53 protein-coding genes, 2 tRNA genes, 9 pseudogenes and 2 riboswitches (1 of these 66 running past the window's edge) are annotated in these 57,671 nt (G+C 45.5%); of the genes and pseudogenes, 28 read left to right on the forward strand and 36 right to left on the reverse strand.

Translation table 11 applies throughout. The annotated features are described in order from the left end of the window. Nucleotides 1-161: 161 nt before the first annotated feature. The 4 genes from D368_RS00115 to D368_RS00130 form a co-directional block, all read right to left on the reverse strand. A tRNA-Gly gene (locus tag D368_RS00115) sits at nucleotides 162-235 on the reverse strand. An 8-nt stretch (nucleotides 236-243) separates the two neighbouring features. Continuing rightward, nucleotides 244-320, reverse strand: a tRNA-Arg gene (locus D368_RS00120). A gap of 302 nt (nucleotides 321-622) precedes the next feature. Next, entirely contained in the window at nucleotides 623-2,041 is a 1,419-nt protein-coding gene (locus D368_RS00125; protein WP_071392077.1) for a sugar porter family MFS transporter, read from the reverse strand. Nucleotides 2,042-2,471: 430 nt separating this feature from the next. Continuing rightward, nucleotides 2,472-3,473 (reverse strand): NADPH:quinone oxidoreductase family protein, encoded by a 1,002-nt coding sequence (locus D368_RS00130; RefSeq protein ID WP_039062714.1) that lies wholly within the window; start codon nucleotides 3,471-3,473, stop codon nucleotides 2,472-2,474. A gap of 127 nt (nucleotides 3,474-3,600) precedes the next feature. Between D368_RS00130 and D368_RS00135 the strand changes: the two genes are divergently transcribed. From D368_RS00135 to D368_RS00160, 6 genes and pseudogenes are all read left to right on the forward strand, one after another. Further along, nucleotides 3,601-4,065, forward strand: coding sequence for an SRPBCC family protein (locus D368_RS00135; protein ID WP_003156017.1), 465 nt, complete (start codon nucleotides 3,601-3,603; stop codon nucleotides 4,063-4,065). 111 nt (nucleotides 4,066-4,176) lie between these two features. After that, nucleotides 4,177-5,031 (forward strand): manganese catalase family protein, encoded by an 855-nt coding sequence (locus tag D368_RS00140; protein ID WP_040238461.1) that lies wholly within the window; start codon nucleotides 4,177-4,179, stop codon nucleotides 5,029-5,031. Between the two features lie 237 nt (nucleotides 5,032-5,268). Then, nucleotides 5,269-6,831, forward strand: a complete 1,563-nt coding sequence (locus D368_RS00145; protein ID WP_007409293.1) for an APC family permease — start codon at nucleotides 5,269-5,271, stop codon at nucleotides 6,829-6,831. Between the two features lie 116 nt (nucleotides 6,832-6,947). Next, nucleotides 6,948-7,529: a TetR/AcrR family transcriptional regulator gene (locus tag D368_RS00150; protein WP_014304461.1), complete on the forward strand. Its 582-nt coding sequence runs from the start codon at nucleotides 6,948-6,950 to the stop codon at nucleotides 7,527-7,529. 72 nt (nucleotides 7,530-7,601) lie between these two features. After that, nucleotides 7,602-7,930 (forward strand): annotated as a pseudogene (locus D368_RS00155) (DMT family transporter). Then, a pseudogene (locus tag D368_RS00160) lies at nucleotides 7,930-8,243 on the forward strand (DMT family transporter). Before D368_RS00155 ends, D368_RS00160 begins: the two co-directional pseudogenes overlap by 1 nt. A gap of 58 nt (nucleotides 8,244-8,301) precedes the next feature. Here D368_RS00160 and D368_RS00165 read toward each other — a convergent pair. The 3 genes and pseudogenes from D368_RS00165 to D368_RS00175 form a co-directional block, all read right to left on the reverse strand. Continuing rightward, nucleotides 8,302-9,515: pseudogene (locus D368_RS00165) on the reverse strand (CynX/NimT family MFS transporter). Beyond that, on the reverse strand, nucleotides 9,505-10,191 hold the full coding sequence (locus D368_RS00170; protein WP_003156026.1) for a FadR/GntR family transcriptional regulator: 687 nt from the start codon (nucleotides 10,189-10,191) through the stop codon (nucleotides 9,505-9,507). Before D368_RS00170 ends, D368_RS00165 begins: the two are co-directional and overlap by 11 nt. A gap of 121 nt (nucleotides 10,192-10,312) precedes the next feature. Further along, the gene (locus D368_RS00175) at nucleotides 10,313-11,029 is read right to left on the reverse strand and encodes a GntR family transcriptional regulator (protein ID WP_007409298.1); all 717 of its coding nucleotides are present in this window, start codon (nucleotides 11,027-11,029) and stop codon (nucleotides 10,313-10,315) included. 177 nt (nucleotides 11,030-11,206) lie between these two features. After that, a riboswitch (purine riboswitch) is annotated at nucleotides 11,207-11,306 on the forward strand. A gap of 54 nt (nucleotides 11,307-11,360) precedes the next feature. On the opposite strand from D368_RS00175, the gene D368_RS00180 reads away from it, so the two are divergent. Next, nucleotides 11,361-12,521 (forward strand): MFS transporter, encoded by a 1,161-nt coding sequence (locus D368_RS00180; protein WP_015388619.1) that lies wholly within the window; start codon nucleotides 11,361-11,363, stop codon nucleotides 12,519-12,521. 51 nt (nucleotides 12,522-12,572) lie between these two features. Here the strand turns inward: D368_RS00180 and D368_RS00185 are convergent, their stop codons facing one another. After that, nucleotides 12,573-13,139, reverse strand: coding sequence for a YdhK family protein (locus D368_RS00185; RefSeq protein WP_070082687.1), 567 nt, complete (start codon nucleotides 13,137-13,139; stop codon nucleotides 12,573-12,575). Nucleotides 13,140-13,335: 196 nt separating this feature from the next. Between D368_RS00185 and D368_RS19745 the strand changes: the two genes are divergently transcribed. Further along, nucleotides 13,336-13,509, forward strand: coding sequence for a hypothetical protein (locus D368_RS19745; protein ID WP_003156030.1), 174 nt, complete (start codon nucleotides 13,336-13,338; stop codon nucleotides 13,507-13,509). A 52-nt stretch (nucleotides 13,510-13,561) separates the two neighbouring features. On the opposite strand, the gene D368_RS00190 is transcribed toward D368_RS19745, so the two are convergent. Beyond that, nucleotides 13,562-14,920: a serine hydrolase gene (locus tag D368_RS00190; protein ID WP_077721876.1), complete on the reverse strand. Its 1,359-nt coding sequence runs from the start codon at nucleotides 14,918-14,920 to the stop codon at nucleotides 13,562-13,564. 136 nt (nucleotides 14,921-15,056) lie between these two features. Further along, entirely contained in the window at nucleotides 15,057-15,326 is a 270-nt protein-coding gene (locus D368_RS00195; RefSeq protein WP_015416934.1) for a hypothetical protein, read from the reverse strand. A gap of 233 nt (nucleotides 15,327-15,559) precedes the next feature. Here D368_RS00195 and D368_RS00200 point away from each other — a divergent pair, with 233 nt between their 5' ends. Further along, complete coding sequence (locus tag D368_RS00200; RefSeq protein WP_015416933.1) at nucleotides 15,560-15,814, forward strand: hypothetical protein; 255 nt, start codon at nucleotides 15,560-15,562, stop codon at nucleotides 15,812-15,814. Nucleotides 15,815-15,871: 57 nt separating this feature from the next. Here D368_RS00200 and D368_RS00205 read toward each other — a convergent pair. Further along, nucleotides 15,872-17,064, reverse strand: a pseudogene (locus tag D368_RS00205) (macrolide family glycosyltransferase). A 143-nt stretch (nucleotides 17,065-17,207) separates the two neighbouring features. Continuing rightward, the gene (locus tag D368_RS00210; protein WP_003156038.1) at nucleotides 17,208-17,894 is read right to left on the reverse strand and encodes a GntR family transcriptional regulator; all 687 of its coding nucleotides are present in this window, start codon (nucleotides 17,892-17,894) and stop codon (nucleotides 17,208-17,210) included. 181 nt (nucleotides 17,895-18,075) lie between these two features. Between D368_RS00210 and D368_RS00215 the strand changes: the two genes are divergently transcribed. Together D368_RS00215 and D368_RS00220 are read left to right on the forward strand one after the other, a co-directional pair. Continuing rightward, a complete protein-coding gene (locus tag D368_RS00215) occupies nucleotides 18,076-19,131 on the forward strand; it encodes a tartrate dehydrogenase (protein ID WP_101562775.1) in 1,056 nt (351 codons plus the stop codon). A gap of 21 nt (nucleotides 19,132-19,152) precedes the next feature. After that, nucleotides 19,153-20,058, forward strand: a complete 906-nt coding sequence (locus D368_RS00220; protein WP_070081441.1) for an alpha/beta fold hydrolase — start codon at nucleotides 19,153-19,155, stop codon at nucleotides 20,056-20,058. Nucleotides 20,059-20,186: 128 nt separating this feature from the next. On the opposite strand, the gene D368_RS00225 is transcribed toward D368_RS00220, so the two are convergent. From D368_RS00225 to D368_RS00235, 3 genes and pseudogenes are all read right to left on the reverse strand, one after another. Continuing rightward, a complete protein-coding gene (locus D368_RS00225; RefSeq protein WP_071392080.1) occupies nucleotides 20,187-20,804 on the reverse strand; it encodes an NUDIX hydrolase in 618 nt (205 codons plus the stop codon). A 166-nt stretch (nucleotides 20,805-20,970) separates the two neighbouring features. After that, nucleotides 20,971-21,841, reverse strand: a pseudogene (locus tag D368_RS00230) (DMT family transporter). Between the two features lie 214 nt (nucleotides 21,842-22,055). After that, a pseudogene (locus D368_RS00235) lies at nucleotides 22,056-22,876 on the reverse strand (MerR family transcriptional regulator). Between the two features lie 132 nt (nucleotides 22,877-23,008). On the opposite strand from D368_RS00235, the gene D368_RS00240 reads away from it, so the two are divergent. Both D368_RS00240 and D368_RS00245 read left to right on the forward strand, forming a co-directional pair. Further along, nucleotides 23,009-23,467, forward strand: a complete 459-nt coding sequence (locus tag D368_RS00240) for a GNAT family N-acetyltransferase (RefSeq protein WP_128574454.1) — start codon at nucleotides 23,009-23,011, stop codon at nucleotides 23,465-23,467. A gap of 158 nt (nucleotides 23,468-23,625) precedes the next feature. Continuing rightward, nucleotides 23,626-24,369 carry a sulfite exporter TauE/SafE family protein gene (locus tag D368_RS00245; protein ID WP_044803008.1) on the forward strand — a complete coding sequence of 248 codons (744 nt, stop codon included), beginning with the start codon at nucleotides 23,626-23,628 and terminating at the stop codon, nucleotides 24,367-24,369. A 40-nt stretch (nucleotides 24,370-24,409) separates the two neighbouring features. Here D368_RS00245 and D368_RS00250 read toward each other — a convergent pair whose 3' ends face one another. Further along, a complete protein-coding gene (locus D368_RS00250) occupies nucleotides 24,410-25,249 on the reverse strand; it encodes a helix-turn-helix transcriptional regulator (RefSeq protein WP_014417044.1) in 840 nt (279 codons plus the stop codon). Nucleotides 25,250-25,357: 108 nt separating this feature from the next. Between D368_RS00250 and fabF the strand changes: the two genes are divergently transcribed. Next, nucleotides 25,358-26,593: a beta-ketoacyl-ACP synthase II gene (gene fabF, locus D368_RS00255; protein ID WP_128574455.1), complete on the forward strand. Its 1,236-nt coding sequence runs from the start codon at nucleotides 25,358-25,360 to the stop codon at nucleotides 26,591-26,593. A gap of 27 nt (nucleotides 26,594-26,620) precedes the next feature. Here the strand turns inward: fabF and D368_RS00260 are convergent, their stop codons facing one another. After that, entirely contained in the window at nucleotides 26,621-27,832 is a 1,212-nt protein-coding gene (locus tag D368_RS00260) for a Bcr/CflA family efflux MFS transporter (RefSeq protein WP_017419177.1), read from the reverse strand. Nucleotides 27,833-27,975: 143 nt separating this feature from the next. After that, the gene (locus D368_RS00265) at nucleotides 27,976-29,109 is read right to left on the reverse strand and encodes a glycerol dehydrogenase (RefSeq protein ID WP_101562771.1); all 1,134 of its coding nucleotides are present in this window, start codon (nucleotides 29,107-29,109) and stop codon (nucleotides 27,976-27,978) included. Nucleotides 29,110-29,391: 282 nt separating this feature from the next. Between D368_RS00265 and D368_RS00270 the strand changes: the two genes are divergently transcribed. The 4 genes and pseudogenes from D368_RS00270 (at nucleotide 29,392) to D368_RS00285 (ending at nucleotide 33,661) form a co-directional block, all read left to right on the forward strand. Next, nucleotides 29,392-30,249: a YitT family protein gene (locus D368_RS00270; protein ID WP_003156057.1), complete on the forward strand. Its 858-nt coding sequence runs from the start codon at nucleotides 29,392-29,394 to the stop codon at nucleotides 30,247-30,249. A gap of 119 nt (nucleotides 30,250-30,368) precedes the next feature. After that, nucleotides 30,369-30,895: pseudogene (locus D368_RS00275) on the forward strand (GNAT family N-acetyltransferase). A gap of 278 nt (nucleotides 30,896-31,173) precedes the next feature. Then, nucleotides 31,174-32,802, forward strand: coding sequence for a ribosomal protection-like ABC-F family protein (gene abc-f, locus D368_RS00280; protein ID WP_094247200.1), 1,629 nt, complete (start codon nucleotides 31,174-31,176; stop codon nucleotides 32,800-32,802). A gap of 136 nt (nucleotides 32,803-32,938) precedes the next feature. Next, nucleotides 32,939-33,661 (forward strand): gamma-glutamyl-gamma-aminobutyrate hydrolase family protein, encoded by a 723-nt coding sequence (locus tag D368_RS00285; protein WP_029326195.1) that lies wholly within the window; start codon nucleotides 32,939-32,941, stop codon nucleotides 33,659-33,661. A gap of 33 nt (nucleotides 33,662-33,694) precedes the next feature. Here the strand turns inward: D368_RS00285 and D368_RS00290 are convergent, their stop codons facing one another. The 4 genes and pseudogenes from D368_RS00290 to D368_RS19750 form a co-directional block, all read right to left on the reverse strand. Beyond that, nucleotides 33,695-35,848, reverse strand: a complete 2,154-nt coding sequence (locus D368_RS00290) for an MMPL family transporter (protein WP_128574456.1) — start codon at nucleotides 35,846-35,848, stop codon at nucleotides 33,695-33,697. Nucleotides 35,849-35,946: 98 nt separating this feature from the next. Continuing rightward, nucleotides 35,947-36,582: a two-component system response regulator YdfI gene (gene ydfI / locus D368_RS00295; RefSeq protein WP_014304442.1), complete on the reverse strand. Its 636-nt coding sequence runs from the start codon at nucleotides 36,580-36,582 to the stop codon at nucleotides 35,947-35,949. Beyond that, a pseudogene (locus D368_RS00300) lies at nucleotides 36,575-37,732 on the reverse strand (sensor histidine kinase). Before D368_RS00300 ends, ydfI begins: the two are co-directional and overlap by 8 nt. 136 nt (nucleotides 37,733-37,868) lie before the next feature. Further along, nucleotides 37,869-38,132, reverse strand: coding sequence for a hypothetical protein (locus D368_RS19750; RefSeq protein WP_202735854.1), 264 nt, complete (start codon nucleotides 38,130-38,132; stop codon nucleotides 37,869-37,871). Nucleotides 38,133-38,263: 131 nt separating this feature from the next. On the opposite strand from D368_RS19750, the gene D368_RS00310 reads away from it, so the two are divergent. From D368_RS00310 to D368_RS00330, 5 genes are read left to right on the forward strand one after another with little or no spacing between them, the layout of a single operon-like run. Beyond that, a complete protein-coding gene (locus D368_RS00310) occupies nucleotides 38,264-38,509 on the forward strand; it encodes a spore gernimation protein GerQ (protein WP_101562767.1) in 246 nt (81 codons plus the stop codon). Between the two features lie 17 nt (nucleotides 38,510-38,526). Further along, entirely contained in the window at nucleotides 38,527-38,895 is a 369-nt protein-coding gene (locus tag D368_RS00315; RefSeq protein ID WP_070081429.1) for a spore coat protein, read from the forward strand. Between the two features lie 18 nt (nucleotides 38,896-38,913). After that, on the forward strand, nucleotides 38,914-40,050 hold the full coding sequence (locus D368_RS00320) for a zinc-dependent alcohol dehydrogenase (protein WP_003156072.1): 1,137 nt from the start codon (nucleotides 38,914-38,916) through the stop codon (nucleotides 40,048-40,050). An 18-nt stretch (nucleotides 40,051-40,068) separates the two neighbouring features. Then, complete coding sequence (locus tag D368_RS00325; protein WP_003156073.1) at nucleotides 40,069-40,266, forward strand: hypothetical protein; 198 nt, start codon at nucleotides 40,069-40,071, stop codon at nucleotides 40,264-40,266. Between the two features lie 14 nt (nucleotides 40,267-40,280). Beyond that, a complete protein-coding gene (locus D368_RS00330; protein WP_016937108.1) occupies nucleotides 40,281-40,580 on the forward strand; it encodes a spore coat protein in 300 nt (99 codons plus the stop codon). 196 nt (nucleotides 40,581-40,776) lie between these two features. Here D368_RS00330 and D368_RS00335 read toward each other — a convergent pair whose 3' ends face one another. Beyond that, the gene (locus tag D368_RS00335; RefSeq protein WP_102422381.1) at nucleotides 40,777-41,355 is read right to left on the reverse strand and encodes a TetR/AcrR family transcriptional regulator; all 579 of its coding nucleotides are present in this window, start codon (nucleotides 41,353-41,355) and stop codon (nucleotides 40,777-40,779) included. 244 nt (nucleotides 41,356-41,599) lie between these two features. On the opposite strand from D368_RS00335, the gene D368_RS00340 reads away from it, so the two are divergent. Further along, nucleotides 41,600-42,790, forward strand: a complete 1,191-nt coding sequence (locus D368_RS00340) for an MFS transporter (RefSeq protein ID WP_077721862.1) — start codon at nucleotides 41,600-41,602, stop codon at nucleotides 42,788-42,790. 213 nt (nucleotides 42,791-43,003) lie between these two features. Beyond that, nucleotides 43,004-43,366: a hypothetical protein gene (locus tag D368_RS00345; protein ID WP_077721861.1), complete on the forward strand. Its 363-nt coding sequence runs from the start codon at nucleotides 43,004-43,006 to the stop codon at nucleotides 43,364-43,366. A 48-nt stretch (nucleotides 43,367-43,414) separates the two neighbouring features. Here the strand turns inward: D368_RS00345 and D368_RS00350 are convergent, their stop codons facing one another. Then, the gene (locus tag D368_RS00350) at nucleotides 43,415-44,035 is read right to left on the reverse strand and encodes an FMN-binding negative transcriptional regulator (RefSeq protein WP_060675340.1); all 621 of its coding nucleotides are present in this window, start codon (nucleotides 44,033-44,035) and stop codon (nucleotides 43,415-43,417) included. A 118-nt stretch (nucleotides 44,036-44,153) separates the two neighbouring features. Here D368_RS00350 and pdxR point away from each other — a divergent pair, with 118 nt between their 5' ends. Continuing rightward, nucleotides 44,154-45,536, forward strand: coding sequence for a MocR-like pyridoxine biosynthesis transcription factor PdxR (gene pdxR, locus D368_RS00355; RefSeq protein WP_128574457.1), 1,383 nt, complete (start codon nucleotides 44,154-44,156; stop codon nucleotides 45,534-45,536). Between the two features lie 37 nt (nucleotides 45,537-45,573). Here the strand turns inward: pdxR and D368_RS00360 are convergent, their stop codons facing one another. Together D368_RS00360 and D368_RS00365 are read right to left on the reverse strand one after the other, a co-directional pair. Further along, entirely contained in the window at nucleotides 45,574-46,863 is a 1,290-nt protein-coding gene (locus D368_RS00360) for a Na+/H+ antiporter NhaC family protein (RefSeq protein WP_128574458.1), read from the reverse strand. 222 nt (nucleotides 46,864-47,085) lie between these two features. Beyond that, nucleotides 47,086-47,490, reverse strand: coding sequence for a MerR family transcriptional regulator (locus tag D368_RS00365; protein WP_128574459.1), 405 nt, complete (start codon nucleotides 47,488-47,490; stop codon nucleotides 47,086-47,088). Between the two features lie 159 nt (nucleotides 47,491-47,649). Between D368_RS00365 and D368_RS00370 the strand changes: the two genes are divergently transcribed. After that, nucleotides 47,650-48,699 carry an NAD(P)-dependent alcohol dehydrogenase gene (locus D368_RS00370; RefSeq protein ID WP_128574460.1) on the forward strand — a complete coding sequence of 350 codons (1,050 nt, stop codon included), beginning with the start codon at nucleotides 47,650-47,652 and terminating at the stop codon, nucleotides 48,697-48,699. 57 nt (nucleotides 48,700-48,756) lie between these two features. Here the strand turns inward: D368_RS00370 and D368_RS00375 are convergent, their stop codons facing one another. The 8 genes and pseudogenes from D368_RS00375 to D368_RS00410 all read right to left on the reverse strand — a co-directional run bounded on the left by D368_RS00375 (nucleotide 48,757) and on the right by D368_RS00410 (nucleotide 55,390). Next, complete coding sequence (locus D368_RS00375) at nucleotides 48,757-49,719, reverse strand: arsenic resistance protein (protein ID WP_128574461.1); 963 nt, start codon at nucleotides 49,717-49,719, stop codon at nucleotides 48,757-48,759. Between the two features lie 188 nt (nucleotides 49,720-49,907). After that, entirely contained in the window at nucleotides 49,908-51,143 is a 1,236-nt protein-coding gene (locus D368_RS00380) for an HAD-IIA family hydrolase (protein WP_128574462.1), read from the reverse strand. Nucleotides 51,144-51,154: 11 nt separating this feature from the next. Beyond that, nucleotides 51,155-51,973 (reverse strand): bifunctional hydroxymethylpyrimidine kinase/phosphomethylpyrimidine kinase, encoded by an 819-nt coding sequence (thiD, locus tag D368_RS00385; RefSeq protein WP_077721855.1) that lies wholly within the window; start codon nucleotides 51,971-51,973, stop codon nucleotides 51,155-51,157. Between the two features lie 14 nt (nucleotides 51,974-51,987). Further along, nucleotides 51,988-52,746, reverse strand: coding sequence for a class I SAM-dependent methyltransferase (locus D368_RS00390; protein ID WP_128574463.1), 759 nt, complete (start codon nucleotides 52,744-52,746; stop codon nucleotides 51,988-51,990). After that, nucleotides 52,743-53,754 (reverse strand): annotated as a pseudogene (locus D368_RS00395) (thymidylate synthase). Before D368_RS00395 ends, D368_RS00390 begins: the two are co-directional and overlap by 4 nt. After that, nucleotides 53,751-54,215 (reverse strand): nucleoside 2-deoxyribosyltransferase, encoded by a 465-nt coding sequence (locus D368_RS00400; RefSeq protein ID WP_128574464.1) that lies wholly within the window; start codon nucleotides 54,213-54,215, stop codon nucleotides 53,751-53,753. The pseudogene D368_RS00395 and the gene D368_RS00400 overlap by 4 nt, the downstream one beginning before the upstream one ends. Nucleotides 54,216-54,292: 77 nt before the next feature. After that, a riboswitch (TPP riboswitch) is annotated at nucleotides 54,293-54,396 on the reverse strand. Between the two features lie 117 nt (nucleotides 54,397-54,513). Further along, complete coding sequence (locus D368_RS00405) at nucleotides 54,514-54,894, reverse strand: hypothetical protein (protein WP_014417010.1); 381 nt, start codon at nucleotides 54,892-54,894, stop codon at nucleotides 54,514-54,516. 55 nt (nucleotides 54,895-54,949) lie between these two features. Next, nucleotides 54,950-55,390 (reverse strand): dihydrodipicolinate synthase family protein, encoded by a 441-nt coding sequence (locus D368_RS00410; protein WP_128574465.1) that lies wholly within the window; start codon nucleotides 55,388-55,390, stop codon nucleotides 54,950-54,952. A gap of 200 nt (nucleotides 55,391-55,590) precedes the next feature. Here D368_RS00410 and D368_RS00415 point away from each other — a divergent pair, with 200 nt between their 5' ends. Next, nucleotides 55,591-56,118 carry a DinB family protein gene (locus D368_RS00415; protein ID WP_486129183.1) on the forward strand — a complete coding sequence of 176 codons (528 nt, stop codon included), beginning with the start codon at nucleotides 55,591-55,593 and terminating at the stop codon, nucleotides 56,116-56,118. Nucleotides 56,119-56,374: 256 nt separating this feature from the next. Here D368_RS00415 and D368_RS00420 read toward each other — a convergent pair whose 3' ends face one another. Both D368_RS00420 and D368_RS00425 read right to left on the reverse strand, forming a co-directional pair. Next, complete coding sequence (locus D368_RS00420) at nucleotides 56,375-56,908, reverse strand: cupin domain-containing protein (RefSeq protein ID WP_070081417.1); 534 nt, start codon at nucleotides 56,906-56,908, stop codon at nucleotides 56,375-56,377. Between the two features lie 346 nt (nucleotides 56,909-57,254). Then, nucleotides 57,255-57,671, reverse strand: the final stretch of a protein-coding gene (locus D368_RS00425; RefSeq protein WP_128574466.1) for a flavin-containing monooxygenase. 621 nt of this gene lie beyond the right edge of the window; the window shows 417 of its 1,038 coding nt (coding positions 622-1,038); its start codon lies beyond the right edge, outside the window; the stop codon is at nucleotides 57,255-57,257.

The raw sequence follows: 57,671 nt of genomic DNA on the forward strand, positions 1-57,671 counted from the left end.
TGGATCACAGACTACATTCACTGCATCCTGCAGTAACGTCTGTGTGATCTGCATCGTGCAGACCTTAGTTTGACTGACTACGCACATTGCTGTGCGATTTATTTAAAACTTTGAATTAACAGGTACGTTTTGTCTTGTTTAGTTTTCAAAGATCATTATAATGGAGCGGGTGATGAGAATCGAACTCACGACATCAGCTTGGAAGGCTGAGGTTTTACCACTAAACTACACCCGCATTTGAATTGGCGCGCCCGAGAGGAGTCGAACCCCTAACCTTTTGATCCGTAGTCAAACGCTCTATCCAATTGAGCTACGGGCGCTTATCAGGCGACTTAACTATCATACTACCAATCAGTTATGATGTCAAGTGTTTTTTATTTCTTTACGAAGTCTTTTTTCTCGACCTCATTTATTATACACGCTTTTGAGAATTTGTAAAGTCTTTTTTTCAAAAGATCATTTTCTCATTTAGCGTTATCGCTTTGTTCATCAGCGACGTTTAATAATATACCACGCACTTTAAATTAGGTCAACACTTTTACGAAACTTTTTTCCCGCTTATTATTCCCTTCTATATAATAAGTAAAAAGCGGGATCCCCAGGAACCCCGCGTCTATTCAGATTACCCGCTCACCTCGGCTTCTGCGCTATTACGATCTGTTTTTTCATAGGCACGGAAGTTTTGTTCAAGCTGTTCGAGCGACAGACCTTTCGTTTCCGGAAGGAACCTTTTCACAAATATAACGGACGCTATCCCTAACAGGACAAAAATGAAGAAGGTTGCAGACAATCCGATGTTTGCGAGCAGGACCGGAAAAGTTAAACCAACAATGAAGTTCACGATCCAGAGGCAGAAGACAGTGACCCCCATACCAAGCCCCCGCAATCGCAGCGGGAATATCTCCGACAGCATCAGCCAGGTCACCGGAGAGACAGCCCCCTGCTGAAACGCAAGGAAAGTGACTGTTAATGAAAGAACCACATAAGGAAGAGCAGTCGATCCTTTCAGCACGACAGACAGAACTCCGATCAAAAGCAGCATCGCAGTCGTTCCGATGAGCCCCGTCATCAGCATCGGGCGGCGGCCGACTTTGCCGAGAAGCCATATTCCCACAAAAGTCGCGAGCACTGAAATCACACCGTTAGCGATATTGCCGATTAATGCGGCTTTTGTCTCGAAACCGGCATCTTTTAAAATTTGAGTTCCATAGTACATAATCGAATTCACGCCGGTGAGCTGCTGCACTACCGCAATTCCGATCCCGATAAACACAATGCGGCGCACCCACGGAACGGCAAGATCCTTAAAGGTCGCCTGCTCCATCTCAGCTTCCTTACGAAAGGCAGATTCAATCTCAGCGAGCTCAGCCTTCGCTTTCTCTTCATTCCTTATTCGCCGGAGAACGTGCAGAGCATCTTCTTTTCTTCCTTTAGAAACCAGCCAGCGCGGACTTTCAGGAACTTTCAGCATACCGAAAAACAAGAATACCGCCGGAAGGGCCGCGATAACGAGCATATAACGCCAAGCGTGAGAGGTATCACCAAGCACATTGCCGATGATAGCATTACACGTGAAGGCAAGCAGCTGGCCCGTTACAATCATCAATTCATTTTGGGTAACCATTCTCCCTCGGCTTTCCGCCGGCGACATTTCAGCCAAATATGCCGGAACGGTTACGGATGCTCCCCCGACGGCAAGCCCCAGCAGAAAACGGGAGATGATCATAACCGACACGTTAGGCGCCAGTGTACATCCGAGCGTCGCTGCAAAGAACAAAACGGCAAGGATAAGGATATTTTTACGTCTGCCGTTATAGTCCGACAATCTCCCTCCGAAAACCGCGCCGATCGCAGCCCCCAAGAGCAGGGAGCTCGCCACCATCCCTTCAGTCAAAGCGGTAAGATTAAGCTGGTCAGCTTCCGCCATAAACGGCAGCGCCCCATTAATCACACCGGTATCGTAGCCGAAAAGAAGTCCCCCGAATGTCGATACTAAAATGATGGTTCTCAAAAATGAATGCTGGCTGCTATTTTTATTCATCTTCAAATCCTCCTAGTTTTTACACAGAGATAATATCGGAATATTCAGTTATCAACATTTGCACCTCTAACGTCTGCATACAAGTTCTGACCGTCCAAAACAGTTATATAAGAAGAAAATGTTCCAAAAGCGTTATCATTTATAGTGATTATTCGCTCTCCCCTCTCGTTATATTGTTATTTTATAGTTACTTTGTAGTGAAGTTATAATGATATTATTGGTACTTATGTTATTATCATAATTTTAAAAGCGCTTTCAGTCAATGAATATTTCAGAAAATTTTATAACTTACCTTTATATTACCTATATATAATCAATTTATGTTTTACATCAACTTATTTTCATAACATGATCAATGAATTACCCCTATCATAACCAACAATTGATTATATAATGAAAACCCCCAACTGCTAGTTGGGGGGTTTTTGTTTTATTCTTCGTTTATTGTAACAATCGTTCTCCCTCTCGCTTCTCCTTTTAAAAGGGCAGGAAGCGTATCCGGCAGCTCTTCAAGTGTAATTTCCTTTTGAATAAAGGCCTCCAGATCTGCAGGCTTGAAGTCATCAGCTAAACGCTGCCATATTTTCTTTCTTGTCTCCATCGGACAGAATACGGAATCAATTCCCAAGAGACTGACGCCGCGCAATATAAACGGAAAGACTGTAGCCGGGAGTTTCGTTCCCGCTGTCAGTCCGCTCACAGCAACTGATCCGCCGTACTGAATCTGACTGAGAACTGAAGCAAGCGGCTCACCTCCGACCGGATCGACGGCCGCTGCCCATTTTTGTTTTTGCATCGGTTTTAACGTGCCGTTATACACTTCGTCACGGTGAATGACCGTCTTTGCTCCGAGGCTCTTCAAATACCCGCTTTCTTCTTCTTTTCCCGTACTGGCCTCGACCTCATAACCTAAGGTTGAAAGAATGGAGACGGCAAAGCTTCCGACGCCGCCTGTCGCTCCCGTCACCAGCACCTTCCCTTTTTCAGGAGCGGCATGGTTTTCTTCAAGACGCTGGACGGACAATGCGGCAGTGAAGCCGGCGGTTCCGATCGTCATGGCTTCTTTAAGTGTCAGACCTTCAGGCAGCGGCACGATCCAATCTGCCGGAATGCGGGCCATCCCGCTATAGCCGCCAAAATGGGAAACGCCTATGCCGTAGCTTGTCGCAATGACTTTGTCCCCTTCTTTAAAACGGGCGTCATCTGAAGAAACGACGATTCCCGCTAAATCAATTCCCGGCACGAAAGGATACGAGGTTACGATCTTGCCGTCAGGAATGGCAGCCAAGCTGTCTTTATAATTCACCCCTGAGTAGCAAACCTTAATCAGCACTTCACCCTCGGGAAGGTCCTGAACCGCCAGCTCCCGTACGCTGACTGAAAACCGGTCTTCATGTTGATCGACTACTAACGCTTTAAATTGATCTGTCATCACTACGTCTCCTTAAAATGAATTGAATGGCTTTGGAAAAGCATAAAATAAGTTTGATTTGTTTTCAAATGTCCTGCCCTGTGTAGTATGATCAAAAGTAAAAACAGCGAAAGAGTGGTTACGCATCATGTCTGATAAACAAAACAAAGATAACAAAAACAACAACAGCAATCAGCCATTACCGGACATTATTCATACCGCCGTTTTCAAGGCGCCGATACAAGTTGTCTGGGATACGGTCTCTACGGCGGACGGCCTGTCTCTCTGGTTTATGCCGAATGATTTCACACCTCAAGAAGACAGTGAGTTTCAGCTGGAATCTCCGTTCGGTCCGTCTCCGTGCAAGCTGCTGGATATTGAAGCGCCGTACCGCCTTTCTTTTTCATGGGATACGGAAGGCTGGATCGTTTCTTTTGTCTTAAAGGAAACGGAAAGCGGGGATACGGAATTCACTCTCATTCACGGCGGATGGAAAGAGCCGGAAGCCGTCATCAATAAAGTCAATCGGAAAAGCTCCGAGATTCACAGTACGATGGATCAAGGATGGAACGGGCTTGTCAACACGAAACTTCGCGGGGCGGTTGAGGCTTAACACAAAAGGACGGACACGCTTTCCGTCCTTTTTTTGATGCCGATACATAAAAACTGACTTTGCAAAGACACTAACAGAAGAACCGAAAACTTCTTTCAGGGGGCGCTGTTTATGTATTATTACAAAGAAGAGCTGATCAATATCATTAAACCGGACAAGCCGGACCCGGCCGCGGCCAAGGTGCTTCAGGAAATTTTAGGCGGGCATTACGGGGAAATGCGGACGATGATGCAATACTTTTTCCAAAGCTCTAATTTCAGAGGAAAAGAAAAACAGTTCCGTGACCTGCTTCGCGGTGTATTTTTAGAAGAGATCGCACACGTTGAGCTCGTCCAGCATACGATTAATGCGCTGCTCGATGAAAGCGGCGCTGAGGGCGCCGGAAATCAGGCAGCAGATCAGGCGCCGCTTGACGAAGCGGTTAAACACGCCAATCCGCACCATTTTATCATCGGGGCGCAAAGTTCTCTTCCTGTAGACGCCGGCGGCAATCCATGGAACGGGTCTTGGGTATACAACCACGGGAATCTGATTTCCGATCTATTGGACAATGTCGTGCTGGAATCAACCGGCGTGCTGCAAAAGACGCGCATTTATGAAATGAGTTCAAATCAGACGTTCAGAGAAACACTCGGTTTTCTGATCGTCCGTGACAACGCCCATCAAAATGCATTTACAAAAGCGCTGGAAACACTGGGTGTCGAATGGGGCAAATTATTTCCCGTGCCGAATTATGATATTGAAAAATACCCGGAATGCCGGAAATTCGTTGAAATGGGTTATCATAATACCCAATTTAATTTCAGACTGGATCCGACACGGATCGGAGAAATTCTGCAGGGAACGACGCCGAGCCGAAACGGCGGCGAATTAAGTGTGTCCGAGCCTCCTAAAGGTTTCCCCGTGCCGGAACTTCCCGAGCTTCCGAATGAGCACAGCCCCGGACTGAAAGATATGAACTTGTAACAAAAAACGCCTGTTTCGGGCGTTTTTTGTTTTTCTGAATATGAGGTTTGAATGTGTTCAAAACGGGGAATATAAGCCGGGAGATCTTGCCATACGGCCGTTATTTTGATGTGAGCACATTGCGGTACATACTTCGTTTCGAAAGTTGTCCTAATTTTCCAGCCGGCCGGCTGGGTATGTTTGAATGATAATGGGAATTATGTAAAGAGAACAATGTCTTTTTTAAGGAGGCAGCGAATGTCTAAGCAAGGAAACTTCCAGAAAACTATGTCACTTTTTGATCTTATTTTAATCGGCATGGGAGCCATATTCGGTTCGGCATGGCTGTTTGCCGTCAGTAACGTCGCCTCTAAAGCGGGCCCGTCAGGCGTTTTTTCCTGGCTGATCGGCGGGGGAATCATCTTATTGATCGGCTTGGTTTATGCGGAACTGGGCGCCGCGCTGCCGCGGACCGGGGGGATTATCCGGTATCCCGTATATTCACACGGACACCTGGTCGGATATTTAATTTCCTTTGTCACCATTGTGGCATACACGAGTCTTATTTCAATAGAAGTCACGGCAGTCCGCCAATACGTAGCGTATTGGTTTCCCGGTTTGACCGTAAAAGGCTCTGATTCGCCGACAATTGCCGGATGGATATTGCAATTTGCGCTGCTCTGCCTGTTCTTCCTCCTCAATTACTGGAGTGTCAAAACCTTTGCGAAAGCAAACTTCATTATTTCGATTTTTAAATATGTCGTACCGATTACGGTAATTGTTGTACTGATTTTTCATTTTCACCCGGGCAATATGACCGTTCACGGATTCGCGCCTTTTGGTTTCACCGGAATTCAGGCCGCGATTTCCACAGGCGGCGTCATGTTTGCATACCTTGGGCTGCATCCGATTGTGGCTGTCGCGAGTGAAGTGCAGAATCCGAAGCGGAACATTCCGATCGCATTGATTGTCTGTATTATCGTTTCTACTATTATTTACACCGTGCTGCAGCTCACTTTTATCGGGGCAATCCCGGCGGATACCCTGAAGCACGGATGGCCGGCTATCGGGACTGAATTCTCCCTTCCGTTCAAAGATATCGCCGTTTTGCTCGGTTTGGGGTGGCTGGCGACATTGGTCATTTTAGATGCGATTTTATCACCGGGCGGTAACGGAAATATCTTTATGAATACGACTTCACGTCTCGTCTATGCGTGGGCCAGAAACGGAACATTATTCAGCATTTTTTCTAAAGTCAATAAAGAAACCGGGACACCGCGCGCCTCCCTTTGGCTCTCGTTCGGTCTGGCTGTTTTTTGGACGCTTCCGTTCCCTTCTTGGAACGCTCTTGTCAACGTATGCTCCGTCGCATTGATTCTGTCTTATGCGATTGCGCCGATTTCTTCTGCGGCGCTGAGAGTCAACGCAAAGAACATTAACAGACCGTTTTATTTAAAAGGGATGAGCATCATCGGGCCGCTGTCGTTTATTTTTACCTCTTATATTGTATATTGGTCCGGATGGCGCACCGTATCCTGGCTTCTCGGTTCTCAAATTGTCATGTTTCTGATCTATCTCTGTTTCAGTAAATATGCTCCCAAAGATGATGTCAGCATACGCCAGCAGCTGAAATCAGCATGGTGGATCGTCGGCTTTTATGTCATGATGCTGATTTTCTCCTATCTCGGCTCGTTCGGCCACGGATTGGGCATTATCAGCAATCCGCTTGACCTGATTCTGATCGCCATCGGTTCGCTCGGTATTTATTACTGGGCAAAATATACGGGTCTGCCGAAGGCTATGATCGACAGTGATAAATGACGAATGCCGGAAAGAAGTATGGTCTTCTTTCCGGTATTTTTATGTTAAGGGATGACAAAAAAGCGAACATACGATAAAATGAATGACAGTCATTCATAAAAGGAGGAACCCCTCTATTGGCAAAACAAAGCTCGGGAAAATACGAAAAGATCCTGCAAGCCGCGATTGAAGTCATTTCTGAAAAAGGATTGGATAAAGCATCCATTTCAGAAATCGTCAAAAAAGCCGGAACGGCCCAAGGTACGTTTTACTTATATTTTTCTTCTAAAAACGCACTGATATCCGCGATTGCAGAAAACCTGCTCGACACTACGCTGGACAGAATAAAAGGGAAAACGGACGGTTCTGAAGATTTTTGGACGTTGCTGGACATTTTGGTAGATGAGACATTTCACATCACCCGGCTTCATAAAGATATTATCGTTCTCTGTTATTCCGGTCTTGCCATCGATCATTCAATGGAGAAATGGGAAGCCATTTATCAGCCTTATTATTCCTGGCTGGAAGGTGTGATCAATACGGCCATTGAACAGGGTGAGGTCATCAGCGGCATTCATGTCAGATGGACGGCCAGAACGATTATCAACGTTGTCGAGAACGCAGCTGAACGGTTTTATATCGGCTGTGAACAGGATGTCGATCTCGAAGTATATAAAAAAGAAATATTCAGCTTTCTCAAAAGAAGCTTGCAGAAATGATTGGCGGAGACCGATCATTTTTGACCCCCGTAAAAATGACTGACATTCATTCATAACTGAGGTGACTGTATCATGTATTGGCTGCTTGTATTGATAGCCGGATTGTTAGAAGTAGTTTGGGCGTCCGCCCTGAAGCATGCGGATTCGCTCTTTGATTGGATTGGTATTTTCCTTTTGATTGCCGTCAGCTTTCTGATGCTGATCCGCTCTTATAAAAAATTCCGATGGCTGCCGCATATACCGTTTTTGTCGGAATAGGCACCGTCGGCACATATGTAACGGGCGTCATTTTAGGCGAATCGTTTTCAATCGGACAAATATTCTTTTTGGCTTTGCTGTTGTCCGGCATTTTAGGAATGAAGGTATTTACGAAAGAAACTGAAACAAGGGGTGAACATTAATGGCATGGCTGCTGTTATTTATTGCCGGAGCGGAGGAAGTTGTAGCGGCCGTTGCCATGAAACATATTGACGGTTTTAAAAAAAGTGGCCGCTGATTGTCATGGTAACAGGCTTTATGCTTTCATTCTTTTGCCTTTCCGGCGCGATGCAGGTTCTTCCCACAGGTGTCGCGTATGCGGCTTGGACCGGCATGGGAAGCATCGGCGTTTCGGCCGTGGGCATACTTTGGTTTAAAGAAAAATTCAATCTGTCACAATTGGTGTCTCTGGGGCTTATCCTCATCGGTGTCATCGGCTTAAAACTGACAGCGTGACGGCCTGAGACAGCTTTTTAAACAAAAACAAAGGACCCTAAACGGGCCCTTTGTTTTTTTATGCTGTTTTGATCTGTTCCGCTTTTCCCGCTCCGACTCCGAAAATGAAAATCAGAACGGAGACTGCGATCAGCATGAATAACGGAACCGTCCAGCCGTGCGTGATGTCATGCAGCAAACCGAATACAAGCGGTCCGAACGCGGCAAGCAGGTATCCGAATGACTGGGCCATGCCGGAAAGCGCCGCGGCTTCATGAACATGCCGGGTCCGCAGGCTGAAGAACATCATCGCCAGACTGAACGCACAGCCTCCCGCAATTCCGATCAAAATGACCCATAGCGGAGTGAGAGCCGGGCTTCCGAAAAGAACGCCGGCAATGCCGATAAGGAAAATAAAGCCGTCAGTCCGGCGAGTGCGCGCTGATTTTTCATTTTAGCGGCAGCGATCGGCACGATAAAAGTAATCGGCAGGACTGAGAATTGCATTAATGAAAGCATCCATCCCGCCTTACTTGAGCTGAGTCCATTCTGCTGAAGAATTTCCGGCAGCCAGGCGATGACGGTGTAAAAAATAAGGGATTGCAGCCCCATGAACATCGTCACCTTCCAAGCCAGCGGAGACCGCATCAGACTGTTTTTCTTCTCTCCGTTTGTCCCAGTCGTGCGGACGGGCAGTTCACGTCCTCGCATTTGCGGAATCCACATGACGAACGCAATAAAAGAAAGGATAGCCCAGCAGCCGAGCGCGCCTTTCCAGCCTAACCCCGCTGAAGAGGCGATCGGCACGCTGATGCCGGATGCAATCGCGCCGCACAGATTCATAGAAACCGAGTAGACGCCGGTCATGATGCCTAAATTTCCGGGAAACTTATGTTTAATGAGACTCGGCAGCAGGACGTTGCATACGGCGATCGACAATCCCAACAGGATCGTTCCGAAAAAGAGAGTGCCGATTCCGGCGATGGAGCGCAGCAGAGTTCCGGCTGTCAGGACAATTAATGATGACAGTAAGACAATCTCGGTCCCGAAGCGCCGGGACAATAAAGGAACAAACGGCGACAGACATGCAAAGGCCAAAAGCGGCACTGTCGTAATGGTGCCGGCAGCCGCATTGGTCATGCCGAGGCTGTCCCGAATTGAGGAAACGAGCGGCCCGACCGATGTCAGAGGCGCTCTGAGGTTGGCCCCTATCAATATGACTCCGATGACCAGCAATATCAGTTTTTTACGCTGACTTGCTTGCAGAACTTGATGTTCGTCTTTAATTTTCATGTTCATCCTCCATGTGTATTGTATCTTTAAATACTGTGATGTATTGGTTGACGGCCTCCATGGCCTGATCCGGTTTCTGTCCGATAATCGCGGCGGCAAGCTGGGTGTGGATCCGGATAGCAGGGGTGATTTCCAACAGGTTATGGACTGACGCACAAAGCGCCTCCGTCATATGCTCGTATAGATCAGAAAGCATATTGTTATGGGCCGCCTGTACAATTGTTTTGTGCAGCTTAATGTCTGCTTCGGCATACCGTTTTCGATCTTCATTTTGCAAGGCCGCTTCACATTCATCCAAGCATGCCTTCAGTGCTTTCAGGTCTTCGTCATTACGCCTTTCCGCCGCCAATCGTGCAGCTTCTCTTTCGAGTGCGTATCTGACTTCTAATGTTTCAAGCAAATTTGATTTTTTAATATGGCGGTAAAATGCCGCGCCGAGAACACTGGATGAGCTGACATACGTACCGCTCCCCTGCCTTGTCTGCAGCAGGCCGGCATGTACGAGCGCCCGAATGGCCTCACGCAACGTGTTTCGGCTCACATCAAATTGCTTCATTAAATCCAGCTCAGGGGGAATGCGCGTCCCGACCGGCCATTTATCCGATTGAATTAACGATTCAATTTGCGCCACCACTTGTTCTACGAGCGACAGTCTGCTTGTTTTGGATATCTCCATCAAAACACCTCTGAAATTTGTAGGATGATTCTATCATTGGGTAATATAACATAAAAGAAGCGACGATGTAAATCAGCGGCAACAAAAAAAGAGTGAGTTTTTCTCTCACTCTTCGGCGCTTTTATGAACGTTTTATATTGACTGAGGTCACGACAAACTTGTCATGACGGTGGCGGGAAAATGAATATTCAAAGGGAGTGCCGTTGTCCAAAAAGCCTACATGCTCGACTTCAAGTATCGGGTCATCCGGCCGGCAGCCGAGATATTGCTGATCCATGTCATCCGACTTGCACGCTCTGATTTTTCTGTGTGAGCCTGCGATTTTGAGCTGCAGTTCCCGCGTAATATGATCGTAGATGGAATGGTTGAGCACCTCGTCATTAATGCCGGGTATAAGGCTCGCCGGCATGTATGTTTTTTCAAGAACGTACGGTTCGCCTTCAACAATTCTGAGCCTCACTACATAATAGACGGGAGTCTTTTCATCGATGGCCAAATGTGCGGCGACATCTTGAGACGGAAACTGCACTTCAAACCGGATGACCTTGCTCTTGATATTTTTGCCTTTTAACAAATTGCTCAAGCCGAGAATTTCGTTGCTGACTACGTGAACGTGCTCATCCTGCATGGCTGATTGGATGATAAATGTGCCGTGCCCTCTTTTTCTGAAAAGCATCCCTTCAGCCGCAAGTGTATCAAGCGCCCGCTTCATTGTCATCCGGCTGCACCCGAACTCCGCAGCGAGCGTCTTTTCATCCGGGATCGGCTGATCTATGTCATATACACTGCTTTTAATCCTCTTTCTCATTTCGTTGGCGATTTTTTCGTACTTATTCATCGGTTTCCTCCGGCTGTATAATGTTTGATCTGTATAGACTCCTTACGGTTATCATAAATTTTTTTCCCTGCTTCATCAATGACGTTACAGCCGCCGATATTGAAATTGAAAGGATTTCCTCGAATTTTCTATGGAATCTCCCTCACTATTATGGTAGAATTTTTGCAGAAACGGACACAACCGAATATTGCAATATATTGTATAACCTCAATGATATGGTTTGAGGGTGTCTACCAGGAACCGTAAAATCCTGATTACAAAAATTGTCCCGTACACTTTTTGTAATCAGGATTTTTTATTTTCTAAAAAATAAAAAAAGGAGTATCTGTACATGAATTTCAAAGTATTTCTGCTTGCAGCATCTACCATCGCAGTCGGATTGGTTGAATTAATTGTGGGCGGTATTCTTCCGCAAATCGCTTCCGACTTAGATATATCCATTGTCAGCGCGGGGCAGCTGATCAGCGTGTTTGCGCTCGGTTACGCGGTATCCGGCCCGCTGCTTTTGGCAGTGACGGCAAAGGCTGAACGAAAGCGGCTTTATTTAATCGCACTGTTTATTTTCTTCCTAAGTAATCTGGTCGCTTATTTCAGTCCCAATTTCGCCGTTCTTATGGTGTCACGGGTGCTCGCTTCCATGAGCACAGGGCTGATTGTCGTCCTTTCTTTAACGATTGCTCCTAAAATCGTGGCGCCTGAATACAGAGCGCGGGCGATCGGCATCATTTTCATGGGGTTCAGCTCCGCAATCGCTTTAGGCGTGCCTGTCGGCATTATCATCAGCAATGCCTTCGGATGGCGTGTTCTGTTCTTGGGAATCGGCGTATTATCTCTCATTTCCATGCTGATTATCAGCGTCTTTTTCGAAAAAATACCTGCTGAAAAAATGATTCCGTTTCGTGAGCAGATCAAGACGATCGGGACCGCCAAAATTGCCAGCGCACATCTTGTCACCTTGTTTACATTGGCGGGGCATTACACACTCTATGCCTACTTTGCGCCTTTTTTGGAAAGAACGCTTCATTTGAGTTCCGTTTGGGTCAGTGTATGCTACTTTTTGTTCGGTCTGTCAGCGGTATGCGGCGGCCCGTTCGGAGGCTGGCTGTATGACCGTTTAGGAGCATTTAAAAGCATCATGCTTGTGACCGTTTCTTTCGCTCTGATCCTGTTTATTCTTCCGCTGACAACGGTTTCTTTAATCATTTTCCTGCCTGCGATGGTGATCTGGGGATTGCTCAGCTGGAGCCTTGCGCCGGCGCAGCAAAGCTATTTAATCAAAATTGCGCCTGAGTCTTCCGATATTCAGCAAAGCTTCAACACGTCCGCTTTGCAGATCGGCATCGCGCTCGGGTCAGCCATCGGCGGCGGCGTGATCGGACAAACCGGTTCTGTCACAGCAACAGCCTGGTGCGGCGGTTTGATTGTCATTATCGCTGTCGCGTTAGCTGTATTCTCTTTAACGAGACCTGCCTTGAAAAGAAAATCCGCATAAATGTGAGACCGCAAAAAAGCCAAAGGAGTTCCTTCGGCTTTGGCGGTCTTTTTATTTTGCGGCAGCAAGCTCGTCTTCTGTCACCCATTTATGATTGGTTACTTTTTGGCCGCCGTCAGTCGGTGTATAGTCGACCATATAAACGGTTGTCTTTTTGGCTGAATCAATAACGGCTTCGGCACCCTTCATGCCTTTCATATGGGATGCCTCGATCACGGCCTTGTCACCCGGTTTTAACGTTTGATCACCGGCGCCCTTCAGCTCTTCCTGAATGACCCATTTGTGATCTTCGACGCGCTTTCCTCCCGTTTCCGGAGTGTAAGATACACTGTAAACCGTTGTATCATAAGCACCTTTTACGGTTCCTTGCGCATTTTTCATGCCTTTCATATGAGAAGCTAAAATCATGACGTCACTGCCGACTTTATAAGTCGGATTTTCGGCCTTCTTTAAACCTTTCGGCACCTCGGATGAACCTGAGTGATTCATGTCTTCGTGAGAGTGCGTTTCTTTGTCTTTCGCTTTTTCGCTTCCTCCTGAAGATTGGCTGTTGCATCCGGCAAGCGCCAGAACGGGGATCAGGAGAAACATGCTGAATAAAAATAGTCTCGCTTTCATTTCAAGAACTCCTTTGCCTTTTTAATTTTTCATTTTCCCTTTCGTTTCTTCGGTAAAACAAAAGAAAGGCCTGTCATTTCTCCTAATTCTTCAACTCTCTCTTTATTGCCTTTTATCAGGTGAAATTGTTCACAAAATGTACACATTAATAGAGATGCAGTATAATTCAATTATCAGATAATAGGGGGAACTCATCATGAAAACGAAGGTTTTTGCGGTGGTATTGGGCGCTGTTTTAATGATTGCGGGGTTGGTTTTGGCAGAAGTTTCGCTTTATATGGAATACATCACAATGGTCGGAGCTATGATTTTTTCTTCTATATTTATGTCAGAGCCGAAAAGAAAATTTCGCGTCATCAAAGGGGTTTGACTTTTCTATTACCGCCGTCTTCTCAGGACGGCGGTTTTGTTTTGCATGTCACTCAGTCTATCCGCAAAGCCGTTTCTTCTGTGCCGTCCTGATATAAAACGAAATGCGGGGCTGTTTGTGCTTTATCACCTGCAAATTCAATTTCAAGCGGCAGCGCCCTGACAAAATAACGGGTTTCCGTCATTGGGAATAATTCGAATGGTGTCTGCCCGTCTATTGTAAGATACAATCGGTTTTCTTTTACCGTCACCGATGCATGTGTGTCATCCTGAAATGAGTAATTGCCGGTAAATCTGCTGTAAATCGCAGGATCGATATCTGCTTTTTTCTGATCCGCCGGACGTTTCGGAATCACGTATGGCTGATCAAATAAGATGTTTACGGCCGCGGCAATCACAGCTTGTTCAAATTGATACGATTGTTCCATATTGCTGAGATAAATCAGTGTTTTGTTCTGGTCAATATACCGGATCATCAGAGTTGAATAGCCCGGCCAGCCTCCGTCGTGACTGATAACCTTCCCTTTTTGGCGGCTGTTTTGAATCATCCAGCCAAATCCGTATCCGAATTGCTCTTCTTCATTCCAATAGCCCGGCGTAAACGCTTGATCTTTAGACTCTTTGCCGATGATTTCTTCCGTATAAAGAGCCTGATCAAACAGATATAAATCTCTAATAGTGGAGTTAACGGTTCCGTCACCTTGAATCCCGTCAAGAAAGACGACATAATCGGTTTCCTCAAGTTCATCCGGCAGCACATATTCTCCGGAATGAACATCATACACATAGCCATATGCATAGTTCGGAATGTTTTCTTTACTCAGCCTTCTGTTATAAATCCGCGTATCATGCATACGAAGCGGATGAAATACGGCTTGTTTCATAAATTCAGCAAAACTCATGCCTGATACAATTTCTATAATAACCGCTAACACCGCATACCCCGTATTACTGTAAAGCCAATCCTTGCCCGGCGGGAAATAAGCATCCGGTTTATGCTGCTTAAGCATATCGATCACATCTTGATTAACGGCAATTCTGTCCCGGTCCCAATGTGTTAAAAATAACTCCATATAGTCCGGCAATCCTGACGTATGATGGAGTAGTTGCCGAATGGTAATGCCCGGATAAGGAAAATCAGGAAGCCACCGCTCTATCATATCGTCATAACGCAGCTTCCCTTGCTGCTCTAAAATGATAACGCCTAAAGCTGTAAACGGCTTCGATACTGAGGCCAATTCAAAGACCGATTGGTCATTCAGCATCCTCTTTGTTTTCAGTTCTGCAGCGCCGAATGAACCCTGATATAAGATGCGGCCGTTTTCCGCTGCCAATACAGCTCCGTTTATTTCATGTCTTCCGTCTAAAGTGCTGAAAAGCTGTTCAAAAGCTTGTTTTTTCTTATCGTTCATTTCACGAACCTCCATATACAAGCTGATTTACTCTTTTATACGAACAGCCGCTTTAGAAGTTTCAATATTTTTCCTTACTGAAACACCAGTCAGTATACTGCCGTTCAGGCAGCCGCGGGGGTTTGATGAAGGTCTTTTATTCGCACCATACTGTGCAGGCTTCGAACTCAACATGCTTCTCGTCTTTTTTTGCACCGGCAATTTCCATAGTCGAAAACATCGCACAGACGACGGCTTTGTATTCGTTCATGACGGTTTGAATTTCAATCAGAAACCGTTCGGATGAAGCCGCGTATTCCGTTACGTATTCTTTCATTTTGCCGATAATATCATCTGCCTGACGGATGAAGCCGGCCGCCTCCAAGTCACTCTCAAACTGGTTTTTGTTGATCATATGAATATGCATTTTTCAAGGCCCCTTTCAGCAGCGTTTTGTGGTTATATCCACTGTAAAGGACAGGCTTGGATAAACTTTTAATAAAATATGAACAAAATATGAATTGGCTCATCGGCCTGACCGGCGGGCTTTCGGCTGTGCTCCGTTTCATTTGGACTACCTGAAATAATGACTTCTTTACTCTATGAAAAACAGCTCATATATGATCTAATACCATTAAAATGAACGTTAGGAGGCGGCCTATGTCAGCAGCAGGAAATCGGCAAAAATTTTGGGTCATGGCGATGCTTATAGCGGTCTTTGCCGTGTTTGTTTTCTCTTTTTCTGAGAATCATTCACAAAAGAACTGGCACACGGCGGTTGACCAGGCGTCAGTGAATGTCTTCGGCCAGCAGATCTTTGAAAAAGACCGTCTGGCAAAAACACTCGACGCACGTGAGGCAGAATCTCTTCTGACTCTTGTGAAACTTGCAAATGAAGAACATCACATCATCTAAAAGCCATTATAAAAAGCCTGTTTCCCTTTGGCAGAGGAAACAGGCTTTTTCCATGTATTATTGAGCATGTTTTTGTTCAATAAACCGATCGATCCGGGCCAGAACATCCTTCATGTCCATACATTCTTTAAAGCTTTCATTAATGGCTTGAATGCCTTGTTTGTATTTTCCGTTATGCAGCACTTCTTCCGCGGCAAGCTTTACCTTTTCAGCGCTCACTTCATCTTTTTGCACTGTATAGCCTGCATCCAATTCAGTCAGGCGGCGCGCAACCATCGGCTGGTCTTTATCATGCGGAATAACGACCAGCGGCACTTGATAATGAATGCCTTCATTTACACTGTTCATTCCGCCATGCGTGACAAACACGTCGGCCTGCTCCAGCACTTCAAGCTGCGGCACGTACGGGGCGATGATAAAGTTTTCCGGCGCCTGTTTGATTTTCGACAGATCGGCTTTTTCCCCGGCGGCAATGACTACTTTCCTTCAAAATCTGAGAACGCGTCTATGCACAGATTGAAAAACGCTTCCGTGTCCCCGAGCACCGTTCCCATTGAGATATAAATGACTTTTTCATTCTTTAATGAGTCAATCGGGAAGTCGACGCGCCCTTTTCTCTTCGGAAAACTCGGACCGATAAATAAATACTCATCTCCGAATGTCTCACTTTCGGGCTGAAAATATCTGCTTGTATAGACGACGTTCAATTCACCTGTGTTGTTCATAAATTGAACCATGCTGTCAGGGGCGACACCGTATTTGTCTTTCATCTCGGCCAACAGCTCTTCACATTCCCTGTCCGGCTGAAACGGCACGCCCGATTCCGGATGGAGCGGCAGTATTTTCAGACGGTCTTCATTGAACAGGAAGGATGCTGAAGAAGAGATGCCGGGAATGTTGAGATAATCCCGCACCAGCTCTCCCGCACCGAATTTATCATAATAGACGGCGTCGAATTGAATGTCCTCTGCCAGCCGCTGCACAATATGTAAAATCTCCAGTGACGTTTTGATATGAACCTTTAAAAATGCAAGTATGCCGGACGGACTGCCGGGATCAATGGGTGTCATTCTGAGCAGATCGCTGTGAAGGTGAACTTTCGCTCCTACTCCTTCCAGTCTGCTTTTGTATTTTTCCGTTGAGATATAATGAACGTGATCGCCCCGTTCGCTGAAGGCCTTTGTCATACCCAAAGTCGGGTTTACGTGTCCTTCTGCGGGAAAATTGATCATCAGAATATGTTTCGCCATTTTTCAAACTCCTTTGCCTTTTTTGCGTCTCTTCCATATCCATCATAAATGACGCGGAAAAAATCATGCAAGGAACATCCGTCAGGTCTTTATGACGGTTCGATGACATCGGCAAAAAAAAGACAAGGCTTTTTTCACCTTGTCTATCGTGATGATGCGTCTGTTTCTCCCGCTTTGAGCACGCCTTTCAGATGTTCTTCATCATGCTTGAGATGCTCCGTCATATATTGCACGGCTTTTGTTTTATCGCCCTTTTTTATTTCTTCAAAGACTTTCCGGTGCTCATGCAGGATAACCTCCGCACGGTCATCTCCTTTAAAATTAAGAACTCTGCAAAAATGAATCAGCACATTGACATGCTCAAGCAGCATGGCCAGCCGGCTGTTGCGGCTGAAATCCACAAGAAGCCGATGAAACGACTCGTTTAAGGAAATAATCTCAGTCTCTTTGACGCCTTTATTGATGGCTTCTTCCGTCTCCCGCAGCTGTTTTTCAATGAGGTCAATTTCACTCTCAGCCGCTTCATCAATAACCAGTTCGACCGCCAGTGATTCAAGTGACATTCTGATTTGATAAATCTCTTCAACATCCTTAACGGACAAAGAATAAATGACAAAGCCGTTTCGATCGTCTGCTGTCAGAAGCCCGTCCTTTTCAAGGAGCCGCATGGCTTCTCTGACCGGCGACCGGCTGACTCCGAAATCCTTAGCCAGCTGAGTCTCATTCAGCCGTTCACCCGGTTTAAAAATCCCGTCAAATATCATTTTTTTCAATTGGGAATAAAATTGCAGATAATACGGGATTGGCTTATCTAATTTAAAATTATCCATCTTTCCTACCTCTTCATACAATTTAGGCCTTATTGTTACCAAGATCATATAACAGTTTATCTATGGAAGCAACATTCCCGAGCTTGTCAGCATATCGGAGGTGCCGTAATATGGAATTATAGCGAACGACGGTCGACGGTCTGCCGTAAACCGAAAACAATTCATTCAGAGGTGACGGAACATGAAAACATATAAGATTGCCAGCATACCGGGGGACGGTGTGGGGAAAGAAGTCGTTCCGCAAACGGAGCGGGTGTTGAACGCGATCGCCGAATTACATGGAGGCATTGCCTTTGATTTCACTTCTTTTCCGTGGAGCTGCGAGTATTATTTGGAGCACGGGACTATGATGCCGGATGATGGACTAGAAACGTTACAGCACTTTGATGCTTTGTTTTTGGGAGCGGTGGGGAATCAAAAACTCGTCCCCGATCATGTTTCGCTGTGGGGGCTGCTCATCAAGATACGCCGGGAATTTGAACAGGTGATTAATGTGCGGCCGGCGAAGCTCCTGCCGGGAATCACTTCCCCCCTCGTTAACCCGAAGGATTTTGATCTGATAGTCGTCCGCGAAAACAGTGAGGGCGAGTACAGCTCTGTCGGCGGCAGAATCTATCAGGGTGAGGACGAAATCGCCATACAAAACGCGGTCTTTTCCCGACGGGGTACAGAAAGAGTGATGCGGTATGCTTTCGAACTGGCGGCAAGTCGGCGGAAACACGTCACAAGCGCGACGAAATCAAACGGTATTGTTCACTCGATGCCGTTCTGGGATGACATCTTTAAAGAGGTCAGGCGGGAGTACGCCGGGATTGAGACGGATTCCCAGCACATCGATGCACTGGCGGCCTTCTTTGTCACGCAGCCGGAACGCTTTGATGTCATTGTCGCTTCGAATCTGTTCGGAGATGTGCTGACAGATATCGGCGCGGCGATTATGGGAAGCGTCGGAATCGCTCCCGCAGCCAACATCAATGTAAACGGCAAATATCCTTCCATGTTTGAGCCTGTTCACGGCTCCGCTCCGGATATTGTCGGAAAAGGAATTGCCAATCCTATAGGCCAAATATGGACGGCGAAATTAATGCTCGATTCATTCGGAGAAGAGGAACTGGGCCATCTCCTCTTACAATCTATTGAAACGGTCACAAACAGCGGCATTCTGACTCCTGATGCCGGCGGAAAACATTCAACGGAAGATGTCACTTCCGCTATTATTTCTCAAATAAACAAATAACATTTTATGAGGAGAGAGAAAATGGATTCTTTTCGTGAACAATTTGAAAAGCATGTGACCCATGATTCAATTGAGGTAAATGGCATCCGCCTTCATTACGTCTTTACGGGAAAGGAGGATGCTCCCCCCGTCATTCTCCTGCACGGCTTTCCGCAAAGCTGGGTGACGTGGCGTTATGTGATTCCGACGCTTGCCGCTTCTCATAGAGTCATCGCAGTTGATCTGAGGGGCTACGGCGATTCTGAAAAGCCGAGCGGCATAAACGGCTATGATAACAAAACGATGGCAGGCGATATACAAGGTCTGATGCGCCGCCTGCATATACAAAAAGCGTTAATTGCCGGGCATGACAGAGGCGCAAGGGTAGCAAGGCGGCTCGCTTTAGATGCGCCGGAGCTGGCGGCAGGCCTTGTGCTCATTGACATTATGCCGACTGAATACGTCTATGATTCTCTGACGGCAGCTGAAGCGGCAAAAAAATATTGGCACTGGACATTTCAGGTCGTTCCCCATCTGCCGGAAGAATTAATAAAAGGAAAAGAAGAGGAATATCTTAGATTTTTATTAAGCAGAGGTGACGGGCTTTTTGACCTGCTGGCATCAGACGGCGCCTGGGACCGGTACTTAGCCGCCTGGAAGCAGCCCGGCGCTGTTCAAGCTGCGCTTAATGACTACAGAGCCGCTTATCAAATTGATTTGCCGAGATATCGTTCAGAAAAGGAATCACAGAAAAAACTGGATGTTCCCACGCTTTTGCTGTGGGGAGAAAAAGGGAACTTAGCCGGCCTTCCCGTGCTTGACACATGGAGAGAATCAATTCGTGAAGTCAGCGGATATGAGGTAAAAGGCTGCGGCCATTATGTTCCCGAGGAAAAACCGACAGAAGCTGCCCGCAGGATTATCGATTTTTCAAAAACGGTTTTTTAAGGGGCGCACCACACCGAAACAGGCAGACTCTTAAAACCCGGCCTGATGATACCTTCTCTATCACAGGCCGGATCATTCATAAGTAAAATGGTGCTGAACCAGTTCCTCTCTTTTTCCTGCTTGCTGCCTTAATCAAAATAAACGGGTTCATCCGGATGTTTGAGATATGCAAACATCTTTTCAATCTGACTTACCGTATTGCGGGCGGCAGATAGCGGCGGCAGCTCCGTTTCCGCAAAAAAGCCGGCCGCGCTTGTTTCCGTTCCCTCCCTGAGCCGGCCGCCGATAATCTCGCATTTGATAAACACTTTGTAAACGTGGGCGGCGGACGGCGGATGGGAATGGCATTTCTTATCCATTACAGCTAACAGTTTAACGGGCTTTACGTCGATTCCCGACTCCTCTTTTACTTCTTTGACAGCGGTCTCGCCCGGTGAAATCCCGATATCAGCCCATCCGCCCGGCAGCGCCCATCTGCCGTCGCTTTTCTCTCTTACCATTAATATGCTCTGATCTTTAAAAACTGCCGCTCTGATATCAACTTTCGGAGTGGGATAGCCCGTGTCACCGGCGAATACGTCTTTGATGATCCTTTTGTCGATGCCGGTATGATGCGCCATGATATCCACGCTTATTTTTCTTATTTCTTCAAATCTCTCAATATCATATATGTCTTTGGAATAAGCCAGCCCCGCTTGCGCCGCGGATTGAAGCTGTTTTGCCCATTCAAGCCATTTTGGCTCCATTTTTTCCACCGCCCGTTATGTTAATTGACGAAACCCCGAATTGCACCTTGAGAGTACCGGTGCCCATGATCCGTTTCTGCTCCTTGTTTTCTGTTTATGGCGGAGCGAATCCTGCCGGGAAATCAGAAAAAAGCCATTCATTTGCTGAATGGCTTTTTTTCATTTTCTATTTTTCTTTCATGACGAGAACGACGACTGAAACAATAAGGACCGCCCCGATCCAGAAGGTTCCTCCGATCGATTCTCCCAGCAGCAGCCAGCCGAGCAATGTCCCGGAAAGCGGCTGAAAGAAGAAAAACAGACCGCCGCTTGCCGCATTCAGCAATTGCAATCCGCGATTCCAAAGCATGAACGCGCAGGCGGTTGATCACACCCAGATATAAAAGTCCGCCCCATATCTCAGGCCGGGCAAGCTGAGACAAAGGAATCTCCCGAAGCGGGCCCGCTGTAAACGGGGTCAGGATGACAAATGCGACGCAAATGGAATACGTTGTGACGACAAGCGGGGAGTAATGGCCGGGAACCCGTTTCATCAGCACGGACATCAAAGCCCATGTCAGCGCCGCAGCCAGAAGCGAGAGACCGCCGAGCTGGCTCGACATATCGAGATCTCCGTTCCCCACAATGAGCAATACTCCGATCGTCGCCAGCCCTGTCGATATTCCTTTTTTCAGCGTTAACCGTTCTTTCAGCATCAGCCGGGCAAATACAACCATAAATGCAGGAGTGGATGCCGTAATAATCGCACCCATCTGCGCGGTTGATAATTTCGTGCCGATTTCCTGCGTGACGATCGAAATCGTGTTGCCGATCAATCCGATCGCAGCGATCAGTAATAAATCACGTTTATGAACTTTCCAGGATTGGCGTGTAAATAAACTGAGAATCAAAAGTGAAAGAAGCGCCACCGCATATCTCAGCCATACCAGTTCAAGCGGCGGAATGACCGCTACCACTACTTTTACAACGACATACATACCGCCCCAGATACTGGCGGCCAATGCCAAATAAATCGAACCGAACAATGTATTTTTCAATTGATGCACCCTCCGTTATCATATTAGGTCACGTCATATGCCCTAACGGAGAGAAGCACAGTCACTTTCCTCCATTAAGGGCGGAGAAGTGCTGCCGGTACATCATGTTCAAATAAGGGCGCTAGAAACATATCGTTTTTCACCTCAATTGCAATCTGATTTTTCTCATTATACAAGGTTTGTCAGAAGACGTAAACGAACGGCGGCATCGGCTTTATCGATTGCGGACTGGCAGCTGGATTCTTGTGATCTGATTGTCAAACCCGTCCGCCACAACCTCATCAAGCATATATTCTTCATATGCATAATCGCCCATTTCCAGCCCATACTCTTCAATAAACTGCATGATGCTGCGGTAAGCCGCTTCCGCTTCATCCCCTATTTGGTACCCGACGGCATAAAGCCCTTTCGGCTTGATATGGAGGTCTCTATTCTCTATGCCTTCTTCTGTCTTCATATAAAAATGGGTGTAGTTGTAGAATTCTTTTTTCAGAATCTGCTCCCGCGCAAACAGTCCGCCGACCGGATGCCCCTGATCGAGTTCATGTACCCGCATATAGCGGATCAATTCGGAAATGGCGGCAGTGTATTGCCGTTCTGGCAAATGGAGTACGGGTCGTCCTATCATAAGTGTCTCTTCATCTAATCGCTGCAATGAGACGGAGGAAAAGTCTGTCTCCAAGGCTTGTTCGGTCAGCTTCACCTTTGTCTGAATCATTCTTTGCAGGTGCTCCAGCTTTTTGATTTTGCTTTCGATTTCTGAAGATTTCTCTTTTAAAAGCGTGATGATACCCTCGGGGGTTTTGTCTGTTAAGAGCGGTTTGATCTGCTTCAAGGGCACCCCGACCTCCTTAAACAGACCGATGACCTGGAACAGTTCGAATTGATGATAGGAATAGTATCTGTATCCGTTCGCTTTTTTGATTTCCGGAGAAAGCAGGCCGATCTCGTCATAATGGAACAGGGTTTGTTTTTTACGTGGCACAGTTTTGCAAATTCACCCGTTGTGAAGTATTTTCTGACGTCTTCGCTCATAATGCCTCCTTGACTATACGGTAACCATATCCTTTATGATGATCATTGTATCCGAGAGAAGGCTGATTCACAAATGGCTTACGAAATGAAAGCTTTACCGTCTCAGAAAAAAGCGGAAGAGGAGTATCAAGTATGACGATTGAAATCAGAGCAGTCACGGAAGAGAACCGTGCCGATATACTGGCGCTTCATGTAAAGGAAAGCCAGACTTCATTTATTGAAACCGCGGAAGAGTGCTTACAAGATGCTGAGGATTGCCGGCATTATCAGCCGGCCGGTCTTTATGTTAACGAGGTATTGGTCGGCTTTGCCATGTACGGATGGTTTCCGGAATATGATGAGGAAAATGAAAACGGCAGAGTGTGGCTTGACCGTTTTTTTATTGATGAACATTATCAGGGACGTGGATTGGGCAGGCTGTTGCTTGATGCCCTTATCTGCCATCTCGTTCGAATATATGATTGCAGACGGATTTATTTAAGCCTGTTTGAAGATAACGTGCACGCATTGCGGCTTTATCAAAAATTCGGCTTCTTATTCAATGGAGAGCTGGACTCAAACGGGGAAAAAGTGATGGTGAAAGAGCTGTAAACCCTCTGTATAAAAGCGATTCGTCTTCTTGCCAATCCCTTAAATTTGAGGTAACATAAAGATATCGGACGACGGTCGACGGACTACGGTCGATTGTTAAAAACCTGATAAAGCGGATCTGAACATGGTGATCAGGCATCTAAATGGAGGAGAAGATTGTGCTTATTATACTCGTTATGTTTCTTCTCGGGATTATTCTCGGGTTTATCGGCGCGGGGGGAGCCGGTTTTGTCATTGCACTTTTAACTATACTGTTTCACGTACCGATTCATACGGCTTTGGGCACCTCCCTCGCCGGAATGGCTTTCACAAGTTTATCGGGGGCTTTCAGCCACTACCGTGAAGGCAATATTCAGATGAAGATCGGCCTCATCGTCGGCGTTTTTGCGGCATTCGGTTCGTTTTTCGGGGCAAGGCTTACTTCCCTTATCCCCGCAGATTTGCTGCATTACTTGACGGCCGGCATGCTGTTTTTATCTGCTCTGCTTATTTTAGTCCGGTTATTTATTGTAAAAGAAACACAAGAAGATTCCGGACGGCAAAGCAACCTGAACATATGGGTGAAAGCCGTTGTACTCGGTATCATCGCAGGAATCTTGTCCGGAACGTTCGGTATCGGCTCTGCTCCTTTTATCCAAATCGGCTTAATGATTCTTTTGCGCTTATCCATCCGCCAGTCGGTCGGCACCACCATGCTTGTCATTATCCCGCTTGCGGTCGGCGGAGGACTCGGTTATGTGACGGAAGGATTTGTCGATTATATGCTGTTGGTCAAAGTGCTGATCGGAACGATGTGCGGCGCATATGTCGGAGCAAAATTCACCAACCTCGTGCCGAAAGTCATTCTGAAATCAGCCATCTTTTTAACACCGGCCATCGCCGGTTTGATGCTTTTATTTTAAACTGAAACGGGAGGCGGCCGCCTCCCGTTTTTTCTGTTCTTCACCTGTTTTCGAAGAGCTTTTTCAGCTTTGCTTCCGTTTCGGTATGATCTACCGGCGTATACACACTGCAGCGCAGATCACTGTTGCCCTGAACCTGAAATGAAGTCAGGTTAAAGACCATTTTTCCCGCCTTCGCGTGGCGGAACTCAATTAATACTTCGGGTGCCGAGCTGACTTCGCTCTCATTCCACAGCGTATGAAATTCCGAATACGTTTTCTCCATTTCTTCTATAAACTGAGAATACCACGTATCAGCTACATACTGGCCGTAATACGTTCTGAAAATGGCGATGAATCCTTTCACAAAGTGCTCCCAGTTCACGGCTAAACTTCTTAATTCTTTTCTGGAAAACAATAGCTCTATGAGATTCCGTTTTTCAGGAGGAATTTGTTCAAAATCTAAAAACACGTGAGCCGCGGCCTGATTCCATCCTACGATATGACACCGCCTGTCCGAGATAATGGTGGGACAATAACGGAGCTCCTGCAGGATTTTTGAAAGCGACGGGCTGATAACCGCTTCTTCCTCCGCGGTAAACGGCTGCTTCACGCCCTCCTCAATGGCAAGCGCGTATAAATAATTTCTCTCATCTTTATTGAGCTGCAGCGCATCGGAAACCGCGTCCAACACGGCTGCGGACACTTTAATGTCTCTGCCCTGCTCCAGCCACGTATACCACGTGGTGCTTACGCCGGCTAATTGCGCGACCTCTTCTCTTCGGAGTCCGGGCGTTCTTCTCCGTGTGCCCATCGGCAGCCCGGCCATCTGCGGAGAAATTTTGGCCCGCTGCGTTTTTAAAAACTCTGAGAGCGCCTGCAATCTTCCTTCTGGTATCATACCGAATCTCTCCTCTCTTACCCTGGTATTCATTATACTAGGATAATCAACAACTTGTAATAGGATAATTGCGAGTTACAATAAATACATACCGAAGGAGGAATGACCATGAAAAGAGTTGTGATCACCGGAATGGGAGTGATTTCACCTCTCGGCAATGATGTGCATACATTTTGGAAACACCTGACGGAAGGAACATCGGGAATCTCTCTCATCGATTCGTTTGATGTCTCCGGCTCCAAGACAAAAATAGCCGGCACCGTCCGTGATTTTGACGCAGAAGAAAGATGGGGCAGAAAAGAAGCGAGACGGCTTGACCGTTTCAGCCAGTTTGCTTTAGCGGCAGCGGAACAGGCGCTTGAAAGCTCCGGGATTCAGCTCGATCAGATTGACCGTGAACGCCTCGGCGTGTACGTCGGCTCGGGAATCGGCGGCATCACGACTTTGATTGATAACGTTCATACTTTAAATGAACGGGGAGCGCGAAAAGTGAGCCCGAGCCTTGTCCCCATGATGATCTCAAACGCGGCCGCCGCTCAAATCAGCATCAGATTAGGCGCGCTCGGCCCCTCACTTTCTCCCGTCACCGCGTGTTCCATCGGCAATACGTCGATCGGGGAAGCATTCAACGCCATTCGGAATGATGACGCAGATATTATGTTTGCCGGGGGAGCGGAAGCGGCGATTACGAATTTGTCATTAGCCAGCTTCGGCAATGCCCACGCGCTGTCAGCGAGAAACGAAGACCCCGCCGCGGCCAGCCGGCCGTTTGACGCGGATCGCGATGGATTTGTCATGAGTGAAGGCGCGGGCATCTTAGTATTGGAATCATTGGATAGCGCAATCGGCAGAAATGCCCCGATCCTTTGTGAGGTGCTCGGCTACGGCGCAAGCTCTGACGCGTATCATATGGTGGCCTCCCATCCGGAAGGGACGGGTGCATACCTGGCGATGAAAAATGCTTTGAAAAAGGCGAACGTTTCAGCGGAAGACATTGATGTCGTAAGCGCCCATGCGACAAGCACAAAAGCCGGAGATCTTTCTGAAACATTGGCCATCAAGACATTATTCGGAGAGCTTGCGTATGACATTCCGGTTACGGCCAACAAATCAATGCTCGGCCACATGCTTGGCGCGGCAGGCGGCGTTGAAGCCATCGCTCTGACAGAAAGCCTGAGACACGGCATCATCCCGCCGACGATCAATCTGCAGCACCCTGATTCGGCATGTGATTTGGACTATGTGCCAGACGGGCCCCGCCATCAATCGTTAACGATCGGCCTTTCCAACTCATTCGGCTTTGGCGGACATAATTCGGCGATCGTGCTGAAGAAATATGAATAGCGGGCATCAAAAAAGGAGTGAATCATTTCACTCCTTTTTTGCTTTCTCCGGTTTTGTTGTTAAGGCGAAAAAAGCGATGGAACCGATAACGGATGTCGTGAACATAATTGCCCCCATCGGCACGGCCGTCGCTTCATTCATCCCCACAAGCGGCGACACGATGGAACCGAGAAGAAGCGGAAGCATGCCGAGCAGTGCGCTTGCGCTTCCCGCGCGGTGTCCCTGCTTTTCCATCGCCAATGTAAAGGTGCTTGTCAGCGTCATGCCGATCGTAATCATATAAATAAAAATGGAAATCACCAGTGCCGCCAGCGGCCCGTGAATGATCGTCATGACGAGCAGAACGGCAGTCGCCGTCATCGCTGTAATCACGCCGATTCTCAGCAGGCTTTTTTCGTGAATAATCCCGCCGAAACGGCCGATGATAAAGCTTCCGGTAATGATCGCCAGACCGTTTATGCCGAATAAAACACTGAATACCTGAGGCGATACTCCGTAAATATCCTGATACACAAAAGGCGTTCCGGAGACATACGCAAAGCTCCCGCCGTGAATAAAACCGACCGTCAGCGCATAGCCGATAAATGACCGATCCTTCAGCAGGCTTCCCATTGTCCGCACGGAATTTCCGATGGAGCTCGGAATCCGCTTTTCCGGCGGCAGGGTTTCTGTCAGCTTGAGCGCAATGATGAGAACAAGCAAAAACCCGATAAAAGTTAAAAACAGAAAAATCGTATGCCATGATGCAAACGGAAGCAATAAAATCGCGCCTCCCGTCATCGGCGCCACCATCGGCGCGACGGCGGTAATGACCATCAGCAGCGAGAAAAATTTAGAAAGCTCTCTTCCCGTAAACACATCTCTGACGATTGCACGGGATAAAACGAGTCCCGCCGAAGCGGTGAATCCTTGAAGAAAACGGGCAATCACCAGTGTTGCAATGTTCGGTGCAAGCGCGCAAAACAGAGAAAACAAAGCAAATAAAAAAATACATAGCAATAACGGTTTTCTTCTTCCCTTCGCGTCACTTAACGGGCCGACAACAACCTGTCCGATTGTCAGTCCGATCAGACAAGCGGTTAAACTGAGCTGGACAAGCGAAGCGCGGGCGCTTAAATCTTCGGCGATTTCAGGGAAGCTCGGCAGATACATATCTATATTGAGCGGCCCCAGTATCGCAAGCATTCCGAGTAGAAAAGCCAGCGCAAGCCGCTCCTTACCGGTCGGATTATGCAGCATATCGTTCCCACCTTTCCTTTGTCAATCTCTCAAAACATTTGTATATTGTATCATAATTTTTCTTTATTTTAAAAGTTTTCAAAGGGCATAAAAAAACCAAGGGCTGTAACAGCCCTTGGTCCCGGATCACGCGGCAAAAGGTTTTACGCGTGTTTTTCTTTAAATGCTTTTGCGTATTGATCAGCCGCTATAATGGCGTCCGCCACGTCGTCAGCCGTCACGTCAAAAGCGGCATGAATCGTTTCTTCTTCAATCGTCGCGGCTTCTGCCACTTTCATAATGTCCTCTTTAGATGCGTCTTTCAATTTGATGTCTTCAAGTGTGACAGGCAGCCCTAAGCTGATATAAAACGCGATATACCGCTCAATTTCCTCAAGCGAACGTTTTTCCAGCGCCAATTGAACAAGCGTGCCGAATGCCACTTTTTCACCGTGGGTCAAGTGATGGATTTCACCTTCAAGCGCGGTAAATCCGTTATGAATGGCATGTGCCGCAGCTAAGCCGCCGCTTTCAAATCCCAGTCCGCTCAGAAGTGTATTGGCTTCAACCACCGCTTCCAATGCGGGCGTAACGGCTTTCGCTTTCACAGACTCATAAGCGAGACGGCCGTATTTGAATAATACCGCTTCACATTTTTCCGCGATAGCCTCTCCGGCGATTGTCGGAATTCCGCCTGCCATCGTTTTACCGCCATTGGCGATGACACTGCGCGCCTCTATCCACGTCGCCATCGCATCGGCAATCCCTGATGCTAAAAAGCGCGGCGGAGCTTCCGCGACGATTTTCGTATCGACCAGAACCAAGTCAGGATTCTTATGATAAAAACGATAGTTTTCGAACGCGCCTTGTTCAGAATACACGACAGACAGCCCGCTTGTCGGAGCATCCGTTGAAGCGGCCGTCGGCACGATAACGGTGTAGCCGTTTATTTCATCTGATACGGCTTTGGCCGTATCAAGCGTTTTACCGCCGCCGACTCCGATGACAATAGCCGCCCCTGCTTTTTCTGCAATGCCGGCAATTCTTTTCATTTCTTCCTGGGAGGCTTCGCCGTTGAAAACCGCCTCTTCAGAAGAAATATTGCTTTTCTTTAATTCAGCCGTCACCTTGTGGCCCGCGATATCCCATACGGTTTTATCCGCGATGACGACGGCTTTTTCACCAACGCCCTCCAGATGTCCGCCGATTGTTTCAATGGCATTTTTTCCCTGCACGTATTTGGCCGGACTGATAAAAATTCGTTCCAATGTCATCATCCCTTCTTCGTTGTCTCTCATTACATTTCTCTTATTGATAGAGCAGAAATGAAAACTCTTCTGATATCATTCCTCGTTTTGATTTGATTCAAACCTCATATACACTGCTGAAAAATCAATTTTCACGGCATTGACAAGATGTGAAGGTGTCTATATAATCTTCGATATTGAAGCTGATCATTCTTTACTGAATGAACAAACGAGATTGTGAATGATTCGTCTTAAAAATTATTTAGTTCTGCTGGATAATTTTTGAGGCGTTTTTGTTTTTTATATATTTTTGACTGCGGAGGAGGTTTGCATATGAAGAACATTTGCAAGGATATACTGATGATTATGGCCGGAGCCTTTCTTATCGCGGCGTCCGTGGAATTTTTCGTCATCCCGAATCATTTAGGGGACGGCAGCACCGTGGGAATCGCTCTCGTTTTATATTATCTTTTCCATATACCTGCAAGTATTACGACTCTGGTTGTAAATTTGATTTTTATCGGGTTGGCTTATAAATTTTTAACGAAAAAAACGATTTTATACACGATACTCGGTACGGGAATGACTTCTGTTTTTCTCAGCATCGTCAGCTTTATTCCATTCGGCGTGCACGACATGGTGCTCGGGATCGTATTCGGCGCTCTGCTGATGGGAGCAGGGCTGGCATTGATCTTTATCGCTGACGGATCTACCGGCGGGACCACGCTTTTGGCGTATTTATTGAATTACACAAAGGGCTTTAACATCTCCAAAAGCATGTTTTATATGGATTGTGTCATCATTTTCGCATCCGTTTTAGCGATCGGAATCAATCATATGCTGTATACGTTTATATTCGTTTATCTGTGCGCCAAAATCGTCGATATTGTCATTGAGGGGTTCCATAATAAAAAAGCCCTCACCATTATGTCTGACCAATACGAAGAAATCGCCAAAGCCATCACCTCCGAGTACGGCAACGCGGCGACGATTTTTTACGGATACGGGTATTACGGCAGCAAAGACAAGCGCATTATCTATGTTGTCATTAAAAAGAACGAATTGCTGAAAATCAAAAAACATGTTCAAAAAATTGATCCGAAATCATTTATCGTAATTCATGAAGTAAAAGAAGCTGTCGGAGGGCAATTCGGGTTTACAAACCTGCCCGCCGCCGCAAATGAAAAATAACCGCCTGCAGTGTATAGCTGCAGGCTTTTTTTATCCGGCTCTTCCCCGCTCAAAGGTTTTTTGCATCTTTCAATCGAAGTAGTATAATGAAACCTTTTTTGATGGAGGAACATAAAAAAATGAATATCAAAACTGAAAGGCTTGTAATTCGGACTTTTGAACCGGAAGATTGGCAGGATGTCTATGCGTACACCTCAAATCCGAGTGTCATGAAATATATACCAGAGGGTGTCTTTACCGAAGAAGATGCCAGGAAATTCGTTACTGAAAACAGCTGTGAACATGCCGGGAAGTTTCCCGTTTTATTGAAGGATGAGAAAACGGTCATTGGCCACATTGTTTTTTTCAGTATTTTGGCGATCATACGTATGAAATCGGCTGGGTGTTTCACCCGGAATACCAGGGCAAAGGATATGCTTCAGAGGCGGCGCGCGCCGTGCTGGCATTCGGGTTTAACAAGATGAAATTACACCGGATCATTGCGACATGTCAGCCGGAAAACATGGCTTCGCACCGGGTAATGGAAAAGATCGGGATGAGACGGGAAGGCTTTTTTAAAAAATGCATCCCCCATGATAATGAATGGTGGGATGAATATTATTATGCCGTTTTAGAAGAAGAGTGGGAAGCCTCCAATCTGGAATAAAAAGGCTTATACCCTTTGCTTTTACAGATAAGTGTGTGCTACACTGTTCGTAACAAATACGAAGGGATGATGGGTGGACAATGATTAACTAATCTTATTTTGACCGTTTGAAATCAAATATTTCAAATCAGAAAAAATAGGATTAGTCTGCCCATTTTCTATACGATACGAGAAAGCTATGTAAAAATAGCTTATTTGATCATGCACAGGTACGGCTAATCCTTCCAAATCAATTGGGAGGATTTTTTTGTCCTCCCTTTAAAGCGAGGGATTGACATATGAAAGAAATGTTAAAGTTAAGCGGCATCAGTTACGAAATCAACAGTGTTCCCCTTTTTGAACAGATCAGCGCGAGTGTTCAGCAAGGCGACATCATCGGCGTTATCGGTAAAAACGGCGCCGGCAAATCTTTATTGCTGCAATTGATCTGCAATCAAAAAGCGCCGTCACAAGGACAGATCCAGATGCTGCAAGATGTGAACATATATATGGTGGAACAAGAAACGGAAGCTTATGATTCCGGCCACCCGGAGCCTGCGGAGGCAGCCTTGTTAGAAAAGTGGAACGTGCCCGCACGCGCCTTTTCGCAATTAAGCGGCGGAGAAAAATTGAAAGCCCGTCTTGCCAAAGGTTTCTCCTCCTCAAGCGGCCTTTTGTTATTAGATGAGCCGACGAACCACCTCGATCAGCACAGTTTAGAAATACTGCTGAATCAGATCAAGAATTACAAAGGCACCATTATTTTCGTTTCGCATGATCGTGCTTTTATAGATGCAGCGGCGACAAAAATCTGGGCCATCGAAGGAAAGAAACTCATTGAACATAAAGGGAATTATTCAAGCTATATGGAGGTCCGCAAACAGAGAAGGCTGACACAGCAGCGGGAATATGAGAATCAGCAGCATATGATCAGACGGATTGAAGCTCAAATGAACGAGCTGAGCGCCTGGTCAAAAAAAGCCCACGCCCAATCAACGAAAATAGAAGGCTTTAAAGAATATCACCGCGTAAAAGCAAAACGCACGGACGCCCAGATTAAATCAAAGCAGAAGCGTCTTGAAAAAGAGCTTGAAAAAGCGAAAGCAGAACCGGTTGAAGCAGAGTATGAAGTCCGTTTTTCCATTGAGCACCGCAAAAAAGCGGGAAAGCGTTTTTTAGAAGTAAGTGATGTCACAAAGTCATATGACGGCCGAACGCTTTTTAAAAACGTGAATTTCACTGTGATGCACGGTGAAAAGATCGCGATTACAGGCCCGAACGGCAGCGGGAAAACAACATTATTGAAGGTCATCCTCGGGCAGGAAAAAGCGCAGGGCGGCATATGGATTTCTCCGTCTGCAAACGTCGGATATTTAACCCAGGAAGTATTCGACCTTCCGCTTGATAAAACCCCCGAACAGCTTTTTTACAAAGAAACGTTCGAAGCAAGGGGAAATGTTCAATCCCTCATGAAGCATTTAGGATTTACCGCAGCGCAATGGACGGAACCCATCGGCAAGATGAGCATGGGAGAGCGGGTCAAATGCAAGCTGATGGCGTTTATTCTGGAGGAGAAAGATGTGCTGATTCTGGATGAGCCGACAAACCACCTTGATCTGCCGTCACGCGAGCAGCTTGAAGACACTTTGGCCCGATACGACGGAACGCTCATCATCGTATCGCATGATCGCTACTTTGTCGAAAAGACGACGGACATCCGGCTTGATATCTCAAACGGCAGCGTCCGAAAACAATGGAAAGAATCTCCCTCCGTCAGGGATGATGCTGAAGAACTGCGATTAAAGCTTGAAACCGAACGGCAGGAAGTCCTCGGAAAACTCAGCTTCATGACTCCGGCTGATAAACAATATCGTGAGCTTGATCAAAAATTCAAAGAGCTGACGGAAGAAATCAAGAAATTGAAATGAATGTAAAAACCCGTGATTGTCACGGGTTTTTTTGAAAAGTTCACATATCATGAAGAATAATTTCAAACTGATTTGTACAACCTACGTTCAGATTTATACGAGAAGGTTCAGAAAGAAAGGTTCAGGTGAACGCAGGATGGCCAAACGCATCGGAATTACGGGAAACATTATGGCTGATCAATCCGGCCCTTTCCCGGGTTATAATCGGGCATATGTCAATAATGATTATATTCAGTCTGTTTCTGAGGCCGGCGGTGTGCCGTTTATATTGCCGGTGATTCAAGAGACGGCGCTTTTAAAGGAACAGGTCTCTCATGTTGACGGCATCATTCTGTCCGGCGGCCAGGATATAGACCCGCTGTTTTACGGCGAAGAACCTTTACAGGCTTTAAGAAAGACCTTTCCTGATCGGGATGCCTACGAGAAGGAGCTGATTCTCACGGCGGTTGCTTTAGAAAAGCCGATTCTGGCCATCTGCCGGGGGATGCATATGTTAAACGTCACTTACGGGGGAACTTTATATCAAGACCTGACACACGCTTCATTTGCTGACATTAAGCACGATCAAGAAAAAGATCCGCCGTTAAAAACCCATCATGTTTCTTTTGAAAAAGGGACACGTCTCCATTCCTTGTTTGGCGATTCAGCGCGGGTGAATTCATTCCATCACCAGATCATAAAAGAGACGGCGCCTTCGTTTAAAGCCGCGGCTTATGCGAAAGACGGGGCCATTGAAGCGATTGAACGGACGGGTGAATTATTTGTCGTCGGCGTGCAATGGCATCCCGAAATGCTGACAAAAAAGCACGAAGACATGAAAAAGCTTTTTTCTCTGTTCATGAATGCGGTCAGCACATAAAAAAAGCAGATCATAACGATCTGCTTTTTCATTTTATTCTTCCGGTTTCTCCGGTGTTTTGCCTTGTGTCAGCTTATGGCCTTCGATATCCACGTTCGGAATGATTTTATCCAGCCACTTCGGCAAGTACCAGGCCGCATGTCCCATCAGCTTCATGACACTCGGAATGATGGTCATTCTTACAATGAACGCATCGAAAAGAACACCGAAGGTCATTGCTAATCCCATGGATTTGATCGTAGAGTCCCCCGCGAAGATAAATCCCGCAAAGACGAAAATCATGATCAGTCCCGCCGCTGTTACGACAGGTCCGCTATGTTTCAATCCGGCATGGATGGCTTGTACCGGATTTTTTGTTTTGACATATTCTTCTCTCATTCTGCTGACAAGGAATACTTGATAGTCCATCGCCAGCCCGAAAAGAATACCGATGGCTAAAATAGGCAGGAAGGCGAGAATCGGACCTTTTTCCGGAATGCTGAGCAAGCCGGTGAAATTCCCATCCTGCAGAACGAATACCGATAATCCGAGTGTAGCGGTCATCGTCAGCAAAAAGCCGACGACGGCGGCAAGCGGCACGAGAAGCGAGCGGAAAACAACGGTCAGCAATACAAACGCAAACCCGACAATGAGAATGGCGAATTCCGGAATCGCATCATTTAACCGGTCTGAAATATCAATATTCACCGCTGTTGACCCGGTAACGAGCAGGCGGATGCCGTTTTTGTCTGATCGTTTCCGTATATCCTGCACTAACTCTTTCGTTGCCTTATCATTCGGCCCGGTTTCAGGCACTGCCGTAATGATGGCATAATCCCCTTTTTGATTCGGCATGGCAGGTGTGACGCTCGCCACATTGTGCAAGTCCTTTATTTCTTTCACGGCTTCTTGAAATGCTTCACTTTTGTTCCCCTTGACCCCTTTTGCATCGGCAACAATTGTCAGCTTGCCGTTAAAGCCTTCGCCGAATCCTTTAGACAACAGATCATAGGCGCGGCGGTCCGGGCTGTCTTTCGCTTTCATTCCCGCATCAGGCAGCCCCAGCTCTAAATGCATGGCCGGCAGACTGATGACGGCTAAAAGAATAATGCTGAAAATGCTTAACAGAATAGGCTTCTTTGTAACGAAGCGCCCCCAGGCATTCGTGTCGGCGCTTTTCTTTTCTTTCTTCTTGTTTGATTTCGGAATCATCCGTTTTCCTGCGATTGATAACACCGCAGGCACCAGCGTTACTGATGCCAATACAGCCATCAGCACACTGAGCGCCGCAGTCAATCCCATCGCAGACATGAACGGAATGCCGACAACGGTCAATCCGCAAAGCGCGACGATCACGGTCAGTCCCGCAAAAACGACGGCGCTGCCAGCCGTTCCCGCAGCCTTAGCGATCGATTCATTTTTTTGTACACCTTCGCCCAAAAACTGACGATGCTTCGTAAAGATAAACAGCGCATAATCAATCCCGACGGCCAGGCCGATCATTCCGGATAATGAGAGACTGACCGAGGCTATTGTAAAGACCTGTGTTCCGATTAACGTCAGCGCGACGCTTACGCCTAACCCAATCAGGGCTGTGACAATCGGCAGCCCCGCTATAACTAATGAACCAAACGTAATGGCCAGAACGACGAAAGCCAGCACAACGCCGACAATTTCAGAGACACCGCCGACTTCAACACCGGCCCCCGGCACATCGCCGCTGAGCTCCATCTGCAGGCCCTTGTCTCCGGCGGCGGACAGACTGTGTTTAATATGTGAAACAGACGCCTCCGTAATGTCATCCGCCGCTTTTTTGTACGTAATATCGGCATATGCCACTGATCCGTCTTTAGAAATGGTTCCTGTCTCAAAAGGACTTGCAATCGAAGCGACTGAATGATCTGTTTTGATCTTCTTTAATGTCTCTTCAATCGCTTGTTTTTCCGGTTTTGACGTCAATTTCTTCCCGTCTTCAGCTCCGAAAATAACCCGTATGCTTCCTTTATCGGGCCCCTTTGAAAATTCTTTTTGAATGATATCCATCGCCTTTTCAGAAGGTGTGTCGGGAATTGACATATCCTCAGAAAAAGCAGGTTTTAACGAGATGGCGATCACAATCGAAGCGATCAGTATCACGAGCCACGCACTGATCATTTTGAATCGGTTGCGGGCAGACCATCCCCCTAATTTATATAAAAAACCAGACATCGAATACTCCTCTCCAATCATTACTTTCTGCCTAATTGTAGTTCACATTCACATAAAAAAAACGTACATAGGGGCATGTACGTTTGGGCAGTTTTTCATTATATATTCAGTTTCAGAATGCCTTTTTGCATGGCAATGGTGACGGCTTCCGTCCGCGAATCAGCGCCTAATTTGTTATAAATCGATGTTAATCTCGCTTTTACCGTCCGCTCTGAGATTCCTAAATCGAAGGCGATCGCTTTGCTTTTATGTCCTTTCGCCACGGCTTGCAGAACTATGATTTCCTTGTCCGTCAGCTGTGTTTCATTGGCATTTGCCCGTTCCATTTTCATTTCCCGGAAACGGCGCAAGATGTCCGGCTGCAGAAGCACTTCTCCCCTCACCGCCGCATCCATCGTATGAAATAAGGTTTCTGAGCTTGTGTCCTTCAGCAGATAACCGTTCGCGCCTGATTCGATGCCTTCTATCATCAGATGATCTTCATTATAGGTCGTCAAAATAATGATCGGCACATCAGAATGCTCTTTTATCTGTTTAATGGCTTCCAGCCCGCTCATTTCCGGCATGTACAGGTCCATGAGAATGACATCGGGCTTTAGTTCCTCTGCAAGGCGGACGGCGGTTTTCCCGTTTTCAGCCTCTCCCGTTATGGTGTAATGGTCATTTGTTTCTATCAAAAGCTTCAGACCTTCTCTGACGACAAGATGGTCATCTGCTATTAACACTTTATACATGTTCCGCTTCTCCTTGAATTGGTATGATGATCTCAATTTGAGTTCCCGCTGATCTGGCGCTTGTTATACGGAAAGTGCCGTTCATCATATTGACGCGTTCTTGTATCCCAAGCAGCCCGTAATGTCCGCTTTTTCTCATTTCTGTTCCGGCATCAAAGCCTTTCCCGTCATCTTTGACGGTTATGCGGATCTGTCCCTCTTCTTCCTGAACGGACACCCAGACATTCTTGGCTTCTGCATGCTTGGCGGCGTTTGTCAGGCCTTCGCCGATCATGTAATGGCAATTCTCCGCCGTATGAACGTCAAGCACATGATGCACGCTGTAATCTAAAAAACAAGACAGCCCGGAGGCTTCTGTAAAATGGTTGATTTGTTCAGTGATGCTTTCTTTTAAGAACCCGATCTCTTCTGATTTGCTGCGAAGGTTGTCAATGGCCGAGCGCGCATCAGCCAATGTGCCCTTCACTCTGTCCATTGACTGGCTGATGATGTCTTTCGCTCTGTCAGTGTTACCCTTTGAAAGATGAACATGCACCGCTTCAAGCTGCATATGCAAGCTGACCAGCCCTTGCGCAAGCGTATCGTGCAAGTCTCTCGCCATCCGCTGCCTTTCGTTTTGAAGCGTCAGCTGTTTCACTTGCCGGTGAGCGAGCTCTAATTTTTCAAGCGTCATCTGTGTTTTATTTTTCATCAACTTGCGCGAAAAATGTTGCCGCATACGTGATAATCACGATCATGATGGGAGCGGCGATAACGATGAAACGAAGCAGATGATGCGGATGCTCCTGGTGCAGGGCTGCTATGGACATTAAAATGAAAAGATAGAGTATGAGCAGCGTTTTGCCCTTATCCGCCATTCCGATAATCTGCCCGATTAAAAAGGCATAGAGACCGATGACCGCCGCGATATAGCCGCCGGTCATCAAGTTAGCCGATGTATATATGATTAATCCCTGTATGATGAAATAAAGAAACGTTTTTTCTTGACCCAGCGATAGGAATGCCAGTGCAGCACGGCAAAAATGACGATCAATATCGTGAATAACAGCAGCAATAAAACCGTCCAGCTTTCATAAATGTACTGCAAAGAGACTGATGCGGCATATACCATAAAAATAAACGCCAGACCGGGCACCCGAAGCGCAAGCATATGCAATGAGCGTCTGTCACGGGAGACATAGTCTTCTTGATGTTTTGTACCAAACAATCTCTGTCCACTTCCTTTTAGCCGACCGGCCTCACGAGATTTTATTCTATTTTGTCATCATACCATAAGTGCCTTCTTCTCACCTTCCCCTTCTGTCCTGCATGGCGAGTGAAAGAAAAAACAGCCTGCGGGATTGTTCGCAGGCTGCTTTCGCGAGATTGGTTATATATGGGCTTGCGTTCGGCTCATTGATCGGCCTGTTAAGCGTCAGCCGGATGATCTCGCGGAAGGGAACCAGGTTCGTTGCCCCGGTCAGCGTTCTGTTTGTTATCACTGGGATATTTGTCATCAGCGCAGGTTGTTTTTCCGCTTTCAAAAGCATCGTGTTTGCCGGACTTATCATCTTCGGGATTAGGCTTCCTCTTTTATTGATTTCTTCTCTCTTTTTTCTTATAAACAAAATTTGTAAGACTAAAGTCCTTTTCTAAGGGGAAATTAACTACGTATTTCTAGAAAGGGAGGTTTAAAAGACTTATGGAAAAGCGAGAATTAGCGGCTCACGAGTCGCTTGACTTACATGAAATGATTAACTTCAAGACGCTTTGTGTAGCGAAATCCAAGCTCATGCAAGGACTTGTGTTTAATCAGGACCTGAAAACGTTAATGGAGAAAGATGTTCAGCAAGCCTCTCAAGACCTGGCTGATTTACAGGCGGTTTATGAACGTGCATCTTTTCAGGCTCCTGTTCCTCAAAACCGGCCGACTTCGATCATCAATTGAAAGGAAGGTAAGCATCATTGAATCATGACTATTTAGATCCAATCAATTCATTACACGTCCCTGAACTCGCAGATATGACATTCGCAATGGATTTTCTTTTACGGGCAAAAGAAGGCGTCAGAAATACCGCCGTCGCTTTAACAGAAACCGCTTCACCTGATGTAAGAGCTTTGCTGCGCAAACAGCTCATGCAGGGAATCGCGATGCATCAGGAAATTACAGACTTGATGGTCAGCAAAAAGTGGTTTCATCCGCATGATCTGAGCGAACAGTATAAATTGGATCAGCTCTCTGCGAAAAATACCCTCATGGTCGGAAATATGAATCTGTTTCCCGTTGAAACGAACAGAAAAGGGATGTTTGACCGCACACCTGATGAACACTAACACTGGAGGTATTACAGCATGAAGGCCGTAACGTATCAAGGAGTGAAAAACGTCGTAGTCAAAGACGTGCCTGATCCGAAGATTGAAAAACACGATGACATGATTATAAAAGTCACAAGTACGGCAATTTGCGGATCAGATTTACATTTAATCCACGGACTCATTCCGAACTTGCAGGAAGACTATATTATCGGGCATGAACCGATGGGCATTGTGGAAGAAACCGGTCCCGGCGTGACGAAAGTCAAAAAAGGCGACCGCGTCATTATTCCTTTTAATATCGCCTGCGGAGAATGCACTTATTGTAAAAATCACCTGGAAAGCCAATGTGATCAATCAAATGAAAACGGCGATATGGGCGCTTATTTCGGCTATTCAGGGAGTACCGGCGGCTATCCGGGCGGCCAGGCCGAATATTTACGCGTCCCTTTTGCGAACTTCACCCATTTTAAAGTCCCCGAAACATGCGAAGAACCGGATGAGAAATTGAGTGTTATTGCCGATGCGATGACAACCGGTTTTTGGAGCGTTGACAATGCCGGCGTAAAAGCAGGCGATACGGTCATCGTTCTCGGCTGCGGGCCCGTGGGCCTTTTCGCTCAAAAATTCTGCTGGTTAAAGGGAGCGAAACGCGTAATAGCCGTAGACTATGTCAACTACCGTCTCCAGCATGCGAAACGGACGAATAAAGTGGAAATCGTGAACTTCGAAGACCACGAAAATACGGGCAGCTACCTGAAGGAAATCACCAAAGGCGGCGCTGATGTGGTTATTGACGCCGTCGGCATGGACGGAAAAATGACGGATCTGGAGTTCCTCGCCAGCGGATTAAAACTTCAAGGCGGGGCGATGAGCGCATTGGTCATCGCGTCCCAAGCGGTGCGAAAAGGCGGAACGATCCAGATTACGGGTGTGTACGGCGGCAGATACAACGGGTTTCCCCTTGGCGATATCATGCAGCGGAACGTCAATATCCGATCAGGACAAGCTCCGGTTATCCATTATATGCCGTATATGTTTGAACTGGTGTCAACCGGCAAAATTGATCCTGGCGATGTTGTAAGCCATGTCATTCCGCTCAGTGAAGCGAAGCACGGCTATGAGATGTTTGACACGAAAACAGATGATTGTATTAAAGTTGTACTCAAACCTTAGAGAACGGAGGCTACAGAAATGGCCAGCGCCTTACATGAATTACTCGAAATTCAGGAGATGGCTTCTTTTAAGTCACTTTGTCTGACGAAATCCAAAACCATGAAAGCGCTCGTATCCGATCCGCAGCTGAAAGAAATCATGCAGCAGGATGCGGATACATCAACAAGGCAATTGCAGGAATTTGCCTCGATTTTATCTGATGCAAAGCATGAATAGGAGATGAATGACGAATGAATCCAATTATGGAATACTTGACGGGGATGGATGCACTGACAGACCAAATTGTCGCTATGGATTTATTGAATTCGGCAAAAAGCGGAGTCAGAAACTATGCGATGGCGGCGACGGAAGCCGGAACGCCTGAAGTGAAAGCGATCCTCACCCGTCACTTAGAAGAAGCCATCGACATGCACGAGCAAATCTCACGCTATATGATGGAAAAAGGCTGGTATCATCCGTGGAACACAGATGAACAAGTCCGGTTTAATTTACAAAATATTGATACGGCGCTCCGCCTGCCCGTCCTATAAATGTTTTGCTGCTGAGACAGCACCTCTGGCTCAAGCTTCAGGATTTCCAGGCAACGAAACAGCTCTGCAGCTTCTCCAGCCTTTCTTCGGGCGGTGAAATGCGTGCGTGGCAGCTGCCGGGCGGTTCGCAAATAGAGCAGAGAAGGCAGAACAATTTGTTCTGCCTTTTCATTATCTGCCCCATTCGAGCGATTATTCACGTAGCTTGAACTCCCTTAAACGCACTCATCACAAGATCATGCACATAGGAATCATTCACCTCATCACCTGTGATCAACAGGCGATAGAAAATCGGTCCGTAAATGAGATCGATGCTTACTTCAATATCAAGATTCTCTCTTAATTCACCTTTCTGAATTCCCTTTTCCAGAAGGCCTTTCGCTTGGAGGCGGCGGGGCTGGAAAAATCGCGTGCGATATTCTTCCGCCAATTTTGCATCCAGCTGTCCCGCACCGATTAATTCCTTAATAACGGTTCCTTCCCGGCTTGTCAAAAACTTTGCTAAATTCGCGGCGTGGATCAATATATCTTGCACTGTTGATCCTGTATCGGGCACAGGCAGTCTGTCCGTAGCGGTCGAAAGAAAGCTGTCCATGATAACGGCAGCCTTGTTTGACCACCATTTATAAATCGTTGCCTTACTCACTTTGGCACGCTCTGCAATTTTATCGACTGTCACCGCGTCAAAGCCATTTTCCAACAATAGGTCATAGGCAGCAGAAAGAATCGCCTTATGTGTTCCTTCATCACGCGGCCGTCCTCGTTTACTCTGCACATGAATCATTCCTTCCCGAATTATAAACGATACGTTCAGTATACTTAACATGATAAAAAATAAAACAGAAGCCTATTTACAAAACTGAACGTTCAGTATATTATTTACTTATAAAAACTAAACGTACAGTTTAGTAAATACTCAACACTCCGCAAAACCTTAGCACTAAAAATCTATGGAGAGGAGATGAATCAGCAAAATATTTATCAAACCTCATAAAATCATTAAAAAGGAGTTCATTCACATGGCTACGTTAAACAAACAAAAAGCAGATCAGAGAATCTCAACCAGTTTAACCCTTCTTCTCGCAACGGCATGCGGTATCATTGTCGCTAATCTTTATTATGCACAGCCCTTGGCAGGATTCATTAGTGCGGCAATCGGGCTTTCTCCAAGCAGTGCCGGATTGATTGTCACGCTGACTCAAATCGGATACGTTGCCGGCCTACTGTTTCTCGTCCCTTTGGGAGATATTATCGAAAACAGAAAACTTGTCGTGGTATCGCTCCTACTAAGCGCAGCCGCTCTAACTCTGACAGCATGTGTGAAGCATGGAACACTGTTTTTAGCCGCTGCGTTTTTCATCGGACTGGGATCCATCGCAGCCCAAGTGCTAGTTCCGTTCGCATCATACCTTGCACCAGATGCCGCACGAGGCCGGGTTGTCGGCAATGTGATGAGCGGCCTGCTTCTCGGTATTATGCTTTCCCGTCCGATATCCAGTCTGGTCGCTGATATATGGGGGTGGAATGCCATATTTGCTTTATCCGCCGCGTTAAGTGTTGTCCTGGCAATCGTCTTATCAAAAGTGCTTCCTGCCAGAAAACCAACAGCAAACACAAGCTACACCGTCTTACTCGGTTCAATGTGGAAGCTGCTGCGCACGACTCCGGTCTTACGCCGCCGTGCCATTTATCATGCGTTTGTATTTGGAGCTTTCAGCTTATTCTGGACGACTGTACCTTTATTATTGTCCGGTCCTGCTTTTCATTTTTCTCAAAAGGCAATCGCGCTGTATGCATTAGCGGGCATTGCGGGTGCAGCGGCTGCACCGATAGGCGGCCGTCTGGCTGATCGCGGCTTGACCCGGCTTGCCACCGGAATCGCTCTCGGTGTTGTCATCGTTTCTTTATTACTCCCGCTAATGATTCAGAGCAGCTCCCCCGTCGGAATAGCAGTTCTGGTGGCCGCAGCTATCCTGTTGGATATGGGGGTATCTGCCAATCTCGTACTCAGTCAGCGTGCCATTTTTTCGTTGGCACCTGAATTTCGCAGCCGATTAAACGGATTATTTATGGCAATCTTCTTTCTGGGCGGCGCTGCAGGCTCATCAATCGGAGGATGGGCATACGCCTCAGGCGGGTGGAGTATCACATTATGGATTGGAATCGCTTTTCCTGTCATAGCATTGCTTTATTTCACCACGGAGAAATAAGCCTTTCCCAAAAATAAGCCGTCAGGACCAAGCTGACAGCTTTTTTTGGTGTATTCTTCTTTACATCCATCCGAACAAAACATCCGGATTCATGAAAAGATGATATTGATTCTTTACGCCCCGCTCATATAGCCGGACTTCCAATTCTTTCAGCAGCGGTAAAACCATGTCATAATATGTTAAGAAATAATTGCGCCATAGGCAGGTGAACACATGAAGAAGTATTTATATAAACACCTTTTGTTAGCTCTCGTTTCGTCCGTTTGCTTTTTATTGGTCTTTTATGTGGGTTTAAAAATGACACAGGAAGACACACCTCCGTTGTCTTCTTACCCGTTTTACCTTTTTATTTATCTTTACATAGCAGCCATATATTTGACGGTCGGCCTTGTTTTAGCTTGTATGACTGATATCTTGAAAAACCGCTGGACATTGAATAAAACGTCTTCCATTCTATTGAAACTTATCGTTTACTTACTCATACCGTATGCTATTTTTCATTCTTTCTTCATTTTAATGGCGCCGTTGATTTATGTGCTGTTCGAGTCGTTATTCATCCTGAGAAAAGCTTCATAATCAGAAAAAAACATACCGCATGCTGCCGGTATGTTTTTAACATGCTTGTCAGTTGTCCGCGGTGATCCGTTTGATGTTTTCTTCCATCAAGCCGGAAATGAGCTGTTCGTTTGTATGAGGAATCTGTTTGAGCTGTTGTACGACCAGCCCTTGTCTTGCAGCTGAATGATTTTGACTCAGCTTTGCTTGCCCCTCTATTTTGCTGATTTTGATTTTAAAACCTTTTACCCCTTTGTTCATGCCTGCCAGCAATTTCGCATCGACATCCTCTAATTTGTACGGGCTGTCGGGGCTTTCATATTTCAATACGAGATCACTCATCGATTGCACGGTTTCTTCCTCATCCAAAAGCTCCGCCTCTCCGTAAACATGAACCGCCACATAATTCCATGTGGGAACAGCCTGATTCGTCTCATACCATTTAGGCGAGATATAACAATGAGGCCCTTGAAAAACGGCTAACACGTTTTGGCCATCAATCTCTTTCCATTGGGGGTTCGGCAATGCAAAATGACCGTATAAGCATTCGTTATCCTTACTCATCATCAATGGCAGATGGGTTGCATACGGCATGCCCCCCGCCGTTGAAAACAATGCTGCGAAACCATACTCTTTGATTACATCGCACGCTTCAGCTTCACTCAGCTGAAATGGAGCCGGAATATACATACAAAACTCTCCTCTCTGAACATGGATTGATAAAGCGCTTTCCGCTATAATAAAATATCAACTGACATTTAAAAAGATACAGTTTCAAATAAATACACATGTCAGAGGAGAACATCTGATGAAAAATTTGATTTTCGCTTTCAGAAGCGGCACCCCGAAATACAAACAAATTTACGAGCAATTTAAAACATTGATTGAGCAGGGAAATATTCAGGCAGATGAGCGGCTGCCTTCGATTCGGGAGCTGGCGGATTCCCTGCGGGTAAGCCGCAATACAACGCTGATGGCTTATGATCTTCTTTTAGCGGAGGGATACATTCGCGGGGAAACACGCAAAGGTTATTTTGCAAATGAAGTAGAGCCTTCTTTATTTCAAAAAGAAAACGATGTTGTTTACGCTGAGGAAACCGAATCAACTCAGCCGATCCTGATTGATTTTCGCGCCGGAGCCGTCGATCAAAAGCATTTTCCTCTGAAAACATGGAGAAAATTATACAATCAAGTTTTGACATCAGAGAAAAGCTTTCTGTACGGTGAACCGTTCGGCGAGAGAAACCTGCGTGAACAAATTGCCGCTTATCTCTTGGAATCACGCGGGGTGAAAACAGATGCGGATTCCATTATCATCGGCAGCAGCACCCAGCAGATGCTGATATATCTCAGCCGGATTCTGAAAGAGGATTTTTCCGGAATTATCGTTGAAGACCCTGGGTTTGACGGGGCCAGAGCGGCATTTCAATTTCACGGGCTATCTATGGAAACGATGCCTGTCTATGAAAACGGAGCTGATTTTTCTCAATTGCATGCAATGAAAGAAAAATTAATCTATGTGACCCCATCCCATCACAGCCCTTACGGCGTAAGCATGTCCATTCAGCAGCGCCAAACACTGATCAATTGGGTGAATCATAGAGAGGGTTATATTCTTGAAGATGATTATGACAGTGAATTCCGTTATACACAGCAGCCGTTTCCCGCTCTTGCTTCCATTCAATCAGACCGGGTGATTTATTTAGGGAATTTCTCAAAATCCTTTCTACCGGGCATCCGCATAAGCTATATGGTTTTGCCGCAGCGCCTTTTGCACCGGTATAAAAAACGGTTTATTCATTTCGAAAGCACCGCTTCTTCGCTTAATCAGCTGACCATGGCTGAATTGATAAAGGCCGGTGAATGGACCCGCCATATTAAGCGCATGCGCACTGTCTACAAGCGTAAGATGCAGCACTTGACTTCACATATCACGCAGCAGTTCGGCGATCAGGTGACGATCATCGGCGAGCAGTCGGGATTGTATATATTGGTGAGAGTTCACCTGAACTATACAGAAGAAACATTAATCGAACGCGCTTTTCAGTACGGAGTGAAGGTATATCCTACCGCCGTTTATTTCGTTGCCGGAAAGCCTGAACCGCCGATCATAAAGTTAGGTTTCGCCCATCTCGATACGGATCAGATCGCACAGGGCGTACAGCTTTTGAGAAATGCTTGGCCGTCATGAAAGAAAAAAGGCGCCGAACGGCGCCTTTTTTTATCTTTTATTTCGTATTTCTTGTGAATTTCGGCAGTCCAAACATAATGGCGGCGATGCCGCAGATTCCGATTAAAACGGGATAGAAAGAGTATGGCAGGATGCTGACGGGTGAAATATTCCCGAATTTCCCGGCTGATAACAGCTGCGCGCCATAAGGAATCAATCCTTGTATCATACACGAAAAGATATCCAGAATACTTGCCGATTTTCTGTTGTCGATGCTGAATTTATCAGCGATATTCTTTGCAATCGGCCCGGCTGCGATAATGGAGATCGTATTATTGGCCGCAGCCAGATTCGTCACGCTGACCAGTCCGGCAATGCCGGCTTCGGCGCCTTTTTTGGAACGGATTCGTTTCGTGATGAACTCCAGTAAAAAGTCGATCCCGCCGTTTTGTTTCATCACGCCGACCATCCCGCCGATCAGCATGGACAGGATGATCAGATCGCTCATTCCGGCGATTCCATCCGTAATCGCCTTAAAATAAGAGTCAAACGTCAGGCTGCCGCCCGCCAATCCGATGATCCCCGTCAAAACCAATCCGCCGAATATGACAGCCATCACATTAAAACCGATTAACGCAAAAACCAACACGGCGACATAAGGAAGCACCTTAATCCAGCTGTAAGATGCAGCGCCCGCATGGCCCGCGTGGCCTGCCGGAATAAAAAATAAGATAATAACCGTTAGTATAGCAGCGGGCAAAACAATCAGGAAGTTCGTTTTGAATTTATCCATCATTTGTGTTTTTTGCGTCCGGACTGACGCAATGGTCGTATCGGAAATAAAAGAAAGATTATCTCCGAACATAGCTCCGCCGACCACAGCTGCCATCGTAATCGCGCCGGAGATGCCAAGCTCTCCGCTCAGACCCGCGCTGATCGGCGCAACCGCCGCAATCGTGCCCATTGATGTTCCCATCGATATAGAAATAAAACAAGCAATGATAAACAGCCCCGGCAGCAAAAACTGCTGCGGAATAATGCTCAAAGCAAGATTGACAGTTGAATGCACCGCTCCCATCGCCTCAGCCGCTGAAGCAAAGGCACCTGCCAATATAAAAATCATAACCATAATGATAATATCAGGATGTCCCGCACCGGAAGCGAACCATTCTATTTTTTGATTGAGCGATTTCTTCCGGTTAAATAACAGCGCAAAAGCTGACGCAATGATCGCGGCAATCAAGATCGGCAATTTATAAAAATCTCCGGTCACCAGACCAGAGCCGACAAAAAGCCCTACGAATAAGACTAAAGGCAATAACGCCCAAGGATTCTTATGATTGTTCATCTGGGTAAACCACCTCTTTTCAGCATTAAAGTCGCTAATCACAGTCTAAGCAACATTTCACACTTTAAAAGTCTGCAGTAAAAAAGTCAAGCTGAAAAAAGGATAAGTAATGATTGATAAGATAGAAAAAGCTGTTTTGTTTCCTCTCTTTAGAAAATAAAAAACCAAGGCTCGTTTCCCTTGGTACATTTCATGCGGCCCGGCGCCCGGGACACCTTCTCTTCATTCAGAAATACATTCAGCTTTCAATCTGTTTTTAAGTTTCGCTTCATTTTCCAGGATATCTTCGTAATCCTCAATCTTCCTGTTTAATCGTTTTATGGTTTCATCAATTTCCCTCTGTTTCTCCGTCAGCCTTTTCCTTTCATTTATAAGGATGTTTTTTCGGGGTTCGATCGTATGATCGGCTCCTTCAATAAATAAAGCGGTATATTCAATCAGCGCCTCAATCGACAGTCCGGCACTTCTCATGCATTTTATAAATTGAATCCAATTCACATCATCTTCGTCATAATCGCGGATGCCGCTTTCATCGCGTTTTACCGGAGGAATCAGTCCTATACTTTCATAATACCTAAGCGTCGCGGCTGATAACTCAACCTGCTTTGCAGTCTGCGCAATCTTCATATTCTTACCACCCATCCTTCATACCTTTCATAAGCGTGCCATTATAGAATATCATTTCATAGAAAAATAAACCAAACCCCTTGACTTAAAGTCCGCTTTAACATTTAAAGTAAAACCGAACAGAGGATTCATCACTTTATCTTGGAAAGGAAGATAACCATGTGCAATAATCATCCGACTCGTGTATTAAGCGCTCCGCATGCAAAAGCTAAATTTGAGCGGACGACGATTGAGAGAAGAGCATTACGGCCGCACGATATCCTGATTGATATTAAGTACAGCGGGATTTGTCACTCAGACATCCACAGCGCATTCGATGAATGGGGCGGCGGAATCTTTCCGATGGTTCCCGGCCATGAAATTGCCGGAGTTGTGGAAGCCGTAGGTGAAGAAGTCACCACATTTGCCGCCGGCGACCGTGTGGGTGTCGGCTGTTTTGTAGACTCCTGCGGGGAATGTGAATACTGCCTGAACGGAGACGAACAATATTGCACAAAAGGCGTTGTTCAGACCTATAATAACCTGGACTACGACGGAAATCCTACGTACGGAGGCTACAGCCAGAAAATAGTTGTCACTGACAGATTCGTTGTCCGTATTCCCGATCAGCTGGATTTGGATGCTGCCAGTCCGCTATTGTGCGCGGGCATTACCACCTATTCTCCGCTGAAACACTGGAATGCCGGTCCCGGCAAAAAAGTGGCGATTGTCGGAATGGGCGGGCTCGGACATTTAGCCGTTCAATTCGCGCACGCTTTAGGCGCAGAGGTCACCGTCCTCAGCCGCTCAATGAACAAAAAAGACGAAGCGCTTGAATTTGGAGCTGATCATTACTTTGCGACAAGCGATCCGAATACATTCACTGAGCTGGCCGGACGATTTGATCTTATTTTAAATACAGTATCCGCGAACCTTGACGTAGATGCCTACTTATCCCTGCTTCGCATTGACGGTACATTGGTAAATGTGGGAGCGCCCGCTAAGCCGGACTCATACAGTGTGTTCTCCTTAATCACGGGCCGCCGCAGCATTGCGGGTTCACTCGTCGGCGGTATTCCGCAGACTCAGGAGATGCTTGATTTCGCCGCCGAGCACGGCATTGCTCCTAAAATTGAAGTGATACCGGCCGATCAAGTTGACGAAGCGTACGATCGGGTTCTCCAAAGCGATGTCCGCTACCGTTTCGTCATTGATATTGCAACTTTATAATTCTCATAAAAAACATACCAATATCTATTGGTATGTTTTTTTCAGCGCAGATTATTTTTATTTCAGCAGCCATCCGGGCACCGCTTTTATATAAACCAATTCACCTATCAATTCAACAATCGTCTGAGTGACGATAACAGCGGCGGCTAATGAGGCCCAAGCATCCGGCAAGGCCAGTGCTAACGGAAGGACTGCGAGAGAATTTCTTGTGCCCGTGCTGAAGATCAATGCTCTTCCTTCACCTGTATCCAGACGGAACGCATATGCGATAAAACGGGAGACAAACGGCATAATGAGCAGGAATAACAGATAGATCGGAATCACACGTATAATGATGTCAGCATCACTGATGACTTTGCCGATTTGTGTGGCGACGACCGCCAATAAGACCAGAGCCATAAAAGGAACAGGCAGCCACGCCGTCCATTCCAACACCTTTTCTCCCGCCGGCTTCTTATCAGCCCATAGTTGAGTCATCATCGCCGCCAGCAGCGGCACCGCTATTAACAATAAGAATGCTTCCAGAAACGGTCCCGCATGAACAGTCCCTATTACTTCTTTCCCGATAAACAGCCACAGGTATAACGGAAGCAATACCATCTGAACGGCGAACAAAACCGGCGTGGAAGCCAGTATTAATCTCTCATTTCCTTTGCCGAGCTGAGTAAAGACGATGACGTAATCAATACAAGGTGTAAGCAATACCAAACAAACCCCTGATAATATAGGAGGAGATTGAGGAAAAATAGCGGTTAACACCCATACAACGACAGGTACAGCTAAGAAATTACCGATCAGTAAAGCCGCCATAAACTTGAGGTTTGACATGGCTTCCCTCAGCTTCAAGAATGGAATTTGGGCAAACATGGCATACATGAGAACAGCGATAAGCGGTGATATCGTCCATCCCCAGCGAAGTCCTGAATCTTTCCCGGCGATCCCCGCTATTCCGCCGATCACAAGAGTCGCACCATATATCCAAATTTGCTGTTTTTCTAATGTCTCTCTGGTTATTTTCATTGGCTGACACCTCTTCTCCGCCCATTATACCTTCTTTTCTGCCGCTCTTGCATTAAGGTCCTGCCGGAATAAAAAAACACCAAGGGTCTGTGACACCTGGTGTTTTTGGAACGCGGCCGAGAGTTACGGGTTGAGAACCGTTAATTCTTTTAAATAACCCCCAAAAAGTATTTTTGGCGTACTGTTCCTTATCGAATAAAAGCATTCTCTTTCATTTCCAAAGCATCATCCAGCCATCTCGGGTGCATCGGCAAGAGATGTTCAGGTAATTCATGGATATCAAAATATCTGATTTCCATGGCTTCCTCTGTGGACTTTTTCAAAGTGCCGCCGATGACGTCACATTGAAAACAATTGGTAATAAAATGGCTGACTCTGCCGTCAGGGTATATAAAGGTTTGTGAACTCGGATCAGAATAAACGCCTATCATTTTAGAGACTTTCACCACTAATCCAGTTTCCTCTTCTATTTCTCTTATAATTGCTTGTTCTACTGTTTCACCAGGTTCCACATGGCCTGAAGGAATGCCCCATAAACCATTATCAGCACGCTTCATTAATAAAACGGAACTTGATTCTTTAATTATAATTCCAGCGACTCCGGCTTTCACTTGTTCTGTCCATTGGAAATCCGGTTTTTTCCGTACTTCTGCCTTTATTTCATTATCGAACAAGTCCTTCAGATCGCGGATCACAACATCCGGATTTCTAAAATCATGTTTTGCAGGAAATAAAGTATGTTGATCAGAAACTAATACGGAAGTTATGCCTATTTGGTTTGCTCCGACAATATCTGTTTCAGGCGTATCCCCGATCATAACGCATCTCTCTTTATCCTCAAAAGACTCGAGTACTTTTTCAAATATTGAAGACGCCGGTTTTCCAATTATCATCGGCTCTTTAGCAGCTGCTGTTTTAACAGCCGCGACTATAGCGCCTGTCGCGGGAGCTGGTCCGTTAGCGGCAGGAAATGTTTTATCCCCGTTTGCAGCGATAAATGAAGCTCCGCAGCGGATGAGGTTTACTGCCTTATGCACATCCTGAAATGTAATATTTTGATCCCATCCAATGACAACAGCCTCCGCCTGATCTTCCGTAAGATCAATACCGGCCTTTTGAATTTCACTTTTAAGTTGGTCATTTCCCAATATATATGCCTTCTTTATTCCTTCACTGACAAGGTAATCAGCTGTTGCCCACCCCGCAGTAACGACTTCATCAATACTTGCTGAAATCCCCAGTTTATGAAGGCGTTTCACAATCGTTTCTCTTGTAACACAAGGATCATTCGTTAAAAAGCGAATGGCTTTCTTTTCTTCACGGAGTCGTTTTAAAGAGGCCACAGCTCCTGGTAAAGCTTTATCTCCTATATATATCACTCCGTCTAAATCAAATAAAAATACATCATAATTCTTGGAGATCATCGTAACACTCCTTAAGCGGTTGTCTCTTGGTTAATAGTTGAGCGATACGCAAAATGATTTGTAGGGCCTTGTCCTTTCCCGATTCCTAAGGGATGTTTAATGGCTGCTGAAATGAATTCCTTTCCAGTTGCCACTGATTCCGGTATGCTGTGCTGCTTTGCCAGCTCTGCAGTTATCACAGCAGAAAACGTACAGCCTGTTCCATGAGTATGCTTTGTATCAAAGCGGGGAGAAACAAATTCCTCGAAGTCCTCGTCAAAGTACAAAATATCACGGGCTTCTCCGTTCAGGTGCCCCCCTTTTACGACAGCACTTTTCGCCCCGTATACCTCCACTATTTCTTTCGCCGCATCACGCATCTGCTGTACAGTCTCGATTGATTTGCCGATGATTACTTCCGCTTCCGGAATGTTCGGTGTAATAACAGTTGTTTGGGGTATTAATAATTTCTTCAAATGATCAATGGCGTCCTTATGGAGCAGATGATGTCCGCTTTTAGCAATCATAACCGGATCCATCACATACGATTGAATATTTGCGTCTTTTAACTTTTCTGCCAGCAATTCAATAATTCCTATACTTGCAAGCATACCGGTTTTGACAGCATCCGGTTTTATATCATCCATGACACAGTCTATTTGCTGAGATATATTCTGTAGAGACATCTCCTCAAAACTTTTCACACCAAGTGTGTTTTGTGCAACAACTGATGTAATAACAGCCATTCCATATACCTTTTGTTCCTGAAATGTTTTTAAATCCGCATGAATTCCCGCCCCTCCGGAAGGATCAGTCCCAGCAATCGAAAGCGCTTTATAAATATCCTTCAACTTACACTCCTCCTTCAGGCAGGTTTCACTGCTTTAAAAATGACAAAAGGCGGATATTCCTTTTCACATTTCCAATTATTAAATTGAAACTCTTTCTCTATGGCTTTTACATGCTCTTGGTCAATATCGTTTAACGTTGGTTCTGATAAAGTTACATTTTCAAAACCTGCATGAGTTAATAGTTTATAATACATTGACTTCGGCCAATGAAAATCATTTAAAATTAAATCTGCTTGTCCCGGAACATGGAGCCATTCATTTCTTTCTTCTCCGTAAGAATATTCTTTCCCCGGTATTCCATTGCGGAAGGTTGAAAATTCGATTCCGGTTGAATCAGGATTCGTATCGAGTATGACAAATGAAGCTCCTGGTTTTAACACACGAAAAATTTCATTTATGATACCTTTGATACGCTGGTCACTATCCGTATTAATAAAAACATAACAGGCCATTGCAGCATCAACCGAGTGATCTGGTAAGAAGGAAAGATTATCGTGTTCAATTAAATGATAGTTCACATGAGGATGTTGTCTTTTTGCCTTTGCTATATCTAACATCTTCCTTGATTCATCGACTGCGATCACATTGCAGCCTATTCTGTCAGCCAGCCTGTAAGCTACCTTTCCCGGACCGCATCCGAAATCCAGCACCTTTTTAATCTCCGCTTTATCAAAAGTACGAAAAACAAACTCAAAACCTAACGTTTGTTCTAAAACGTCATTATAAGCATCGAATTTACCAGCAACACTGTCTTCTTTCCATGAAGTTTTCATTGAATTTCCTCCTTTTGCTCAATTGAGAAATAATGAAACCACTTATTCCTGACGAAAAATTGATATATAGGAAGTAAACTTTGAAATAGAGAATGATCCATATCCCGTTTATATGCAATATGCTGGTATATACTGAAAAGGAAAAGAATCTGTTTCCAGTAATCAGGTAAATCGAGCATTTCAATATCGTTTTTAGTCATAGAAATTTGATCTTTCCTAAGTAATTCTTCATACTTTAAGACTGTTTCAATGGACGGCCAGTTATTTCCCTCAGGCATTTTCGGAAATTCAAATTCCGGAATATCATGGTGATTTTCAGCTTCCTCAAGCACCGTTTTCGCCCATTCATGATCTGAATCATAAATATGGATTGATCCCGCATTATGAAAATATTCTCCGACTTCTAAACGCAGTTCTCTGGCCATTAATTCCTGCATGAAGGTAAATGAGAAAAGATCACTGATCATCCCGCGAAAAGCATCATTTGCACGCATGACAGAAGACATGTATAATTCGCCTTCCCTCACAAAAAACTGCAAACCGATTGTGCAGGAAACATCTATATTTTCTGAAACGAAGAGTTCCGAAGCATCGAATATTTGAATAAATGCCCTTTTTGAATCAATATCTTCTTGTGTCAAAAGATTTTTTATTCTATTCCATTGATTTAGTTTTGCATTTCCGAATTCAAATATTTTAGGCCCGTACGCAGTGCCTGTTAATGTTTTTTTATTCATTGAATATGAAGGCATTTTTTTATTGTAATAACTGATAAAATCTAAGTCGTTACTCCCCGATAAATACCATAACACTTCAGCAAAATTAAACACGATATTGGTTTTTCTTGAGGATAAATAAGTGACACGTTCTATTGGATTTTCCAGAGTCAGATGGTAGTTCAATTGTTCTCTGCTTTTTTTGTCCGCGCGGTGAATTGAAAAATTCAGGGTTGTGATAGATGTCATACAGCGTTTCCGTATATGCTTCATGAAAAGTTCTCTTTCTCATTGAGATTCCGCCTTATATGCTGCAAAGATATTTTTAATGTTCTCTAATAAATCATCTGTATCTTTATAGCTGATGTACTCAACATCCGCCACTGCATTTAACCCTTGAATTAAGAAAGCATAATCCTTGTCCTTTTCTAGAAATAGCACGATCTTTTTTTTCAAGGCAGAAGCCCATCCAATTTCTATATGTGTTCCGGGAGAAGCGGGTGTTCCGGGGAATGCTGCAAAAAGGTCGCAAGTGCTTATTTCATCAAAATCAATTTTAGTGCATTGAAGGGGTGTCATGAAATCTTTCCCCCACCCTTCCCGCTTGTGAGCATTATGAACCAGCCATCCTTCATTCTCAAAAAAGGAAATTAATGATTCCAGCTTTCCCCTCTCATACGTACTCATCAATCCAGTTTTCTCATCTACTAAACTTTTAAAAGGCCCTGCCAGAAAAACTTTTTTCGTCGCCACTTCATATCACCCTTTCAAAATAAATAAAGCCACTTTCCTCTATGGAAAGTGGCTTAAATATAGATAAGATAAAGAATCTCTCTAATTTTTCACTTCCCTACGCTGGTATTAACCAAATCAGGTTCAAAGGGTCAGGACGTATTGTCTCTTCTCAGCTATTAAAGCTCCCCTAGTGACTTTTTATAAATATTTACTTTAATTCTATGCTATTCCATATAAATAGTCAAACAATGACCGGCAAAAAGCGCTGCGGATATCACTGGGATTCCCCTTCAATATTGCAGCTTACCCACTAGTTTTAAAACCTTCCGGCCTCTTTTTTCCTGCCAACGAATAAGGTCACGGCCACACTCGCTGAACTGACCAAAGTCCCCAGAACGGCAGCAAGAATTGTCAAAAAGCCATGGGGAATCAGAAATCCAATCGGAATGAGGCCCGCAAACGTGAGAACGATAAAACATTGATAGACTCCGGATATGATTCTCACAACCAAGCTGCTAAAAAAGGACATGACGAATGGCGGAATGAACAAACATAAAATGATTCCGAGTGAGATCAATAAAATCATAGGCTCGTCAAAAGAAATGACACGATCGCCGGGAGACTCTTCAGCCGCCGCGAATACAGCAAATATAGACATCATCAGCGTAAGAAAAACAAGAAAAAACCTTTTCAGCAACGTTATGACTCCTTTTTATAAAAACGGGTATCCTTTTTTAATCACAATAACCATTTTATGTTACCAAATGAAATAATATGAAGTCAATTGATGGATGAATAACATAACAAACGTCTTGCTGCTGTGTCGGTCTTATATAAGGCGGAAAACCAATCCGTACAGAATCAATATTGGTTTTCTCAATGTGTTTCATCAGTTTGACGGCATCACTGGTTCTTACGGCTGAAACCCCGAACTTCAGTTCAACATCTTCAAATTTTCGCTGATTAACATACTCAATGATCTGAACGCGCTCATCTATGCTGAGTGAATGCTGTTCACCAGTCGTGCCGCATATGAGTAACGAATGGATACCGCTGTTTTTCAAATGTTCGACATTAGGATCAAATCCTGCTGAATATAAACGTTCATCTTCATGAAAAGGCGTAGGGATAGCAATAAAATTTGCATGAGAGTGACCTCCAAGTACTATTCTTGAATATCTGCAGAGTATCATATAACACTGTCTGACATTTAAAAAAGTACAGTTTCAGATAACCCAATATGTCAGATGTAAAGGCTGACACACAAAAAAGGCAGGCAAAGAGAGCCTGCTTCATTGCTTCATCCTATAGCGATTCATTCTCTGGATTGCTTGACAAATAAGAGTAATAAGGCAAACTAAATATAAAAATTGTACTAATGAGGCGGGGGTTTATGATTTTAGATTTAAAAGGTGAAACGCACATGGATCATCTTGTGGGAATGCTGTATTCTGCCGTTAATGAAAATTACAGCCGCTTAATATCCATTGTGTCAGACATGTCACAGCAGGAGATCGATTATAAAGGACCAAATCAAACATACAATAGTACAGCTCAGCTAATAAGACACTTAACATATGTTGATCTCAACTGGATATTTAGAATAAAGGGTGAACCGATACCAAAGCAGCTTGAAGAGAAGTATGGACCAATGTTAGATCAGAACAATAAGATCCCTTTCATTTCCGGTGTTTCATTAAAACAAATTCTCACTGATTATGAAGAAGTATTCAGCATGTTTAAGTCTGTTTGTTATCAGTTAACTGACGATCAGCTGAATCATACAGTAGATTATGAAGCAGAAAAACAAGCAACCATTCAATGGGGAATATGGCATATGGCAGACCATAATAGATATCATCAAGCTCATATTAATCAGCTTCGCAAATGGTTTGAAGAGAAACAGAAACCTGGCTGTTAAAGCCGCTTATAGGAGGAGCAAGGATAAATTTATTACAAATTCATGTTCACTGACTGCCAATCAATTAAAATGGTCAGACAAAAAACCACATTTGCTGTTGAAAAGTTGTGGAATAAAGCATCGCATCAACTGCACTATGACAAGCTGAAACGTTAATATTTTGTGTTTCAGCCATTCAATCGCTATATTTGATCATGCTGTCCCAATACGATTTTTTTATAGTCTTTGCAGCAGCAAAGTCCTCTGGAATCCTATACTAATCTTCCGCCGCCGCTGCATCGGCCTTTGTCACATGAACTGTACCAAACGGATGGTTGGGAGGAGCGTAAATTGAATATAGTTTTAACGGCGTATTACCCGTATTAATCACATTGTGCCACGTGCCGGCAGGGACAACAATGGCATAATCATCATAGACATTTCTTCGGAAACTTAAATGATCTTTACTCTTGCCCATTTTAACTAGCCCTCGGCCTTGCTCAATCCGTAAGAATTGATCTACGTTAGGATGGATCTCCAAACCGATATCTTCTCCAATGCCAAGACTCATCAAAGTAATTTGAAAATGCTTTCCTGTCCATAGGGCCGTACGGAACGTATTGTTTTGTTTTGCGGCTTTATTGATATTCACGACAAATGGTTTTGGTCCATAATCTTTCAAGAGAAGGTTTCTATCTTCGTATGAAGGATCATAGTTATTTGGAACAGTCCAATAAACAGATCTTCCATCGCTATACATCGGTACATTCACACAATAATAACATTGATGCGAAAAAGGTATATAATACATTTTTCATCCCCGCAATTTTAAATTTTTGTGATATTATCCTATGCTTTTGGTAATGAGAGTGTGCCGCACTAAGGAATTCCCTTGTTCATCCTAAAAGACTGAAGTTAGCAGAATCGTTTTGGCCAAAACCCGTTTGCATAAAAAATACCAAAGGCCTGTAACTCTAGGGTAATACTGTTGCAGCCGAGAAACTTGAACCTGCCCGGGGTATGCACTCACCAGTCCGACAACCAAGAGATATTGTGTTTTCTGTTCCACAAGCTGATTAAAACAGCCACAGTCACATAACTGGACGTGTTCAACACAAAAAAGAGCAGTAAACCCGTAAGTTACTGCTCTCCTCAGTCTATCCACCGTTCATTTGTTTTACAATGTATTCAGCATCATTTCCTACACCTTGAAGCAGCGCCGAACCTCGCCTATGCTGCCAAGGCAAACCAATAAAGTACAATCCCTCCGCAGCTGAAACACCCCGGTGATGTATAATTCGGCCTTCCTTATCCAAAACACCTTCTATTTTCATCCACCAAAGCGGATTCTTAAAACCAGTTGCCCAAATAACATTGTTTACTTCTAATGAAGATGAGTCTTTAAAAATGATTTCATTTTGCTTTCCGGCTATGACTCTTTGTTTTAAGATGATCTTCTTCTGTCTTATTGCATGTTTTAATTCATACCCAAATATGGGGTCGCCTTTCTTTTGAATGAACTTGCCTAATATTGATGTATGACTTGCATGTAAAACTCCTAATTTATCAAACCA

The organism is Paenibacillus lentimorbus NRRL B-30488, assembly GCF_000411595.1.
In the GTDB taxonomy this organism is placed as follows: domain Bacteria; phylum Bacillota; class Bacilli; order Bacillales; family Bacillaceae; genus Bacillus; species Bacillus velezensis.

Coding starts and splice junctions, on each gene's coding strand:
- D368_RS00125 (WP_071392077.1), bottom strand. CDS start 2,041: ATGAATAAAAATAGCAGCCAGCATTCATTTTTGAGAACCATCATTTTA.
- D368_RS00130 (WP_039062714.1), bottom strand. CDS start 3,473: ATGACAGATCAATTTAAAGCGTTAGTAGTCGATCAACATGAAGACCGG.
- D368_RS00135 (WP_003156017.1), top strand. CDS start 3,601: ATGTCTGATAAACAAAACAAAGATAACAAAAACAACAACAGCAATCAG.
- D368_RS00140 (WP_040238461.1), top strand. CDS start 4,177: ATGTATTATTACAAAGAAGAGCTGATCAATATCATTAAACCGGACAAG.
- D368_RS00145 (WP_007409293.1), top strand. CDS start 5,269: ATGTCTAAGCAAGGAAACTTCCAGAAAACTATGTCACTTTTTGATCTT.
- D368_RS00170 (WP_003156026.1), bottom strand. CDS start 10,191: ATGGAGATATCCAAAACAAGCAGACTGTCGCTCGTAGAACAAGTGGTG.
- D368_RS00175 (WP_007409298.1), bottom strand. CDS start 11,029: ATGAATAAGTACGAAAAAATCGCCAACGAAATGAGAAAGAGGATTAAA.
- D368_RS00180 (WP_015388619.1), top strand. CDS start 11,361: ATGAATTTCAAAGTATTTCTGCTTGCAGCATCTACCATCGCAGTCGGA.
- D368_RS00185 (WP_070082687.1), bottom strand. CDS start 13,139: ATGAAAGCGAGACTATTTTTATTCAGCATGTTTCTCCTGATCCCCGTT.
- D368_RS19745 (WP_003156030.1), top strand. CDS start 13,336: ATGAAAACGAAGGTTTTTGCGGTGGTATTGGGCGCTGTTTTAATGATT.
- D368_RS00190 (WP_077721876.1), bottom strand. CDS start 14,920: ATGAACGATAAGAAAAAACAAGCTTTTGAACAGCTTTTCAGCACTTTA.
- D368_RS00195 (WP_015416934.1), bottom strand. CDS start 15,326: ATGCATATTCATATGATCAACAAAAACCAGTTTGAGAGTGACTTGGAG.
- D368_RS00200 (WP_015416933.1), top strand. CDS start 15,560: ATGTCAGCAGCAGGAAATCGGCAAAAATTTTGGGTCATGGCGATGCTT.
- D368_RS00210 (WP_003156038.1), bottom strand. CDS start 17,894: ATGGATAATTTTAAATTAGATAAGCCAATCCCGTATTATCTGCAATTT.
- D368_RS00215 (WP_101562775.1), top strand. CDS start 18,076: ATGAAAACATATAAGATTGCCAGCATACCGGGGGACGGTGTGGGGAAA.
- D368_RS00220 (WP_070081441.1), top strand. CDS start 19,153: ATGGATTCTTTTCGTGAACAATTTGAAAAGCATGTGACCCATGATTCA.
- D368_RS00225 (WP_071392080.1), bottom strand. CDS start 20,804: ATGGAGCCAAAATGGCTTGAATGGGCAAAACAGCTTCAATCCGCGGCG.
- D368_RS00240 (WP_128574454.1), top strand. CDS start 23,009: ATGACGATTGAAATCAGAGCAGTCACGGAAGAGAACCGTGCCGATATA.
- D368_RS00250 (WP_014417044.1), bottom strand. CDS start 25,249: ATGATACCAGAAGGAAGATTGCAGGCGCTCTCAGAGTTTTTAAAAACG.
- fabF (WP_128574455.1), top strand. CDS start 25,358: ATGAAAAGAGTTGTGATCACCGGAATGGGAGTGATTTCACCTCTCGGC.
- D368_RS00260 (WP_017419177.1), bottom strand. CDS start 27,832: ATGCTGCATAATCCGACCGGTAAGGAGCGGCTTGCGCTGGCTTTTCTA.
- D368_RS00265 (WP_101562771.1), bottom strand. CDS start 29,109: ATGAGAGACAACGAAGAAGGGATGATGACATTGGAACGAATTTTTATC.
- D368_RS00270 (WP_003156057.1), top strand. CDS start 29,392: ATGAAGAACATTTGCAAGGATATACTGATGATTATGGCCGGAGCCTTT.
- abc-f (WP_094247200.1), top strand. CDS start 31,174: ATGAAAGAAATGTTAAAGTTAAGCGGCATCAGTTACGAAATCAACAGT.
- D368_RS00285 (WP_029326195.1), top strand. CDS start 32,939: ATGGCCAAACGCATCGGAATTACGGGAAACATTATGGCTGATCAATCC.
- D368_RS00290 (WP_128574456.1), bottom strand. CDS start 35,848: ATGTCTGGTTTTTTATATAAATTAGGGGGATGGTCTGCCCGCAACCGA.
- ydfI (WP_014304442.1), bottom strand. CDS start 36,582: ATGTATAAAGTGTTAATAGCAGATGACCATCTTGTCGTCAGAGAAGGT.
- D368_RS19750 (WP_202735854.1), bottom strand. CDS start 38,132: ATGATAAGTCCGGCAAACACGATGCTTTTGAAAGCGGAAAAACAACCT.
- D368_RS00310 (WP_101562767.1), top strand. CDS start 38,264: ATGGAAAAGCGAGAATTAGCGGCTCACGAGTCGCTTGACTTACATGAA.
- D368_RS00320 (WP_003156072.1), top strand. CDS start 38,914: ATGAAGGCCGTAACGTATCAAGGAGTGAAAAACGTCGTAGTCAAAGAC.
- D368_RS00325 (WP_003156073.1), top strand. CDS start 40,069: ATGGCCAGCGCCTTACATGAATTACTCGAAATTCAGGAGATGGCTTCT.
- D368_RS00330 (WP_016937108.1), top strand. CDS start 40,281: ATGAATCCAATTATGGAATACTTGACGGGGATGGATGCACTGACAGAC.
- D368_RS00340 (WP_077721862.1), top strand. CDS start 41,600: ATGGCTACGTTAAACAAACAAAAAGCAGATCAGAGAATCTCAACCAGT.
- D368_RS00345 (WP_077721861.1), top strand. CDS start 43,004: ATGAAGAAGTATTTATATAAACACCTTTTGTTAGCTCTCGTTTCGTCC.
- D368_RS00350 (WP_060675340.1), bottom strand. CDS start 44,035: ATGTATATTCCGGCTCCATTTCAGCTGAGTGAAGCTGAAGCGTGCGAT.
- pdxR (WP_128574457.1), top strand. CDS start 44,154: ATGAAAAATTTGATTTTCGCTTTCAGAAGCGGCACCCCGAAATACAAA.
- D368_RS00360 (WP_128574458.1), bottom strand. CDS start 46,863: ATGAACAATCATAAGAATCCTTGGGCGTTATTGCCTTTAGTCTTATTC.
- D368_RS00365 (WP_128574459.1), bottom strand. CDS start 47,490: ATGAAGATTGCGCAGACTGCAAAGCAGGTTGAGTTATCAGCCGCGACG.
- D368_RS00370 (WP_128574460.1), top strand. CDS start 47,650: ATGTGCAATAATCATCCGACTCGTGTATTAAGCGCTCCGCATGCAAAA.
- D368_RS00375 (WP_128574461.1), bottom strand. CDS start 49,719: ATGAAAATAACCAGAGAGACATTAGAAAAACAGCAAATTTGGATATAT.
- D368_RS00380 (WP_128574462.1), bottom strand. CDS start 51,143: ATGATCTCCAAGAATTATGATGTATTTTTATTTGATTTAGACGGAGTG.
- D368_RS00390 (WP_128574463.1), bottom strand. CDS start 52,746: ATGAAAACTTCATGGAAAGAAGACAGTGTTGCTGGTAAATTCGATGCT.
- D368_RS00410 (WP_128574465.1), bottom strand. CDS start 55,390: ATGATACTCTGCAGATATTCAAGAATAGTACTTGGAGGTCACTCTCAT.
- D368_RS00415 (WP_486129183.1), top strand. CDS start 55,591: ATGATTTTAGATTTAAAAGGTGAAACGCACATGGATCATCTTGTGGGA.
- D368_RS00420 (WP_070081417.1), bottom strand. CDS start 56,908: ATGTATTATATACCTTTTTCGCATCAATGTTATTATTGTGTGAATGTA.